This window comes from Salmonella sp. SAL04202, from assembly GCF_046550775.1.
In the GTDB taxonomy this organism is placed as follows: Bacteria; Pseudomonadota; Gammaproteobacteria; order Enterobacterales; family Enterobacteriaceae; genus Salmonella; species Salmonella enterica.
Window position 1 is genome coordinate 1 of sequence record NZ_JBGDXK010000004.1, and the last position, 57671, is coordinate 57671.

Sequence of the window (57671 nt, forward strand, 5' to 3'; positions counted from 1 at the left end):
CAGCGGGCCGGCGATGTCCGCGCCGTGGCGGAACGCCACGCGCAGCTCGAGACAGAAGACACGCCACATCACAGCCCTGCCTCCCCGCCGGTCAGCGCCAGGCGGCGGACGGTGTCCGCGGCCCCCGGCAGCGGCTGGTGGGTGGTGAGAATGACCATCCCGCCCTGCGCCGTGTGCGCCGCCATCCGCCGGGTGAGGCGCGCCACGCCGTTAACATCAATGGCGGTGAACGGTTCGTCGAGCACCCACAGCGCGGCGCGGGTCAGCCACAGGCGGGCCAGCGCCACCCGGCGCTGCTGCCCGGCCGAGAGCCGGGCGACCGGCACGTCCTCAAATCCCGCCAGCCCGGCCTGCGCCAGCGCCTCCGGGAGACGCGCGCCGTCGCCGGGGTGGAAGAAGTGCAGGTTCTCCCGCGCCGTCAGGCGGGATTTAATCCCCGGCTGGTGCCCTATCCACAGCAGGCTGCGATGGAAGCTGTCGCGCACGCGGCGCAGGGGTTCGCCCTGCCAGTACACCTCGCCGCCGTCCGGGCGCGCCAGCCCGGTCAGCAGGCGCAGCAGGGTGGTTTTTCCCGCGCCGTTGCCGCCGGTGACCTGCACCCACTCCCCGGCCTCCACGGTGAACGACAGCCCACTGAATAGCGTCCTCTCGTCCCGCTCGCAGTACAGATCTCTGGCTTCAAGCATTCCCACTCATCAACGTCCTGTCAGAAACCTGGTTTAACATCACGCATATCCGGCAGTTTATGCGCGATCCCTTTGTGGCAATCGATACAGGTCTGTCCATCTTTTACCGCCTGATCGTGCATTTTCGCCGCGACGCCTTTTTGCGCGGTCAGATCCATAAAGTCGAAATTGTGGCAGTTACGGCATTCCTGCGAGTTGTTGTCTTTCATGCGCCGCCACTCATTTTGTGCCATTGTCAGGCGATGAGCTTCAAATTTCTGCGGTGTATCTATCAGCCCAAATACCTTCGCGTACAGCTCTTTACTGGCTTTGATCTTACGGATCATCTTCGGCCCCCACTCATGCGGCACATGGCAGTCAGGACAGGTGGCACGAACGCCGCTACGGTTGTTGTAGTGGACGGTTTCCATATACTCCTCATACACCGTGTTGCGCATTTCATGGCAGCTAATACAAAACTCTTCGGTGTTAGCCTTTTCCATTCCGGTATTGAAGCCGCCCCAGAAGATGATGCCGCCGATAAAACCGATTAACAGCAGCGTCCCCAACGCCAGGCGGCTGGGGCTGCGCCACCATCGCCAGACGCGCTTTATCCAGCCGGGTTTACGGTTAGAATTTTCCATAATGACCTCTTATTTCCCGTAACCTTGCGAGGGGGTAAAGGTATTGTCGATAATCGGCGCGGTATCAGACTGCGGTACGTGGCACTGCAGGCAGAAATAACGACGCGGCGCGACGTTGCCCGACACTTTACCGTCGCTGTCCATAAAGTGCGTCGGACTGATACGCGGCGCGCCCGTCGTACGATAACTTTCCACGCCGTGGCATTGCAGACAGCGGTTGGTATTGGTCGTCACCTGGTAGCCCTCGACGCTGTGCGGGATCATCGGCGGCTGGTTGACGTAATTTAGCGGCATACGTTCCTGCTCTTTCGGCATACGAATCGCCCCTTCCTGCGTCCCGGATACTTCCGGCGACTGGCTCAGATCCACTCCGTTTGCCGCCCAAACCGCACCACTTACCACCAGGGCAAGCGTGGCCATCCATTGACACAGCGCTTTCATCAGGTCATGGCTTTTCATTGTTTCGCTCCCGAACTCCATCGCATTTACACTTCATCCTTCGAGCTGCCTCTTTGTTGGCTGCGCTCGAAAATCCCAGTCACATCGTTATCTATGCTCCTGGGGATTTCCTCGCTTACCGCCGCGATGCATCCCGAATGATGTTGTGTATCGTTATTGTAAAAACATCCTCAGAACAGACATCCACGCAGCGACCGCAGGTCGTGCAGTCGCGGTGAGTGACCTGCGCCGGGCTTTGCTCATCCAGCACCGGCGCACGTAGCACATGCGGTTCCGGGCAAACATGAAAACAATCCATACAGCGATTACATTTCTCACGTTTTTTGGCCGTCACGGTCACTACGCCTTTACTGCCCAGCACGCCATACAGCGCGCCCATCGGGCAAATATGACCGCACCAACCGTGCTCAACGACTAATAAATCAAATAAAAACAAAGCAATAATCAGCAACGCGCCGCTACTAAATCCCATAATCAGACTACGGCCTAACAGCGACACGGGATTAATCCATTCCCACAGCAGCGTGCCGGTCAAGGCCGAACCGATTAACACCACCACCAGAAGGACGTACCGTATATGGCGTGGAATCGTCGCAGACTGGTTCAGGTCAAATTTCCTGCGCATCCAGTTAGCCAAATCGGTAACGGGGTTTAGCGGGCAAACCCAACTGCAAAATAATCGCTTTCCCGCCAGCGCATACAGCACAGTGATAATCACTGCTCCCGTCAGCGCCACGGTAGCGGGAAGATGTCCACTGGCGAGACTTTCCAGGGTAATCAGCGGATCGGTCAACGGGAGGGTATCGAACAGCAAACTACTGCTGTAGTTGCCATGCAAAACCCAAAAGCCCAGCCACGGGCCGCTGAGAAACATCCCCAGCACCATAAACTGGCTGATACGGCGTAACACCAGCCAACGGTGGCTACGCCACCAGCCTTTTTTCGCCCGCGCTTCTCGCCCGGCGTCGCGTTTACGATTTGCCATTTTTCCCCTCCAGCCAGCCGAAGCGGTAATGGTGTCCTAACTCCCCTTTCGCCAATGACAACGGCAACACTTTTATCGCTGGTTGCTCCAGTACGCAGACTTTTTCGCATTTGCCGCAGCCGGTACAGGCGTCGCTGTGTACGGTGGGCAGAAAGCGCGCATGTTTGCCGGTGCGCATGTTGCGATCCAGCTCCAGCGTGATGGCCTCATCGATTTTCGGGCATTCGCGGTAGCAAACGTCGCAGCGCAGCCCCTGAAAGTTGAGGCAGTTTTCCTGATCCAGCAGCACCGCCAGCCCCATGCGCGAGTCATCAATGGAGGCGATATCTTTATTCAGCGCCCCGCTGGGGCAGACTTTGGCGCACGGAATGTCTTCACACATTTCGCAGGGGATGTCGCGAGCGACGAAATAGGGCGTGCCTGCCGATAGCCCGGAGGCCAGCGTCGCCAGTTTTAGCGTGTCGTATGGACACGCCTGAACGCACTGCCCGCAGCGCACACAGGCGCTGGCGAAGGCATTTTCATTCAGCGCGCCAGGCGGACGCAGCCGCACGCCCGATGCGCGCGCGGTTTGCTGTTGCAAGCCCAGCGCCACGCCAACCGCCGCCAGCCCGCCCGCAGTGCGCACAACATCACGCAGAAAGCGGCGGCGGCCATTTTGGGGTTTCGCTGTACGGGACATAACGCGTTACACCTTCGCCAGCTTAACGGCGCACTTCTTGAAGTCCGTCTCTTTAGAGAGCGGGTCCGTCGCATCCAGCGTCAGGTTGTTCACTAGCTGAGCGGCATCGAAGAACGGCATATACACCAGTCCCTGCGGCGGACGGTTACGTCCACGCGTTTCGACAATCGAAATCACTTCGCCGCGGCGGGATGACACTTTAACCTTATCCCCACGACGCAGATCGCGCGCTTTCGCATCCAGCGGGTGAATAAAGACCACCGCTTCCGGGAAGGCGCGATGCAATTCAGGCACGCGGCGCGTCATACTGCCGGTATGCCAGTGTTCCAGCACGCGACCGGTGGAAAGCCACAGATCGTACTCGTTGTCCGGCGACTCCGCCGCGGGTTCAAATGGCAGCGCGAAGATCACCGCTTTGCCATCCGGTTTACCGTAGAATTTGTACCCTTCCCCCGCTTTTACATACGGGTCGTTGCCTTCGCTGTAACGCCATTGCGTCTCTTTGCCTTCGACGACCGGCCAGCGCAGACCGCGCGCGTTGTGGTAATCGTCGAACGGCGCCAGATCGTGCCCGTGGCCACGTCCAAACCAGGCGTATTCTTCAAACAGTCCTTTTTGCAGATAGAAGCCCAGCTCACGAGACTCATCGTTTAACTGATCCTCTTTCAGCTCGCTCAGCGGGAATTTGCTGACCGCAGGCGTGGCGAACAGAACGTCATACAGCGTTTTACCGCGCAGCTCCGGCTTCTGGGCCAGCAACGCCTCCGGCCAGACCTCCTCGGTTTTAAAACGACGGGAGAACTGCACCAGTTGCCAGAGGTCGGATTTGGCTTCGCCCGGCGCTTTAATTTGCTGACGCCAGAACTGCGTGCGGCGTTCGGCGTTGCCGTAAGCGCCTTCTTTCTCAACCCACATGGCGGTCGGCAGGATCAGATCAGCAGACAGCGCGCTCACCGTCGGGTAAGGATCGGAGACAATGATAAAGTTACGCGGATCGCGCCAGCCCGGCATCCGATCTTCATTGATGTTCGGCCCGGCCTGCATATTGTTATTACACATTACCCAGTAGACGTTCAGCTTGCCGTCTTTCAACGCGCGATCCTGCGCCACCGCATGTAAACCCACTTTTGCCGGAATAGTGCCACCGGGGATCTGCCAGTGTTTTTCGCAGATATCACGGTGTTTTTCGTTCGTCACGACCATGTCTGCGGGCAGACGGTGTGAGAAGGTTCCCACTTCACGCGCCGTACCGCAGGCGGAAGGCTGGCCGGTCAGCGAGAAAGGACCGCAGCCAGGCTGGGAGATTTTTCCGGTCAGCAGATGGAGGTTGTAAACCAGGTTATTCGCCCACACGCCGCGGGTATGCTGGTTAAAACCCATCGTCCAGTAAGAGATCACGCGCTTATTCGGATCGGCGTAGAGCTGCGCCAACTGTTCCAGTTGATCTTTCGGCACGCCGGTCATTTCAGCGGTCTTGTCCAACGTATATTCCGCCACGAAGGCTTTATACTCGTCGAAGCTCATCGGCTCGGAAGCATCGGAGCCCGGATTCTTCGCCGCTTTTTCCAGCGGGTGCGTCGGGCGTAAGCCGTAGCCGATATCCGTCGCCCCTTTACGCAGGTTCACATGCTTTGTGAAGAAATCCTGATTTACCGCGTTGTTCTGAATAATGTAATTCGCGATATAGTTAAGGATCACCAGATCGCTTTGCGGGGTAAAGACAATACCGTTGTCCGCCAGCTCAAAGCTGCGGTGCTGGAAGGTGGAGAGGACGGCAACCTTCACGTTCGGGTCGGACAAACGGCGGTTAGTGATGCGCGACCATAAAATCGGGTGCATCTCCGCCATGTTGGAACCCCACAGCACAAACGCATCGGCCTGCTCAATATCGTCGTAGCAGCCCATCGGTTCATCCATGCCAAAGGTGCGCATAAAGCCCACCACCGCCGAGGCCATGCAGTGACGCGCGTTCGGGTCGATGTTGTTAGAGCGGAAACCAGCCTTGAACAGTTTCGCGGCGGCATAGCCTTCCCAGATGGTCCATTGACCCGATCCAAACATGCCGATCGCTTCTGGTCCTTTCTCTTTCAGGGAGGTTTTAAACTTCTCCTCCATCACATCGAAGGCCTGTTCCCAGCTCACCGACGTAAACTCGCCGTCTTTGTGATAGCTGCCGTCTTTCATGCGCAGCATCGGCTGCGTCAGACGATCTTTACCGTACATGATTTTGGGCAGGAAGTAGCCTTTAATGCAGTTCAGACCACGGTTGACCGGCGCGTCGGGGTCGCCCTGGCAGGCGACCACACGGCCCTGCTGCGTTCCCACCAACACACCGCAACCCGTTCCGCAAAAACGGCACGGCGCTTTATCCCATTTGATGGCTTCCTGCTGCCCGACAACGGCGCGGGCGACGCCCGGCACGCTCAGACCGGCAGCCGCCGCAGCGGCCGCAACGGCGTTAGCTTTCATAAAGCTACGACGACTGAGTTTCATGGTGTTTCCTCACCTTGCTCATCCTGCTGGTGATAAACCAGCGACACCGCCAGCACGCCCTCAACATTGCGTACTGACTCAATTGTTTGCATCAGCGTTTCACTCTGATCTGCTTCCGCCACCACGATCAGTTGCCCGCTTTCAACGTCGCTTAACGCGACTTCGCAACCCGGCAACGTGTTCAACTGTGTGCCAATGGCGGCGATGTTCTGACTTTTGGCCTGCACGACCAGGCTACAGACCTGCCAGTTAGTGCGCATGGTGGTTCTCCGCTTTGATGGCTGACACGGGACAGATAGCCACACACGCCCCGCATCCGTTACAGGCCTGCGAGTCAAGCTGCGGCTGGTAAATGCCGGATAGCGTGGGACGAAAGGTAATGGCCATAGGTTCACAACTGTCCTGGCAGCGATGGCATTCAACCGATTGCCTGGCGAGGCAGTTTTCCGTGAGCGTAAAAATCAGATCCCAGGCCCTGGTGTGGCGCGGAAGAAAAAGCGATTCAGTACAGGCCTGCGCACAGGCATAACAAAAGCTGCACTCGCCCCGTTTGAAATCTACGCTCGGATATCCCCCCGCCCCTCGCTGCAGGATGTCGGCCTCACACGCCTGGATGCAGGCGTCGCAACGCAGACAATGTGCGAGAAAATAGGTTGTTTCTCTGGCCCACGGCGGAAGAATCCCATTGCTGGCGTTGCGCCAACTGCCGGTCAACATGCTTCGACGGGATAAATCAACCATGATATCGCCCTTCCATAACGACACGCTTCCATAGGGAGTGAATACCAATAAAAACCGTACAATTTATGAGTAGTTGTTTTTGTAAATAAGATATTTCAGGATGTGTAAGAGATGCATACCCCGATAGAGGTAAATGCTGTTGCCGGATCAAAAGAGTGCCGGGTAAAGACCCGTAAACGTGCTTTTTCTCACATTTCAATGAGTTATATAGATGCTTATATAACGAAAATCACTAATAGTTGATAATTTCATTTACATTATCAATATCAGAATATTCCACTATATAAAAAGACGCTATTTTATTAATAATCTTGAAAATATGAGTAAATACAGATTAATAGATAATATGAATGTGTTAATCTGTTGTCAGTGAATACCGAAAACAGCAGAAAGGAAATACTGTGAACAATCAAATGAAGATGTTTGTCCCTGCCGTCGTCTTCGCCGCCCTCGCCAGCGCCTCTGCCTGGGCTAACAATGGCGATACCGCCCAGCCGCTGGAAAAAATCGCCCCCTATCCGCAGGCGGAAAAAGGAATGAAGCGGCAAGTGATAACCCTTACCCCTCAGCAGGATGAATCTACCCTCAAAGTGGAACTGTTGATTGGCCAAACGCTGAATGTGGATTGTAACCAGCATCGCCTCGGCGGCACGCTGGAAACAAAAACGCTGGAAGGCTGGGGCTATGACTATTATGTCTTTGGTAACGTCACCTCTCCGGTATCAACCATGATGGCCTGCCCTGACGGTAAGAAAGAGCAAAAATTCGTCACCGCCTGGCTGGGTGAAGACGGGATGCTGCGCTACAACAGCAAGCTGCCGATCGTGGTGTATACCCCGGCGAATGTGGACGTGAAATACCGCATCTGGAAAGCGGACGCTAACGTACAGAACGCCGTCACGCGATAATGTTACGCTGCCCGGTCACACTTACCGGGCATCTGAACATGTCGACTCACGCAGCGCTCCGGAGTTCTTTTTAAAACACGTCTGGAAACCCGCTCGCCCGCCGCAAGAAATAACCCGATGCCTGGTGGCGACGCGTGGCATCTTATCAGGCCTACCCGCGTGCGGACGTAGGGCTGCCATCAGGCGGTTCATCCGGCGCCATAGTCCATTACGCAGTACGCGCAACCGCATCACGCGAGGCGGCATCACGTTCGTCGCCGGTGAGTTCGGTTAGCTGTCCGTTACGCATTTCAAGCAGACGATCGGCGTGAATAAAATAGTGATCATCATGGCTAATGGCGAAAATGGTTTTGCCCATTTCCTGCATTAACGGCAACAGTACCTGATAAAACTCCCGGCGGAAATGCGGGTCCTGATCGGCGGCCCACTCATCCAGCAAAATAATATCGCGCTCTTCCGCCAGCGCCAGCAGCAGCGCAATGCGCTTTTTTTGCCCTTTCGACAGTTTAAGATTCAAAATGCGCCCGTCGTTTAGCTCCAGCTTGTGCGTCATTTTCAGGTGCTCAAGCCACTTTTCGACCAGAGCGGGATTGGCGGGTTTCCCCTGCGGCCCCAGCAGGCGGTCGAATAACCACACATCGGTGAACACCGCAGAAAACAGTTTGCGATAATCTTCCGGCTGTCCGGCGGCAATAGGTTGACCATCAAGTAAAATCGTTCCCGATTGCGGCTGGTATAAACCGGTCAATAACATGGCCAGCGTCGATTTCCCGCTACCGTTGCCGCCAATTAAAAACAGCAGTTCGCCGCGGTGAATCGTCAGGTTGATGGGCCCCACGGAAAACGCGTTATCCTGATAGTGGAAAACCACGTTGCGCAGCTCCAGCGTCTTCCAGTCGGGAAAGGCTTTCGGCTGTGGAAAATCAGGCTTATACGGGGCGAGCGCGAATTTATTCAGTTTATTAAACGCCACCTGGGCGGTCAGTAACGTTGGCAACGCCCCCACCGCAGACAGCAGCGGCGTGCGCAGGAACAGCAACGTCAGTGAATAGGTCGCCGCGACGTTGGTATCCGCCCAGCCGAGACTATTCGCCATCCAGAAGACCAGGCCTATCGCTCCCAGCATCATGATATTCGACCAGTTGACGGCGCTCAGGTGAAAAGTATCGGCACGGATAATGTGATGACGGTACTCTTTGGCGTCCGGGGTATAACATTGCTGAAAAATCTGCTCCGCACGCTCGCGGTTTAGCGTCAGCTCTTTGCGTCCTTCCAGCACCGTCTGATAGTCGTTGTACAGCTTATCTTCGGTCTCGCGCAGGGTCGCCATATGCTGGTAAACCCGCGCCACCAGCACAAATCCGCCCCAGATAGTGACCGCCATCCAGATAGCCGTAACCAGCAGCATTTTTGTCGATAGCATCGCCAGATACGCCGCCGAGCCGACGGTGAGGATAATGCCCTGCACCAGCTCAGGCAGACGCACAAAGGCGATAGTAATATTGCGAATATCGCTGGTCAGACCGGCCAGTAAAGAGGCGCTGCCCAGTTGCTCAATGCGTTCAACGTGTGTATCCAGAATGCGCTTGATAAATTCGCTGCGCAGGCGGTAAACGAAATGGTGTCCCAGAGTGGTGAGCGCCAGTTGGGAACCTAATGTGACGACCATTAGCAACAGGAGCAGACCGAGAAATTCCGGCAGCACCATGACGGTGGTGTCCACCGTTTCAATCAGGCGCTGATTGATAAACGCGATCAGGCCAATCCCCAGCGCCGCGCTGGCGAGACTCAGCGCCATCACACTAATAAATGGCCAGCGGTACTGCCGCCAGACAAGAATAAGAAGTTCCATGCATACAACCCGGACCGATAATAACAGCCCGCAGTTTAACTAACTCCACCTGCACAGCAATAATAATTCTTATTTTTATTCTTTTTCAGCCGCCTGACGGAAGGTGAGATTGTAACGAAATTCACCGGTCATGGGATGAAAGCCCGCTTTAAGCGGCTGGATACCATGATAAAACAGCCGGGACTCGCCGCCCCAGACCACGATATCGCCATGCTCCAGTAAGATCCGCTGGAGCGGATCGCTGCGACGCAGGCCGCCAAACTGAAAAACCGCCGGCACCCCCAACGAAACTGAGACGATAGGCGCGCGCAGATCCGGCTCGTCTTTATCCTGATGCAGCGACAGTTTTGCGCCGGGCGCGTAGCGATTGATCAGGCAGGCGTCCGGTTGGAAGCTCTCATACCCTGCCGCGATTGCCGCCTGACGACATACGCTGGCAAACGATAACGGCAGCGCAGGCCAGGGTTTATCGGTCAACGGATCGCGCACGGCATAACAATAACCGTGACGATCGGTGGTCCACCCTAACGCGCCGCAGTTGGTCATCGCCACCGACATGGTGTAGCCGCCCGGCGTCACCATCTGACGAAACGGAGACTGACTGGCGACAAACCCGATATCGTCTAATAGCGACTGCGCCGCGCGAAACGCAAAGCGGCGCAACACCACCGCGCCAGGCGCCAGGGGCTCTTGCCAGGGCGCTTCATCAGCAAATAGATCCAGCATTGCTACTCCTCTTTTTGCGCTTCTCGCTTTAATAGCTGCGCTTTTCGACGCACGCCCCAACGATAACCGGAGAGCGCGCCATCGCGACGCACGACCCGATGACACGGGATCACCATCGCCAGTTTATTCGCGCCGCACGCGCTGGCGACCGCGCGTACCGCCGTGGGTTTGCCGATAGTCGCGGCAATCTGTTGATAGCTTACGGTTTCGCCGCAGGGAATTGCGCATAACGCCTGCCAGACCTGCTGTTGAAACGCGGTTCCCTGAATATCCAGCGGCAACGAGAGCAGCACATCGCGTGTGTTGATAGCCGCGACAACCTGCCGCACCCGTTGCTGAAAAAGCGCGTCAGCAGGTTCGTGGCGGGCCGCCGGGAACAGGGTGTGTAATTCAGCCAGTAGCGCGTCGTCGCTATCACCGGGGAGAATCGCGCAAATCCCCCGCTCGCTCTCCGCCACCAGGCACCGTCCGTAAACCCAGTCCGTCAGCGCATAGCGAACGGAGACATTATCGCCGCCTTTGCGAAACTGTTTTGCCGTCATGCCCAGCGTCTGGTCGGCATGACGATAGTAGCTACTGCTATCCGGGAAGCCGGCGCGGTAAATAGCCGCCGTGATCTGCTCTCCTTTCGCCAACGCCTCACGCAGCCGCCGGGCGCGCCACGCCTGCTGCCACCCTTTCGGCGTCATACCGGTGCTCGCTTTAAACAAACGGTGCAGATGAAACGGGCTCATCGCCACCGCCTGCGCCAGAGACGCCAGCGTTACCGGCGTCTCCTGCTCAAGTAAACGGCAGGCGCAGGCAATCTTATCCAACCGCCGTTGCTGCGCGCGCGCATTATCCGGCTGACAGCGCTTGCAGGGGCGAAAACCGGCGTCCAGCGCCTGCTGCGCGTTGGCAAAAAAGCGAACATTTTTACGTAATGCCCGCTTCGAGCGACAAGAAGGGCGGCAAAAAACGCCGGTGGTTCGCACCGCAAAAACGAAACGCCCATCCGCGCTGGCATCGCGCGCCTGCACCCGCAGCCAGCATTCATCATCGGTAAGTAACGCTTTTTTCATCATAGACTCCTTCATTAAGCATAGTGCTTGCTTACATGCAGTGTGTCCGTAAATCCGCCCACAAAAACCCGTAATCTTGCGTTTTAATTCTTATCGCTCACCAGGAACGTTTTGAACTGCGGCGACATCCAGGTTTTAAAGCCTTCACCTTCTTTCATGATCATAAAGACCGCCAGCCCTTCCCGCCGCACGACCTCTTGCGCCTTTTGCGTACCAAGCACCATCAGGCCGGTGTCCCAGCCGTCCGCTTCCAGCGCCGTTGGCGCAATGACCGTAACCGATACCAGGTTGTGTTCAATGGGGCGCCCCGTTTGCGGATCGATAACGTGCGATACGCGCTTGCCATCCAGCTCATAATAGTTGCGGTAGCTGCCGGAGGTGCTGATGCCATGCCCGTTGATATCCACAATCGCCTGCACCGCGTTTTCCCGGTCGGTCGGCTTCTGAATCGCGACACGCCACGGCAGCCCTTGCGCATTCATCCCGCGACTGCTTAATGCGCCGCCCACCGAGACCAGATAACGCGCAATGCCCTCCTGCTCCATCAGACACGCCAGATGATCCGCCGCATAGCCCTCCCCGACCGTGGAGAGATCAACATAAAGATCCGGCAGATCTTTTTGCAAAAACTGATGTCCAGCCCTGTCGATAACCTGCAAATGTTGCAGGCCTGTTTTCGCTTTTGCCGCATCGATTTGTGCTGGTGTTGGGATATGCAGCGGCTGCCGATCCGGCCCAAACCCCCACAGATTGACCAGCGGGCCCACGGTGATATCCATCGCGCCATCCGTCTTCGCGCCAATACGTAGCGCCGAGGTCACGATATCCGCCATGGCTTCGCTGACCGGCCAGGGCGCAAGACTGCGTGAATGGTTAAAACGCATCAGCGCGGAGTCATTTTTATAGGTAGAAAGCAACCAATCATCAGCATCAAGCTGAGTCTGGATTTTAGTCTGTAACTCTGCGGCGCGTTTCGCATCGATACCAACCACGCTCACCCGCCAGAGGGTCCCCATCGTTTTACCTTCCAGCACCTGAGCGGCAGGTGACACTGTTGTCGTTTCGGGAGCCTCATCGCAGCCCATAAGTAAAAAAGCCGCCGCCAGACACACGGCCCGGCAAAAAGTCATTTTCATCGCTGTTTATCCTCATTCGAATGGACGCAAGCGTATATCAAAACGTCGTATTTGTACGCCGGAATAAGGCATGAAAAAAGGGCCCGCAGGCCCTTTAGCAACATCTTTTGCTGATTAGAACTGGTAAACCAGACCCAGCGCTACGATGTCGTCGGTGTTGATGCCCGCATCGCGGGTAAAGTCGTTTTTATCCAGCAGGTTGATTTTGTAATCAACATAGGTGGACATGTTTTTGTTGAAGTAGTAAGTCGCGCCGACATCAACATATTTTACGATGTCCTGGTCGCCATAGCTGGCGCCGTAACCGTTGCTGATGTCCTTACCTTTAGACTGCAGGTAAGCCACAGACGGACGCAGACCAAAGTCGAACTGGTACTGAGCAACCACTTCAAAGTTCTGCGCTTTGTTGGCAAAACCGTAAGAGGTGGACGGGTTGCTACCGTTAGAGGTACCAAAACGGGTTGCGTTATAGGTCTGAGAATACTGCGCTGCCAGATAGATGTTGTTCGCATCGTATTTCAGGCCGCCGGTGTAGACCGTGGCGCGATCGCCGTTACCATACAGGCGATCGTTAGCAGTGTTGTTCTGATCGGCAGTACGTTTAGACGTGGTGATAGCGCCACCGACAGAGAAGCCTTCGCCGATTGCATAAGTCAGCGATCCGCCGTAACCGTCGCCGTTCTGGTTCAGCAGGCTACGACCGTTGGTGTTTTCACCGCTCACGCTGCCGTTTTTGCCCTGATACTGTAACGCGAAGTCCAGACCATCCACCAGGCCGAAGAAGTCGGTGTTACGGTAAGTGGCATAGCCGTTACCACGCTGCTGCATAAAGTTGTCAGCGCCGTAGGTGTCGCCGCCAAACTCCGGCAGAACGTCGGTCCAGGAGGTCACATCATAGGTTACGCCGTAGTTACGACCATAATCGAAGGAACCTGCGCCAGCGAATTTCAGACCCGCAAACGCCACACGCGTCCAGGAGTCGTTGCTGCCTTCAGTCTGGTTGCCCTGAATCTGATATTCCCACTGGCCATAACCGGTCAGCTGATCGTTAACCTGCGTTTCGCCTTTGAAGCCGATACGCATGTAGGTCTGGTCGCCGTCGCTGCCTTTGTCGTCAGAGAAGTAGTGCAGGCCATCAACTTTACCAAACAGGTCTAATTTGTTGCCGTCTTTATTATAAATTTCAGCCGCATTCGCTGCGCCCGCCACCAGCAGAGCTGGTACCAGGAGGGACAGTACTTTAACTTTCATGTTATTAACCCTCTGTTATATGCCTTTATTGCTTTTTTATGCCACTGCTTACTGGTTAACCCTCATTAACCAGTCGGCAAGTCCATTCTCCGCAAAAATACAGAATAATCCAACACGAATATGATACTAAAACTTTTAAGATGTTACAGTTATCTACATAGATGTTTCAAAATATGAATTTTACGGAACTTTTTTAAAGCAAAAATCAAGTAAAAATAAGCACAAATAGACAAAATATATTCACGAAACTTTTAAAATCAACGGGTTAAATTGATGAAATTCATAGCACTGAATGATAAAACAGAATCTTCATTCGCAACTAAAATAGTGACCGCTATCATCATTAACTTTATTTATTACCGTCATTCACTTCTGAATGTCTGTTTACCCCTATTTCAACCGGATGCTTCGCATTCGGTTTTTTTTAGCCTTTTTCAGACACACCCGGCTGATTTATGCTACCTGCCTAAAACTATCACGGTTATTCACTACACTCCCCTGCTCGACCGTTCGTAAGACATTAGCAAATAATTTCTTGATATTTAGTGCTAAACATTTATAAGTAGTCTTTATATTTGTACCGTTTTGCGAAGGTTGTACGCTTTTCCCGTCCCGCCGACGGAGCGCGTGTTAAGTTGCCCGGCATGACGTAAGAGTCTGGAAATTCATTCATTACCCTTTATACTGCCCTTCACCTTCAGCGTTGCTTTTACAGGTCGTAAACATAAATGAGTCAGTCTGACACAACGGTCTCTACCCGATTCTCCCTTCTACCGGGAAGCATTACCCGTTTCTTCTTATTGCTGATCATTGTGCTGCTGGTAACGATGGGCGTTATGGTACAGAGCGCCGTCAACGCCTGGTTGAAAGACAAAAGCTATCAAATTGTCGATATCACCCACGCTATTCATAAACGCGTGGATACCTGGCGGTATGTTACCTGGCAAATTTATGACAACATCGCCGCGACCACTACGCCATCGACAGGTGAAGGACTTCAGGAAACGCGTCTGAAGCAGGATGTGTATTATCTTGAAAAGCCGCGACGTAAAACTGAAGCGCTGATTTTCGGTTCCCATGACAGCGCCACGCTGGAAATGACGCAGCGTATGTCAACTTATCTGGATACGCTGTGGGGCGCGGAAAACGTGCCGTGGTCCATGTATTACCTCAACGGACAGGATAACAGCCTGATTCTTATCTCTACCCTACCGTTGAAAGATCTCTCTTCCGGCTTTAAAGAGTCCACTATTGGCAATATCGTCGATTCCCGCCGGGCAGAGATGTTGCAGCAGGCGAATGCGCTGGATGAGCGCGAAAGTTTCTCCTCATTGCGAAAACTGGCCTGGCAAAACGGTCACTATTTTACGCTGCGCACGACCTTCAATCAGCCAGGACATCTGGCAACCGTGGTGGCGTTTGATCTGCCCATTAATGATTTAATCCCGCCGGGAATGCCGCTGGACAGTTTTCGGATAGAGCCTGACGCAACCCAGGCGACGGGGCGAAGCAGTGAAAAGGAAGCGCCTGATAGCGTCACGATTAGCTTTAACGGTTCAAAAATTGAGATCTCCTCAGCGCTTAACTCTACCGGAATGCGCCTGATCTGGCAGGTACCGTTCGGTACGCTTTTGCTTGATACGCTGCAAAATATTTTGCTGCCTTTACTGCTGAACATCGGGCTGCTGGCGTTGGCGTTATTTGGCTACGCCACGTTCCGTCATCAGCCGGGACGGACGACGGAATCGACATCCGGCAACGCGGCGAATAACGAGCTTCGCGTCTTACGCGCCATTAATGAAGAGATCGTTTCTCTGCTGCCGCTGGGTCTGCTGGTCTACGATCAGGAAGGAAACCGCACCGTGATCAGCAATAAAATCGCCGATCATCTGTTGCCGCATCTTAACCTGCAAAATATTACCAGCATGGCGGAACAGCATCAGGGCGTGATTCAGGCGACAATTAACAACGAACTGTATGAGATCCGTCTGTTTCGCAGCCAGATCGCTCCCCGCACGCAGATCTTTATTATTCGCGATCAGGACCGGGAAGTGCTGGTGAATAAGAAGCTTAAACAGGCGCAGCGTTTGTATGAGAAGAATCAGCAGGGCCGCGCCGCCTTTATGCAAAATATCAGCAACACGCTTAAAGAGCCCGTACGCCAACTGGCGGTTAACGCCGCAGCAGTCACCACGCCGGAAAGCCTGAAACTGGCGGATCAGGCGGATGTATTAGTACGTATGATCGATGAAATCCAACTGGCGAATATGCTGGAAAGTGACGCATGGAAAAGCGAAGCAACGCTGTTCTCCCTGCAGGATCTTATTGACGAAGTCGTGCCGGAAGTGCTGCCCGCCATTAAGCGTAAAGGGCTGCAACTGCTGATTAATAACCATCTTAGCGGCAACGATGAACGCTGGGGCGATCGCGACGCCCTGCGCCGAATTTTGCTGCTGTTGATTCAGTATGCCGTCACAACGACCGCTATGGGTAAAATTACGCTTGAAGTCGAGCAGGATGAATCTATCGCGGAGCGTCTGACTTTCCGTATTCTGGATACGGGCGAAGGTGTAACGTTAAACGAGATTGATAATCTGCATTTCCCGTATATGAATGAAACGCAGGGCGATCGTTACGGCAAAGCGAATCCGCTCACCTTCTGGCTGTGCAATCAACTGGCGCGCAAACTGGGCGGTCATCTCAACATTAAAGCGCGAGAAACGCTGGGCACGCGCTATACCGTTCATGTCAAAATGCTTCCTCACGATCAGCATACTCAGGTCGAAGAGCGCCTGCTGGACGACGTGAGCGTGATGGTCGATGTGACGTCCAACGAGGTTCGCGCGATTGTACTGCGTCAGTTAGAAAACTGGGGCGCCACCTGCATCACGCCGGATGAAAGGCAGATAAGTCAAGAATATGATCTCTTTTTAACGGATAATCCGTCTAATCTTACTGCCTCGGGCTTGCTTTTAAGCGATGATGAGTCAGGCGTGCGGAAAATTGGCCCGGGTCAGTTGCGCGTCAACTTTAATATGAGCAATGCTATGCAGGAAGCTGTACTACAACTTATCGAAGAGCAGCTGGCGCAGGAAGAGATTCCCGCCTCCCCGCTCGGCGGAGATGAAAATGCCGAGCTTCATGCCAGCGGCTATTATGCGCTATTTGTAGACACAGTACCGGATGATGTTAAGAGGTTGTATACTGAGGCGGCAACCAGCGATTTCGCTGCGCTGGCCCAAACGGCCCACCGCCTGAAAGGGGTGTTTGCCATGCTTAATCTGGTACCCGGCAAGCAGTTATGTGAAACGCTGGAACATCTGATTCGTGAGAAAGATGCTCCAGGTATAGAAAAATATATCAGCGACATTGACGCCTACGTCAAAAGCTTGCTGTAGCAAGGTAGCCCAATACATGAACAATATGAACGTAATTATTGCCGATGACCACCCGATTGTACTGTTCGGTATTCGCAAATCACTTGAACAAATCGAGTGGGTGAATGTTGTCGGCGAATTTGAAGATTCCACAGCATTGATCAACAACCTGCCGAAATTAGATGCGCATGTGTTGATCACTGACCTCTCCATGCCGGGAGATAAATACGGCGATGGGATCACCTTGATCAAGTACATCAAGCGTCATTTTCCGAGCCTGTCTATTATCGTTCTGACCATGAACAACAATCCGGCGATCCTGAGCGCCGTGTTGGATCTTGATATTGAAGGGATCGTACTCAAACAGGGTGCGCCAACCGATCTGCCTAAGGCGCTGGCCGCGCTGCAAAAAGGCAAAAAATTCACCCCAGAAAGCGTTTCTCGCCTGCTGGAGAAAATCAGCGCAGGCGGTTACGGCGATAAGCGCCTGTCGCCAAAAGAGAGCGAAGTATTACGCCTGTTCGCCGAGGGCTTCCTGGTCACCGAAATCGCCAAGAAGCTCAACCGCAGCATTAAGACCATCAGCAGCCAGAAGAAATCGGCGATGATGAAACTGGGCGTAGAGAATGATATCGCGCTGCTCAACTATCTCTCTTCCGTCACCCTGAGTCCGACAGACAAAGAATAAATCGCTTTTATGTTACCCAGCCTGATGGCGCTACGCTTATCAGGCCTACCAGTCGACTCATCTTTTACAGGCCGGACAGGCGACGCCGCCATCCGGCATTTTTTATGCCCGCGTTTTACGTACCCGCTCGGCATACACCGCCAGCGTCTGTTTCAACACATCCAGCGTCACAGGTTTCGACAAACAGCTGTCCATACCGGACTCCAGGCAACGTTGTTTCTCTTCCGCCAGCGCGTTCGCCGTCACGCCGACGACCGGCAGCGTCAGCCCAAGCTGACGGATACGCTGCGTCAGGCGATAGCCGTCCATGTTCGGCATGTTCACATCGCTCAGAACAATATCGATAGCATTTTTACTCAGCACATTCAGAGCGTCCACGCCATCATTGGCTGTCTTACACTGATACCCCAGCGATCCCAATTGATCGGCCAGCAGACGGCGATTGATAGGATGATCGTCAACGACCAGAATCATCATGTCGTCATTTGAATCTGCGGTTTTATCCGTCGTCGGCAATGCGCTGGAAAGCGCTTCACTATCCAGCTCAATACTATAAATACGCGCCAACAGTGCGGGCAACTCATGCACCGACGCCACACTATGCACCCACTCGCCAGGCGCTCTTTCCAACGGAATCCCGATATGACGGCGGCAAAAGACGACCGCCGCCCTCCCCTGCCAGGTATGCTCCAGCGCGTCATCGACAATCAAAATATCGTCTGCGGCGGGTTCTTGCCCTTCATAACGCTGCGTATGAACGCCGCTACGCGCCAGACTGGTCTCAATAAACTGGCACAAAGAAGTATTGCGCACCGCCAGCCAACAGCAGGTTCCGGCGAGTCCTTCCACGCTCTTTTTCACAGGGTATTGCGCGCCATAAAGCGGGATGCGCAGCGTAAACTGGCTTCCCATGCCCGGCTCCGAATCGACGGAAATATCGCCGTCCATCATGCTGATCAATTTTTCGCAAATCGCCAGCCCCAGACCGGTCCCCTGAAAGTTACGCTGTACGCCGGTTCCCACCTGGAAGAAGGGATCGAACAGGCGAACCACCTCTTTTGCCGGAATACCAACGCCGGTATCCCGCACGCGAATGCTGAGATAATCCCCATCACAGCGCACATGCAGCACGATGCAGCCAATATCGGTAAACTTAATGGCGTTGCTCAACAGGTTTGAAATGACCTGCTGTAAACGCATCGGGTCGCCGTTCAGCGATACCGGCACGTCAGGCTCAATAAAACAATACAGGCCGAGCTGCTTACGCACCACCAGCGGCAGATAATTGGCGGTGATATGGTTCATCACCTCTCGCGGTGAAAATTCGCGCGGCTCAATCTTTAGCTGTTCCGACTCAATTTTCGAGAAGTCGAGAATGTCGCTGATAATTTTCAGCAACAGACTGGAGGAATTATTCATCGCCGTGACCAGACGATCCACGCCTTTTGGCAGCTCTTTGGTTTGCAGCAGATCGAGATTGCCGATGATACCGTACAGCGGTGTACGCAATTCATGGCTGACCGTTGCAAGGAACATGGATTTAGACTGGCTTGCCTGCTCCGCCGCCTGCGCCATCTCTTGCAGCGACTCTTCCATTTTGACGCGCGTACTCACATCTACCAACACGCAAATCGCGACGTTTTCATTACGATAGCGGGAATGGACGAAGCTAATTTGCAAATTGGTATTATTGCTGGTCAATACATCAACAAAGTTGACCTGCTGGCCGCAAATAATTTGCGTCAGGCGCTGTCTGTCTTCATGCGTGAGCATGTTCAGGTAGGTGTGCGCCAGTTCGTTACTCAGAATATTGACACCATCAATAGTGCGCAGAATACAGATCCCCACCGGCGCGGAGGCAACGATTTTACGGTTGAACTGTTCATGTTCTTCCAGACGCTGGGCATCGCTCTCCGCCGGAATGAAAATTCGCCGCTCATACATCCGCGCAAGCGTAAACAGCCCTGCGCCCACCAGCACGTTTAGCAGGATAGCATTCAGGATAAGAATACGAATACGCTCCAGGACTAAATCTACAGGCACAGAATAGACAATACTGAGCGAGGATGGCGGCAGGCTTTTTTTGAGTACCAGTTCGCGAAAACCTGGCGTATAACCAAACCAGGAGCGCTCCTGCATCCAGCGCGGCTCCGCTTTAATATTGCCGTCAGGACCGGTCAACGAAATCAGCGAATGGCCGTTCTCATCAATAATAGTGACGCCCATCGGCAAACTGCCGGGCGTGAAAAAATTTTCCATACGGATGGACTGCTCGACGCCCAGCAGCGCCTGCAGACGGTTGGCCAGATACACCGGCGTCAGCGCATAAAAGTAGCCCACGCCCTGACGCGCGCCCTGGCTTATCCAGAAAAGGTTATTCCCACTTTCTTCCTGCGGCGCGTTGCGGTATTTCATAATCCGCTCATGTAACGCTTTTAACGCATCATCGCGCTCCACGGGCATTTCACGCAGGCCGAAATTCGCCATACAGAGGTTATCGCTGCCAATCAGGAAAACGCGGTTAAGATCATACGCCGCTGAAAAGTTGTCGCGCCAGTAACGCATAAACCAGGCCAGCGACTCCAGCGATCCGCGCCAGGCGGAGCCCATCGCCGCACAGTCTGAGTCGGCGAATAGCGGTTCAAAGTCCGGCACCACCATTTTGTCATCACGCGCACGCGACGACATGACGCCGTTTTCCGCCGTTAAACGGTTCTCGGCGATATATTTGAGCTCTTTCATCACATCCGACGTGCGCTGGATAAAACGCTGCGCCTGATCGGAGCTAAGGTTGAACTCCTGACGAATTTCAGACTCCCGCTGGTGCAGGGCATTGACGATGTAAAACACCGAAACAAAGGCGATTAAGAGCCAAATGAGTAACGCTAACGCTCTGAATAAGTAGCGCGAGACTTTCAGCGTAGTTCGAAAGGAAGCAAGGTATTTCAAAGGGGCGAAGCTCCGCCTCAGGATGTAAATAGAGTGTGACTAAGGTAGCGGTAAATGACGTAGCCCGCAACGGCAAAGAAAAAGGGCCGGATATCCGGCCCTCGCACAGCAATAACATTACTCGTCAGCGTCATCCGCAACGTCGTCATCGCTTTCCGCTTCCGGGGCGATATCCTCATCCCCTTCCGCCACGCTGCCGTCGATAGCGTCGAGTTCTTCGTCATCTACCGGTTCAGCAACGCGTTGCAGACCCACCACGTTTTCATCTTCCGCCGTGCGGATAAGGATAACGCCCTGGGTATTACGTCCCACTACGCTGATCTCAGACACTCGGGTACGCACCAGAGTACCGGCATCCGTGATCATCATGATCTGGTCGCAATCGTCTACCTGTACCGCACCGACAACGGAACCGTTGCGCTCGGTCACTTTGATAGAGATAACGCCCTGCGTCGCACGAGACTTGGTCGGGTACTCGTCCGCTGCGGTACGCTTCCCGTAGCCGTTTTGCGTTACGGTCAGAATAGCGCCTTCGCCGCGTGGGATGATCAGAGAGACTACTTTATCGTCTCCCGCCAGCTTAATACCGCGCACACCGGTCGCGGTACGCCCCATCGCACGGACGGCGTCTTCTTTGAAGCGCACCACTTTACCCGCGGCCGAGAACAGCATGACTTCGTCAGAACCAGAAGTCAGGTCAACGCCAATCAGCTCGTCGCCGTCGTTGAGGTTCACCGCGATAATACCGGCGGAACGCGGACGGCTGAATTCGGTCAGCGCCGTTTTCTTCACGGTACCGCTGGCGGTCGCCATAAAGACGTTGACGCCTTCTTCGTACTCACGAACCGGCAGAATCGCGGTGATACGTTCGTTGGCTTCCAGCGGCAGCAGGTTGACGATCGGACGACCGCGCGCGCCGCGGCTGGCTTCCGGCAGCTGATAGACCTTCATCCAGTACAGACGGCCCCGGCTGGAGAAGCAGAGGATGGTGTCATGGGTGTTAGCCACCAGCAGGCGGTCGATAAAGTCTTCTTCTTTAATACGCGCGGCAGATTTACCTTTCCCACCACGACGTTGCGCTTCGTAATCCGTCAGCGGTTGATACTTGACGTAACCCTGGTGAGACAGCGTCACGACAACATCTTCCTGGCTAATCAGATCTTCGATATTAATATCGGCGCTGTTGGCGGTGATTTCGGTACGACGCTCATCGCCGAACTGATCGCGAATTAACTCCATCTCTTCGCGGATCACTTCCATCAGGCGATCGGCGCTGCCCAGAATGTGCAGCAATTCAGCAATCTGCTCCAGCAACTCTTTGTATTCGTCGAGCAGTTTTTCATGCTCCAGGCCGGTCAGTTTCTGCAAACGCAGATCCAGAATCGCCTGCGCCTGCTGCTCAGTCAGGTAATACTGACCGTCACGCACGCCAAATTCTGGCTCCAGCCATTCCGGACGCGCAGCGTCATCACCAGCGCGCTCCAGCATCGCAGCAACGTTGCCCAGATCCCACGGACGCGAAATCAGCGCCGCTTTTGCTTCTGCCGGCGTTGGCGCGCGGCGAATCAGTTCGATAATCGGGTCGATGTTGGCCAGCGCAATCGCCAGAGCTTCAAGGATATGCGCGCGGTCACGGGCTTTACGCAGTTCAAAAATAGTACGACGCGTCACCACTTCACGGCGGTGGCGCACGAACGCTGAAATGATGTCTTTCAGGTTCATGATCTTCGGCTGGCCGTGATGCAGCGCCACCATGTTAATACCGAAGGAAACCTGTAGCTGGGTCTGGGAGTAGAGATTATTAAGCACCACCTCGCCCACCGCATCGCGTTTCACTTCAATCACGATGCGCATCCCGTCTTTGTCGGATTCGTCACGCAGCGCGCTGATGCCTTCCACGCGTTTATCTTTCACCAGCTCGGCGATTTTCTCGATCAGGCGCGCTTTGTTCACCTGATAGGGAATTTCATGGACGATGATGGTTTCACGGCCCGTTTTCGCGTCAGCTTCAACTTCCGCGCGGGCGCGGATGTACACTTTGCCACGACCGGTACGGTAGGCTTCTTCGATACCACGACGACCGTTGATGATCGCGGCGGTCGGGAAGTCCGGACCCGGAATATGTTCCATCAGCCCTTCAATGCTGATGTCTTCGTTGTCGATATACGCCAGGCAGCCGTTAATCACTTCCGTCAGGTTGTGCGGCGGGATATTCGTCGCCATACCTACTGCGATACCGGAAGAACCGTTCACCAGCAGATTCGGAATTTTGGTCGGCATGACGTCCGGAATTTTTTCCGTACCGTCATAGTTATCCACGAAATCCACCGTCTCTTTTTCGAGATCGGCCATCAGTTCGTGGGCGATTTTCGCCAGACGGATCTCCGTATAACGCATTGCCGCCGCGGAGTCGCCGTCAATAGAACCGAAGTTACCCTGACCATCCACCAGCATGTAACGCAGCGAGAATGGCTGCGCCATACGAACGATGGTGTCATACACTGCGGAATCGCCGTGGGGATGGTATTTACCGATTACGTCACCAACGACACGGGCAGATTTTTTATAGGCTTTGTTCCAGTCATTGCCCAATACGTTCATGGCGTAAAGTACGCGACGGTGTACCGGCTTCAGGCCATCTCGGACATCCGGCAGCGCACGGCCAACAATGACCGACATCGCATAATCCAGATAGGAGCTCTTCAGCTCTTCCTCAATGTTGACCGGTGTAATTTCTCTCGCAAGGTCGCTCATCTAACCGCTATCCCTCTACTGTATCCCGGATTCAAAGGTCGCAAATTATAACACATTCGCCCACGTACTGGTAAACGGAATGCAGCCAGACAATGCTTTATTCGGGTGCCGCATGCTCTCTTCATTTATAAGCGTGGTCTCGGCGTTTATCGGCGATCGGTTTCAGAGGCGACACAGGGGAGATCGGGGTCTGGCCAGGAAGAGGTTAGAAAATCAATACCTCCCGCGTATACCCGTCATACTTCAAGTTTCATGTGCGTTGGCGGCAAGTTACTCGGCCCATCCCTGGGCCTCGCCCCGTCGGGGTTAGCGCAAGCGCTGTTCAAGACGGTTAACCATTTTATCCTGCAACTCGAATTATTTAGGGGATATGCCGGGAGGCATAAACCATAATCAGTATCACCAGATGCTATTTAATCACATAGGCCAGGTATTCTTTCACTACCTCATCGTTTAATTCCTGACCCAATCCGGGCTGTTCCGGCGCGACATAATAGCCATTTTCCGGTTGATAATCGTGGGTACAAAGTTCCCGAATAGATGCTTTCATCGCATTGGTATGATGCTCATGAATAATAAAGTTGGGAATTGCTGTTTCCATATGCAGCGCGGCTACCGTGGAAACAGGACCGCCGCAAACATGCACCTGTACAGTGGTGTCATAAATATTAGCATAGTCACAGATTTTCTTTCCTTCGGTAATTCCGCCGCAGAGACACAAATCAGGTTGCGCTACGGCAATAGACTGCTTCTCCAGTAATTCCCTGTATCCCCATCTTGTGTAGGAACGCTCGCCAGTGGCGATTGGAATCGTTGTTGAACGGGAAACTTTCTGCATATTATCAGAATTTAATGGATGAATCGGTTCTTCATAAAGAAAGATACGATACTTTTCTATCGCCTTCGCAAATTGAATAGCTGAGTTTGTACCGAGAAGAGAATGGATTTCCACGATAATATCAGCATCATCCCCCATTGCTTCACGCATAGCGGCAATTCGCGCTTCCCCCATTTTTAATTGATCGGCCAGTAACAATCCTGAATAGTTACGATTTTTATTCTGAAAAACACAGTCATCACCATTACGATCGATTTCGAGTGGATCCACTTTAATCGCATCATATCCATCGTCAAGAGCCGCACGCGCCGCCTCAGCATATTCATCAGGTGTCACTAATATCTGGCGTTTATCCCCCCAACCAAATTGTAACTGACTAGCATAGGTTCTTAATTTTTCATTAGTTTTCCCGCCAAGGAGCTGATAAACAGGTACACCTAAATATTTACCTTTGATATCCCAAAGAGCAATATCAATAGCGCTCATTCCGGCATAAAAAACGTTCCCGCCTCCCATTCCCCAAAAAGTCTTTCTGAAAAAGAACTCCCAAATTTTTTCGATATTTAATGGATCTTCACCCACAATCAATGGCGCCAGATCTCTGATGATCCCTACGCCAGCTTTAGCGCCTGCGCCATAGGCCAGTCCTACTTCGCCAATACCACTTAATCCTGAGTCGGTATTCACCCGAATAAGTACTGGATTATAGGATGACATCGTTTGATCTCTTTTTTTTAATTCACAGTCAAAAACTTCAATAGACGTAATTTTCATAATTTCTCCATTTATCAGGTTCGTGATACAACATTTGTTTGTTGGCTTTTTTCTTTTTTCACATCAATTTTCATTAACGCCAGAACGGCTACCGCAGCGAAGCAAAGTATTGCCTCTACAATAAATATTCCTGTCGCACCATAATGAGTAGAAACGAATCCCAGTGATTTATTAATCAGGAATCCGCCAAGACTTGAACATGAGTTAATAAACGCAATGCTGATAGCCAACCCTGACGGCGACAATAATGCAGAAGGCAGCGCCCAGTAAGGTCCGTAATAGCTGAGGATCCCAACACCATAGAACGTTAGCCCCAGCATTCTCAACGACATTGAGGGGACAAGAGCAATCATCAGAAAACCACAGCCTGCCAGAAACATGGGTAATGCAGCATGCCATTTTCGTTCATTCTTTTTATCGGAATGCCAGCCCCACCAGGGCATGCTGAACATAGCGAAAATAAACGGAATACTCATGATTAAGCCAACGTCAGTATCCGTAAAATCAGCTGAAAATCCCTTCACCAACCCCGGTAACCAGTAGTTTGCCGCCAGAGCAGCCGCCTGAATCAACATGTAGGCGAAAGAAAGCTGAAGCAAAACTGGATTTTTGATTACGGAAAGAAAGGATGAGTTGGTATTTTTATTTAATGCCGCTGCGGTTTCATTGTCAGTGCGTAATTTATTAACTAAGGCCGATATCTGCTGTGGCGTAAGCCATTTAGCCTTTTCTGGACTGTCAGGCAGTAAATAAAATGTCAGGATGCCAAGGAATACGGTAGGGATACCTTCAATAGCAAAAAGCCAGCGCCAGCCTTCATAATCCGGGGTATTCAAATGCTCGATGATCCAACCAGACATCGGTGCAGCCAATACCGATGCAACAGCAATAGATAACATGAAGAAACTATTGACTTTTCCGCGTTCACGAGCCGGGAACCAGCATGCAAGATAATAAACCATGCCCGGGAAAAAGCCAGCTTCAAATACCCCCAAAAAAATGCGAGCCAGCAAAATATGTTGAGTATCTTTAGCAAAAAAAATCAGCCCTGTTACCGCTCCCCAGCCGATAATAATGGAACTAATCCATTTTCTTGCGCCAAGCTTTTGCAAGCCAATGCTACTCGGAATTTGAAAGATTAAATATGATATGAAGAATATAGAAGAAATATTAGCGAAATCCTCAGGCGTAATACCGAGAGATTCATTCATGCGTAATGCAGCAAACCCAATATTGACACGATCCATATAGTTAAAAAAGTAAAGAATAAAGGCCAAAGGAATGATTTTCCTTTTTACAATACGAATTGCATCGTATAAATTTTCTTGTGGACTACTCATTTTGCATCACCTTTTATGATTCAATGAATAAGGGTATTGACCGGAATCGATGTTACGTAAAAAACAATACAATTCAAAAGCTAATGTGTCATATCTGATATATCAGCAAGCAAACTTAATGAAATATACAATAACAACAATAAAGTATGTAAATTTTCTTATATCTGATATATTAGATCCGTTAATTTTGAATAAATTAATTACAATGGAGCCGGGTTTAACCATGGAGGAGAAGAAAATGAAAAATAGATTAAAGCGTGACTTTAGTCACATATCAATTGAAATACCCAAATCCATCACCCAGGTGATTAAAGAGAAAATAAGGGAGATGATTATCCATGGCGATTTCGATCTTGGGCAAGCGATCAGTGAAAATGAACTATCAAATATTCTGATGGTAAGTAAAACACCAATTCGTGAAGCTTTTATTTGGCTGAGCTATAATGAAAACCTGGTCAACATCATTCCCCGCAGTGGGACATTTGTTTTTTCTGTCACCGACGAGGATATCAATGATCTCATCAAAATGAGGGTTATCCTTGAACAGGGCGCAATTCGTGAAGCGATGGAGAAAAATGCTAACAATGTCATAGTCGAATTAAGCAATATTTTATCGAAGTCAGCAAAAATTAATGCAGAGCGAGATACGCAAGCTTACCTCAAACTGGATCATGATTTTCATTATGTTTTTGTGAAATATGCCGATAATAAATACATTTCACAAGCACACCTGTTGATCTCTGCACGTTTATTGGCAATTCGCTACAGACTGGATTTTACCGCTGAATATATCACCAGCTCTAACCGTGGACATGCCACTATTTTGGATATGTTAAAAAACAACAACGTCGAGGGCGTCTGTAATTTTATCACGCACCACATCGGTAGCGGTTTTACAGAACGCGCAAGAAAACTTCTTGCGCTGAAAGCGTAATAAAGACGGCAGTAGATATAACGCAGCGACTTTGCACCTGCTATACTGCCCCGATAGATCAATAGCGGAATCTCATGTACTCATGAACACTGAAAAACCGTCGGTAGCTCACAACGTTGACCATAATGAAATCGCCAAATTCGAAGCCGTCGCGTCGCGCTGGTGGGATCTGGAGGGCGAATTCAAGCCATTGCATCGCATCAACCCTCTACGTCTTGGCTACATTACTGAGCGCTCAGGCGGCCTGTTTGGTAAAAAGGTACTCGACGTCGGCTGCGGCGGCGGCATTCTGGCGGAGAGCATGGCGCGCGAAGGCGCTACCGTTACCGGGCTGGATATGGGCTTTGAGCCTTTGCAGGTCGCCAAACTGCATGCGCTGGAAAGCGGCATTGAGGTAGAGTACGTGCAGGAGACGGTTGAGGAACATGCGGCAAAACACGCCCAGCAATACGACGTCGTCACCTGTATGGAAATGCTGGAGCACGTTCCCGATCCGCAATCGGTCGTCCACGCCTGCGCCCAACTGGTTAAACCCGGCGGCGAGGTGTTCTTCTCAACGTTGAACCGCAATGGGAAATCCTGGCTGATGGCGGTCGTCGGCGCTGAGTATATTCTGCGCATGGTGCCAAAAGGCACGCACGACGTGAAGAAATTCATTAAGCCGGCTGAACTGTTAAGCTGGGTAGATGAAACCGTCCTGAAAGAGCAACATATCACCGGGCTGCACTACAACCCGATAACCAATACTTTCAAACTCGGTCCCGGAGTAGACGTTAACTACATGTTGCATACCCGCGCTAAAAAAGCCTGACATCAAAGAATTTTCCTATAAGGGTTGCGTTAGATCATCGGGCGCAACCTTTCTCTTCGATGAAGAAATCAGCATTCGATCAAATTTTGATTTTTTTTTATGAATTGTTGACATCCTCTCCAGGCCTTATCAGACGCGCATTTAGCGATTCTTACGCTTTTGCAACCGCAATTTAACGCCAAAATCAACTCTTGTACTCAAAAGAATCCCTACTAGAATACTCACCATATAGCGTTTCACTTATCGATTACCCCCTATATATAGTATTTATCCACAGAGTTAGTCACAACGTGGCGTTGTGGATAAGCGGGGGGATATTTTTCTTTCACGGACAGGTAAACAGGTAGAAAACCACATGAATCAGAGTCTGCTGGTGACAAAGCGTGACGGCCGTACTGAGCGCATCAATCTCGACAAAATTCATCGCGTGCTTGATTGGGCGGCAGAAGGACTGAATAACGTATCGGTTTCTCAGGTCGAGCTACGCTCGCATATTCAGTTTTATGATGGGATTAAGACCTCCGATATCCATGAAACTATCATTAAGGCCGCCGCAGACCTGATCTCTCGCGATGCGCCGGATTATCAATACCTGGCTGCGCGTCTGGCGATTTTCCACCTGCGTAAGAAAGCCTTCGGCCAGTTTGAGCCGCCCGCACTTTACCACCATGTGGTAAAAATGGTTGAGCTTGGCAAATACGACAATCATCTGCTGGAAGACTACACGGAAGAAGAGTTCAAGCAGATGGATTCGTTTATCGTTCACGATCGCGATATGACCTTCTCCTACGCTGCCGTTAAGCAGCTGGAAGGGAAATATCTGGTGCAAAACCGCGTGACCGGCGAAATCTATGAAAGCGCACAGTTCCTCTACATTCTGGTAGCGGCCTGCCTGTTCTCGAACTACCCGCGTGAAACGCGTCTTGACTATGTAAAACGTTTTTACGATGCGGTCTCTACATTCAAAATCTCGCTGCCGACGCCCATCATGTCCGGTGTGCGTACCCCAACCCGTCAGTTCAGCTCCTGCGTACTGATCGAGTGTGGCGACAGTCTGGATTCCATCAACGCCACCTCCAGCGCTATCGTGAAATACGTTTCTCAGCGCGCCGGTATCGGCATCAACGCTGGCCGCATTCGTGCGCTGGGCAGCCCGATTCGCGGCGGCGAGGCCTTCCACACCGGCTGTATTCCGTTCTACAAGCACTTCCAGACGGCGGTGAAATCCTGTTCGCAGGGCGGCGTGCGCGGCGGCGCGGCGACACTGTTCTATCCGATGTGGCACCTGGAAGTGGAAAGCCTGCTGGTACTGAAAAACAACCGCGGCGTGGAAGGCAACCGCGTACGTCACATGGACTACGGCGTACAGATCAACAAACTGATGTATACCCGCCTGCTGAAGGGCGGCGACATTACGCTGTTCAGTCCGTCCGATGTACCCGGGCTATACGATGCGTTCTTCGCCGACCAGGACGAATTCGAACGCCTGTACGTGAAATATGAAAACGACGACAGCATCCGCAAACAGCGTGTGAAAGCGGTCGAACTGTTCTCGCTGATGATGCAGGAACGCGCCTCTACCGGTCGTATCTATATCCAGAACGTTGACCACTGCAATACTCACAGTCCGTTCGATCCGGTTGTCGCCCCGGTACGCCAGTCTAACCTGTGTCTGGAGATTGCCCTGCCAACCAAACCGCTGAACGATGTCAACGATGAAAACGGCGAAATTGCGTTGTGTACGCTGTCTGCATTCAACCTGGGCGCCATTAAAACTCTGGACGAGCTGGAAGAACTGGCTATTCTGGCAGTACGCGCTTTGGATGCTCTGCTCGATTATCAGGATTACCCGATTCCGGCTGCCAAACGCGGCGCAATGGGTCGTCGTACGCTGGGCATTGGCGTGATTAACTTCGCCTACTGGCTGGCGAAAAACGGTAAACGTTATTCCGACGGCAGCGCCAATAATCTGACGCATAAAACCTTCGAAGCCATTCAGTACTATCTGCTTAAAGCGTCCAACGAACTGGCGAAAGAGCAAGGCGCCTGCCCATGGTTCAACGAAACCACCTATGCAAAAGGCATTTTGCCGATCGACACCTACAAAAAAGATCTGGATGCGATCGTCAACGAACCGCTGCACTACGACTGGCAACAGCTGCGTGAGTCGATCAAAACCCACGGTCTGCGTAACTCCACGCTATCGGCGCTAATGCCGTCGGAAACGTCGTCCCAGATCTCCAACGCCACCAACGGCATTGAGCCGCCGCGCGGCTACGTCAGCATCAAGGCCTCGAAAGACGGTATTTTGCGTCAGGTCGTGCCGGATTATGAGCATCTGAAAGACGCTTACGAACTGTTGTGGGAGATGCCGAACAACGACGGTTATCTGCAACTGGTGGGTATCATGCAGAAGTTTATCGATCAGTCGATTTCCGCCAATACCAACTACGATCCGTCACGTTTCCCGTCAGGAAAAGTGCCGATGCAGCAACTGCTGAAAGATTTGCTCACCGCGTATAAGTTTGGCGTGAAAACTCTGTACTATCAAAATACCCGCGACGGCGCGGAAGATGCGCAGGACGATTTGGCGCCTTCTATTCAGGACGATGGCTGCGAAAGCGGCGCTTGTAAGATCTGATGAATAGTGCCGGGTAGCGCTATGCTTACCCGGCCTACGATTGTACGGTTTGTAGGCCGGATAAGGCGCTTGCGCCGCCATCCGGCGCTCATCCCATAAAGGATTCACTTCAATGGCATACACCACTTTTTCACAGACGAAAAACGATCAGCTCAAGGAACCCATGTTCTTTGGCCAGCCGGTCAACGTTGCACGCTATGACCAGCAGAAATATGACATCTTCGAAAAACTGATCGAAAAACAGCTCTCTTTCTTCTGGCGTCCGGAAGAGGTCGACGTCTCCCGCGATCGTATCGATTATCAGGCGTTGCCGGAGCACGAAAAACATATCTTCATCAGCAACCTCAAATACCAGACGCTGCTGGATTCCATTCAGGGACGTAGCCCGAACGTCGCCCTGCTGCCGCTCATTTCCATCCCGGAGCTGGAGACGTGGGTAGAGACCTGGGCGTTTTCTGAGACGATTCACTCACGATCCTACACCCACATTATTCGTAACATCGTCAACGATCCGGCGGTCGTGTTTGACGATATCGTGACCAATGAGCAAATTCAGAAGCGCGCCGAAGGTATCTCCGCCTACTACGACGAACTTATTGAGATGACCAGCTACTGGCACCTGCTCGGTGAAGGCACCCATACCGTTAATAGCAAAACGGTTGTCGTGAATCTGCGTGAGCTGAAGAAAAAACTGTATCTGTGCCTGATGAGCGTGAACGCGCTGGAAGCCATCCGCTTCTACGTCAGCTTCGCCTGCTCTTTCGCATTTGCCGAGCGTGAACTGATGGAAGGCAATGCCAAAATTATCCGTCTGATCGCCCGTGACGAAGCTCTGCATCTGACCGGCACGCAACATATGCTGAACCTGTTGCGTAGCGGCGTGGACGACCCGGAGATGGCGGAAATCGCCGAAGAGTGTAAACAGGAATGTTATGACCTGTTCGTGCAGGCGGCGCAGCAGGAAAAAGAGTGGGCGGACTATCTGTTCCGCGACGGTTCGATGATCGGCCTGAATAAAGATATCCTGTGCCAATACGTTGAATATATTACTAATATTCGTATGCAGGCGGTAGGGCTGGATCTGCCGTTCCAGACCCGCTCCAACCCAATCCCGTGGATCAATACCTGGCTGGTGTCCGATAACGTTCAGGTTGCGCCACAGGAAGTGGAAGTTAGTTCTTATCTGGTCGGACAAATCGATTCGGAAGTCGATACCGACGATCTGAGTAATTTCCAGCTCTGATGGGACGCGTCACGCTGCGTATCACTGGCACACAGCTGCTGTGCCAGGATGAACACCCTTCTCTGCTGGCCGCGCTGGAATCGCATAACGTTGAGGTGGAGTATCAGTGCCGCGAAGGTTATTGCGGCTCCTGTCGTACCCGGCTGGTTGCCGGTCAGGTTGACTGGATTACGGAACCTTTAGCGTTTATCCAGCCGGGAGAGATTTTGCCCTGCTGCTGCAGGGCAAAAGGCGATATCGAAATCGAGATGTAACTCAGTGCAACTCGCTGGTGGAAACCAAAGGCATCACGCCACGTTTTTTCATCTGCACGGCATACAGTGCGCCAGCGAGTACCACCAGCACCGCGCCAGCGACATAAATCATACGATAGCCAACCGACTCAACCATCATTCCCATGATAAAGGCGCCAATCGCCATTCCGGCGTCCATCGCGTTAAAGAACAGTGAATTCGCCACGCCGATTTTATGCGGTTCAACCGAGCTGATAATTTGCGTCTGGAAAACCGGCGTGACCGAACCGTAGCCGATACCGATGAGACCGCCGGAAATAATCATCATGATGCTGCCATTGGTGTAGCCCAGCGCCACCAGACCGATGGTAAAAGCCAACAGGCATGGGAAAACAACATATTTCGGCCCTTTTTTATCACAAATATTCCCGGTGAAGGTACGGCATATCATCAGGAAAATCGCGTAGCACAGCAGGAAATTACTGGCCGCCGCCATTAAATCCAGCTCACGCGCATACAGCGCCAGGAAAGCCGACACGCCGGCATAGGAGAAAGTCATAAAAAAGGTGACCAGCGCAAAAGGCAAGGCGGCGCGGTCAAACATCGCGGCAAAACCCAGATTCGGTTTCGAACCATCGGCATGACGAATTACCGGAGGGACCGTCACAATCAGGGAAAGTACAATCCCTAACGCCGCTACAGCGGAACAAAGCCAGAATGCGGCAGTGAACGCGTTCCAGCGGGCCATATTCAAACCGATCCACGGTCCTACGACCATCGCAAGGCCCATCGCTAAAGAGAAAAAGCTGATGCCCTCTCCACGTCGGGAAGCCGGAATTAACCGCGCTGAAATAGTTCCTTTTACCGTGGTAATAACACCAAACGTAATCCCATGAAGTACGCGGATAAAGAGCAGCGACTCGATAGAATGGCAAACCGGATACAGCGCGGTAATCACCAAAAAAGCCAGAGAAGAGAGCACCAGAATCTTTTTATTCGAATATTTTCCCACCCACTGCCCGGCAAACGGCCGAATAACAATTGCCGCGGCCAGGAAACATGTCACTAACAGCCCGGCCTTATCTGCAGAAGCATGCAGGCGGTCAGCGATATAAATGGGTAATAAAGTTAGCAGTACATAAAAAACAAAAAAGATAATAAAACTGACTATGGTGATTGCCCAAAAATCCTTCGTCCATAATTTTTCTTTCATTCTTAACGACCCGCTCAGATGGCGCACGCAGGCAACGCTCAGCTCAACTGAACACCTATCAGGTGCGTCAAAATGTGATGTATTCGATAGAATCGCAGTATAAACAAGTGCACCCTATTAGAAAAATTAATCGTTTTAATTATATTGATTAGGTTTTACTAATGACGCTAACCCAAATCCATGCCCTGCTTGCCGTACTGGAGTACGGCGGATTTACCGAAGCCAGCAAACGGCTATACATGACGCAATCCGCCGTCAGCCAGGCCATCTCCGCGCTTGAGGAGGAGCTCGGCGTTGATATATTAATTCGTGAGCGTCGTAAAGAGATTGAGCTTACCGCCGCCGGTAGCCGCATCGTCAGGCACTTACGCGCGATCCAGCGCGACGTCAACGCGGTAAAAGAGATTGCCGAACAAGAAAAAAAGAACCCGGCCCGTACGCTACGGATTGGCTGTTTTCCCAGCGCCTGCGCCTGCATTTTACCCGGCGTCATTCGCTATTTTGAAAGCCATCATCCAAATGTAAAAATTATCCCCTATGAAGAGAACAGTACGGCTATTATTGATTCGCTGCAGGACGGAAGTATTGATGCCGGTTTCGTTCCTTTTCCGGTCAACGGTATGTATTGCGTCCCCATTTACCGGGATAAATTCACCGTAGTGGTGCCTGAAAATCATCCCCTGGCGGCCAATAGTACAGTAACGGTCGAAGAACTGATGGACGAACCACTTATTGTCAGTAAAGGTCGTTATGAATTAAGCATTATGGCGTTGTTTAAAGAAAAGGGTATTGAGCCGATATTTAAATATGAATTTAACCATCCCGATACTGCGCTGAATTTTATTCGCCAGGGATTAGGTATCGCCTTATTGCCAGAATTAACCTTAAAAGCCACGACAGGAAAATTATGCTCCGTGGCGCTGGAACCCACCTTTTATCGACAAATTTCCCTGTTAGCAAAAGAACCGCCGGTAGAAGGAAGTCCGCTATTTTTATTACAAAAATGTATGGAAACACTGACCGATGAGGGGTTGCTATAAAACAATCCCGCCTGATGGCATTGCGTTTACCAGACTTACGCTGGCAAACGTTGCGCCAGGCCGGATGAGGCGTTTATGCCCTCATCCGGCGCGTCACTTCGACTATGGCAAACCTTTAGTCATTTTTTTGCAGGAACATGACCGCCTTATCCGGGAAGTCAGTGAACAGCCCGTCGACGCCCGCCTTGTTATACAGGATGTCGTACAACTGATTGACGTCTGTGGCATAGTCCGGCAATTGATCGGCACGCACAGTGTAAGGATGCACTACCATCTTATTCTGATGCGCGTCTTGCACCATTCCAGTCAGCTTGATATTCCCTTTCGTTGAGCCTTCCGCAACCAGCATATGGTAATCCGGACCAATACCGTCCGCATATTCCGCCACCTGCTTCATAGCGCCCGGCTTAAACATCCAGTCGTAGTTGTAATTTACCCAACGACCGTCCGGCTGTTTCTGCTGTGTTTCATTCCAGTCGGTATACGCAATAAGTTGAACCAGATTGAGATCCATCCCCATTTTGGGTTCCAGTTCATTCTTAATACGTTTCAGCTCAGCGACATCAAAACACTGCAAATAGACATTGTCCTGCTTGCCGGTGTAACCATACTTCTTCAGCACTTCCAGCGTTTTCGCGGCAATATCTTTCCCTTCCTGATGATGGAACCACGGCGCTTTAATTTCCGGATAAATACCGATATTTTTACCGGTAGAGTGATTTAATCCCTGAACGAATTCAATTTCCTCTTCAAAGGTATGAATGCGGAAATCAGATTTTCCCATCGGGAAACGGCCCGGATAAGTTTGTACTTTTTTGCCGTTTTCAATATCAAACCCTTCGGTAAACTTCAGGGATTTAATTTCATCCAGCGTAAAATCGATAGCGTAATAGCGCCCATCTTTACGCGCCCGGTCCGGAAAACGGTCAGCGACGTCAGTCACCCGGTCAAGGTAGTGGTCATGGAGGACGACCAGATGGTCGTCCTTTGTCATCACTAAATCCTGTTCCAGATAATCTGCCCCTTGCGCATACGCCATCGCTTTCGCCGGTAGCGTATGCTCCGGCAGATAACCGCTGGCGCCACGGTGGGCGATAACGACTTTTTCAGCCGCCACGGCGCCGCTTCCGATGGTCATTCCTGCCAACATTAACGCCACGCTAAGGTTTTTCAGTGTGGTTTTCATGTTATTAGCCTCCGTTGCGTTTTAACTGCAGCTCATCATGATGGCGTTTTTCGCCAATCATCACGACCACCAGCAGGATTACCGCCAGAATGCTGCCGCCAATCATCACCATAAAGCCGCCATCCCAACCGAAGAAGTCAACGGTATAACCCACAATGGCGCTTGCAGCGACAGAACCGCCCAGGTAACCAAACAGACCGGTAAAGCCCGCCGCCGTACCCGCCGCTTTTTTCGGCGCCAGTTCCAGCGCGTGCAGACCGATCAACATTACCGGGCCGTAGATCAGGAAGCCGATGATAATCATACAAGCCATATCAACGTTCGGGTTTCCTGCCGGGTTCATCCAGTAAACGATGGTCGCGATAGTCACCAGGGTCATAAAGAACACGCCGGTCGCACCGCGGTTGCCACGGAAGACTTTATCCGACATCCAGCCACACAGCAGCGTGCCCGGAATACCCGCGTATTCATACAGGAAGTAGGCCCAGGAGGATTTATCCAGTGCGAAATGCTTCACTTCTTTCAGGTAGGTCGGCGACCAGTCGAGGATGCCGTAGCGCAGCAGATAAACAAACACGTTGGCGATAGCGATGTACCACAACAGTTTGTTTGGCAGTACGTACTGCATGAAGATCTGCTTCGCAGTCAGCTCTTCTTCCGCTTTTTCGTTGTAGTCGTCCGGATAGTCGTTTTTATACTCTTCGATAGGCGGCAGACCGCAGGATTGCGGCGTATCGCGCATCATTGCGAAAGCGAACAGCGCCACCACAATCGCGCCAAAGGCTGGCATATAGAGCGCCGCTTTCCAGTCGTTAAACCACGCCATCCCCAGCAGGAACAGCAGTGGCGGGATCCCGCCGCCGACGTTATGCGCACAGTTCCAGACCGACACAATGCCGCCGCGCTCTTTCTGCGACCACCAGTGAACCATCGTACGTCCGCACGGCGGCCACCCCATCCCCTGGAACCAGCCGCAAAGGAACAACAGCACAAACATCACGGCGATGCTGGATGTCGCCCACGGTACAAAGCCCATAAACAACATGACTGCTGCGGCCAGAATCAACCCTGCCGGCAGGAAAACGCGCGGATTCGAGCGATCGGACACCGAACCCATTATAAATTTCGAAAAACCATAAGCGATGGAAATCCCGGACAGCGCAAAGCCCAGATCGCCGCGTGAAAAACCCTGTTCTACCAGGTAGGGCATCGCGAGGGCAAAGTTCTTGCGCACCAGATAATACGCGGCATAGCCAAAGAATATCCCCAGGAAAATCTGCCAGCGTAATCGGCGATAGGTCGGATCAATCTCCGCCGCTGGCAAGCGCGCTTTATGCGGCGCTGGTTTAAAAATACTCAACATATTGTAGCCTCCGTGGCCCGTATTTTATTTAGAGGTAAACACCGCAGTTCGTTCAAACAACCCCGCTGCTCCCAGTGTGGCCGCGATGTTAAGTAAAGATACGTCACGTTAATGTGAATTACAGCACATATTGTTACAGATTTATGACTAATGTTCAGAAAGGCGCACGAAATCACGTTTCATTTTCGAATAGTGAGCGATTATGCGCGAAATCAAACATTCCATATGATTTGTATGGCTAAATGATAAAAAACGAACTGTGAGGAAAAACAATGAAAACTCGCGACTCGCAAGCAAGTGACGTGATTATCATTGGCGGTGGAGCAACAGGCGCAGGGATCGCCCGCGACTGCGCGCTGCGCGGTTTACGTGTCATTCTGGTGGAGCGGCATGATATAGCGACCGGCGCGACCGGGCGTAACCACGGGCTGCTGCACAGCGGCGCTCGTTATGCGGTTACCGACGCGGAATCCGCGCGCGAGTGCATTAGTGAAAACCAGATTTTAAAACGGATCGCCCGCCATTGCGTCGAACCGACGGATGGTCTGTTTATTACGTTGCCGGAAGATGATCTTGCGTTTCAGGCCACCTTTATTCGCGCCTGTGAAGCGGCAGGCATTCGCGCTGAAGCCATCGATCCGCAGCAGGCTCGCATCATCGAACCTTCCGTTAACCCTGCGCTCATCGGTGCGGTAAAAGTGCCGGATGGCACCGTGGACCCTTTCCGCCTTACCGCCGCCAATATGCTGGATGCCAGAGAACATGGCGCAATCGTGTTAACGGCGCATGAAGTGACCGGGCTCATTCGTGAAGGCGCAACGGTCTGCGGCGTCCATGTGCGCAACCATCTCACTGGCGAAACTCAGACGCTTCACGCGCCGGTGGTGGTCAATGCGGCAGGTATCTGGGGGCAACGGATCGCCGAATATGCCGACCTGAGTATTCGCATGTTCCCGGCGAAAGGCTCGCTGTTGATCATGGACCATCGGATCAACCAGCATGTCATTAACCGCTGCCGGAAACCATCGGATGCCGACATTCTGGTACCTGGCGATACGATTTCACTGATCGGCACCACCTCTACCCATATTGATTACAATGAGATAGACAGCAACCGCGTCACCGCAGATGAAGTCGACATCCTGCTGCGTGAAGGGGAAAAACTGGCCCCTGTCATGGCGAAGACGCGTATTCTGCGCGCGTATTCCGGCGTCCGCCCGCTGGTGGCCAGCGATGACGATCCCAGCGGGCGTAACGTCAGCCGCGGTATTGTGTTGTTCGACCACGCCGAACGCGACGGGCTTGATGGCTTCATTACCATTACCGGCGGGAAGCTAATGACGTACCGCCTGATGGCGGAATGGGCGACCGACGCCGTGTGCCGCAAGTTGGGCAATACTCGCCCCTGCATCACGGCGGATACGCCGTTGCCTGGCTCAAAAGAGTCTACGGAACATACGCTGAAACGCATTATCTCGCTTCCCGCGCCGCTACGCGGATCGGCGGTTTATCGGCATGGCGATCGCACGCCGGGGTGGCTGAGCGAAGGCCGCCAACACCGTAGCCTGGTCTGTGAATGCGAGGCCGTCACGGCGGGGGAAGTGCAGTATGCCGTCGAAAACTTAACCGTGAACAGCCTGCTGGATCTGCGCCGTCGTACCCGCGTAGGGATGGGCACTTGCCAGGGCGAGCTATGCGCCTGCCGCGCGGCCGGGCTATTGCAGCGTTTTAATGTGACGACCGCGGCGCAATCTATTACGCAACTCTCTGAATTTCTGAATGAGCGCTGGAAAGGCGTACAACCTGTCGCCTGGGGAGACGCGCTGCGCGAAAGCGAATTCACGCGCTGGGTTTATCAGGGATTATGCGGTCTGGAGAAGGAGCACCAGGATGAAATTTGATACGGTTATTATGGGCGGCGGTCTCGCCGGTTTGCTATGCGGACTGCAACTCCAGCAGCATGGATTACGCTGCGCCATCGTCACCCGCGGACAAAGCGCGCTGCATTTTTCCTCCGGCTCGCTGGATCTGCTCAGCACCCTGCCCGACGGCCAACCGGTGACCAACATTACCGCCGGGCTTGATGCGCTGTGCCGCCAGGCGCCTGAACATCCTTATTCGCGTTTAGGCGCGCAAAAAGTCCTTACGCTGGCGCAACAGGCGCAAACGCTACTTAACGCCAGCGGCGCGCAGTTATACGGCGACGTACAGCAGGCGCACCAGCGTGTCACGCCGCTTGGCACATTGCGTTCAACCTGGCTTAGCTCGCCGGAAGTACCGGTCTGGCCGTTATCCGCACAGCGAATTTGCGTCGTCGGCGTTAGCGGATTACTGGATTTCCAGGCGCACCTTGCGGCAGCGTCGCTGCGCCAACGCGACCTCAACGTGGAAACCGCAGAAATCGACCTTCCGGAACTGGACGTACTGCGTGATAACCCGACGGAATTTCGCGCGGTCAATATTGCGCGTCTACTTGATAACGAAGAAAAATGGCCACTGCTGTACGACGCGCTGTCGCCAATAGCGACAAACTGCGACATGATCATCATGCCCGCCTGTTTCGGGCTGGCGAACGATACGCTGTGGCGCTGGCTTAACGAACGTCTGCCCTGCGCGCTTACGCTGCTGCCGACGCTGCCGCCATCGGTGCTCGGTATTCGTCTGCACAATCAGCTCCAGCGCCAGTTTGTCCGTCAGGGCGGCATCTGGATGCCGGGCGATGAAGTGAAGAAAGTCACCTGCCGTCGCGGTACCGTGAGCGAAATATGGACCCGCAACCATGCCGATATCCCACTGCGCCCGCGTTTTGCCGTACTTGCCAGCGGTAGCTTCTTTAGTAGCGGTCTGGTTGCCGAGCGCGAAGGGATCCGCGAACCTATTTTAGGGCTCGACGTACAGCAAACGGCCACCCGCGCCGAATGGTATCAACAACATTTCTTCGACCCACAGCCCTGGCAGCAGTTTGGCGTCGTGACGGATGACGCTTTCCGCCCCTCCCTTGCGGGCAACACGGTAGAAAATCTGTATGCAATAGGTTCTGTGCTGGCGGGATTCGATCCTATAGCTGAGGGATGCGGCGGCGGCGTCTGCGCAGTCAGCGCCCTCCAGGCCGCGCACCATATCGCTGAGCGTGCAGGAGAACAGCAATGAGCGACACACGTTTTGAAAGTTGTATTAAATGTACGGTGTGCACCACCGCGTGCCCGGTCAGCCGCGTTAATCCTGGCTACCCTGGCCCTAAACAGGCCGGACCGGATGGCGAACGCCTGCGTCTGAAAGACGGCGCGCTGTATGATGAGGCGCTGAAATATTGCATTAACTGCAAACGGTGTGAGGTCGCCTGTCCGTCGGACGTGAAGATTGGCGATATCATCCAGCGCGCCCGCGCGAAATACGATACGACGCGCCCGTCATTGCGTAACTTTATTCTCAGCCATACCGATCTGATGGGCAGCGTTTCAACGCCGTTCGCGCCGGTGGTCAATACCGCCACCGCATTAAAGCCAGTGCGCCAGTTGCTTGATTACGCGCTTAAAATCGATCATCGCCGCACCTTACCAAAATACTCTTTCGGCACCTTCCGCCGCTGGTATCGTAGCGTGGCGGCGCAGCAGGCTAAATACAAAGATCAGGTCGCCTTTTTCCATGGCTGTTTTGTGAATTACAACCATCCGCAGCTCGGAAAAGATCTGATTAAGGTGCTGAACGCAATGGGTACCGGCGTACAGTTACTGAGTAAAGAGAAGTGTTGCGGCGTACCGCTGATCGCTAACGGTTTTACGGATAAAGCTCGCAAACAGGCTATCAGCAATGTGGAGTCGCTACGCGAGGCGATTGCCGTCAAAGGTATTCCGGTCATCGCCACGTCATCCACCTGTACGTTTGCGTTGCGCGATGAATATCCTGAAGTGCTGGATGTGGACAACGCCGGGCTGCGCGAACATATCGAGCTGGCCACCCGCTGGCTATGGCGCAAACTGGATGCCGGGAAAACGCTGCCGCTTAATCCTTTGCCGCTGAAAGTGGTCTACCATACGCCGTGTCATATGGAAAAAATGGGCTGGACGCTTTACACGCTTGAATTATTGCGGCAAATTCCGGGGCTTGAATTGACGGTACTTGATTCACAGTGCTGCGGCATTGCCGGCACGTATGGATTTAAAAAGGAAAACTATCCGACATCACAGTCCATCGGCGCGCCGCTGTTCCGCCAGATTGAAGAGAGCGGCGCCGACATTGTCGTCACCGATTGTGAAACCTGTAAGTGGCAAATTGAGATGTCTACAAGCAAACGCTGCGAACACCCCATTACGCTACTGGCGAAAGCGCTCGGCTAAGTAAAAAGCGCCGGAGCCCCTCCGGCGCCATTACCCTACTCACCAGGGCCGATTTTCCATCAGACATATACCCTTCATACTTCAAGTTGCTTATGTGTTGGCTACGGATTATTTTGGGTATAAACGCGGATGTCTCTTTGCAATAACCTGCCCTATTTGGTCAACCATGACCGCTAACCCACGGGGTCATGACAGATAACGACGTTGCTGTTTATAGAGCAATATCCCCAATAATAATTGAGTGTTATGTGAATAATAATAAAATCAGGTCTATGCCTGATTTAATATATCCCCCACTAACAATAATATTTTTACAAATAATTATACATTACATCATATTCGCTACTTTCACCTACCAGGAAACAAAGCAAAATGAATATATGTGTAAATTCACTTTACCGATTGAGCATACCGCAATTTTACAGCTTATATGCAGAAGAGGTGAGCGATGAGACGCTTGCGTTGTTGTTTAGCGCAGTAGAGAACGGTGATCAGAATTGTATTGATCTGTTATGCAATCTTGCGTTACGCAACGATGAGCTGGGACATAGAGTTGAGAAATTTCTTTTTGATCTCTTTAGCGGAAAAAGATCGGGATCACCAGACATAGACAAAAAAATCAATCAGGCTTGCCTTGTATTACATCAAATCGCCAATAACGATATAACAAAAGATAATACTGAGTGGAAAAAGCTACATGCCCCTTCCAGATTACTTTATATGGCCGGTTCCGCGACAACCGACCTTTCTAAAAAAATAGGAATAGCACATAAAATTATGGGCGACCAGTTCGCTCAGACAGATCAAGAACAGGTAGGAGTTGAAAATCTTTGGTGTAGTGCGCGAATGTTGTCGTCAGATGAGCTGGCAACCGCAACGCTAGGTCTGGTTCAAGAATCACCTCTTCTCTCGGTAAACTATCCCATTGGGCTTATTCATCCTACCACCAAAGAAAATATATTAAGCACTCAGCTACTTGAAAAGATTGCTCAATCAGGATTATGTAAAAATGAAATCTTTCTGATAAATACAGGAGATCACTGGCTTCTCTGTTTATTTTATAAACTTGCAGAAAAAATAAAATGTCTCATATTTAACAGTTATCATGATTTAAATGAAAATACTAAGCAAGAGATTATAGAAGCAGCAAAAATTGCAGGCATATCAGAAAACGAAAATATTGATTTTATTGAAACTAATTTACAAAATGATGTACCCAACGGCTGTGGTCTATTTTGTTACCATGCAATTCAACTCTTATCGAATGCCGGACAAAACGATCCTGTTACCACACTACGAGAATTTGCGGAAAATTTCTTAACGCTTCCAGTAGAGGAACAAACACTATTTAACACCCAAACCCGGCGACAAATATATGAATACAGTCTCCAGTAATGGTGAGTACTTAGAGCCTATCCCATTAGGCTATTTTATTCACCATTTTGGGACCGGGCAGTGCTCAAAATCCTCACGTACTACGTGTACGCTCCGGTTTCTGCGCGCTGGCCGGCCCCAAACTGGCTTCAACAATTACGCCTGGTGGGATAGGCTCTTATCCTGAAATGATGCTCTGCGAAGAATTTATAAGTATATAAGGGTGGGAAGGCCAGGCCTTCCCACTAAAAGTTCTATGCCGTCAATGATTCAACCACGTCTATCCAGCCATGCTCGCTGGTAATGTCCTCGCCATTAAGCCAGCGGCGCAGCATATTTAGCGCCATCATCGCGCAGACCTCCTGACGTATTGCCAGACTATACCGATTGGCGCTAAAACGCACGCGTAAGGCATACGTGCCATCCGGCATTTTTCTCAATAACTACGTTTTGTCGTGCTTACTGACTGAACAGATTTAAACATCGCCAACCTGCTGTCCAGCGCCTCGGTGTAGAGCATCGTATCTACCCCGACCGCGACAAAATTCGCGCCCCACGCCAGACATTTCTGCGCCATTGCCGGATCGACCGCCAGAAAACCCGCCGCTTTTCCGGCGGCGCGAATACGATAAATACACGCTTCAATGATCCGCTGCACTTCCGGGTGTCCGGCATTATCGGGGTAACCCAATGAAGCAGAGAGATCTGCCGGACCGATAAAGACGCCATCAATGCCTTCAACCTCCAGAATCGCGTCAAGGTTTTCCAGCGCCACTTTGCTTTCAACCTGCACCAACAGGCAGAGCGACTCATTGGCCTGTGCCATATAGTTGTCGATTCTCCCCCAGCGCGCCGCACGCGCCACGCTCGCGCCAACGCCTCGTTGCCCCAACGGCGGGTATCGGGTAGCGGAAACGACCTGGCGCGCCTGTTCTGCGGTGTCAACCATCGGGATCAGTAGCGTTTGCGCCCCGATGTCCAGTACCTGTTTAATGAGCGCTTTACTTCCCTCGATCGGGCGAATCACCGGCTGGCTGGCGTATGGGGCGATGGCCTGTAACTGATGATACAAGTCCTGCACCGTATTAGGCGCGTGCTCGCCATCTATTAACAACCAGTCATAACCCGACGTCGCCGCAATCTCCGCCATATAAGAGGTGGTTGAACTGAGCCACAAACCAATTTGCGTATCCCCTTTACGTAATCCTTCTTTAAAAGGATTTGATAACAATGCGTTCATAGCGATCCTTACAACGTAGATAAGATTAATGATGCGCAGCGCCGGATTGCGCCACCGGACGATTAACGCTCAGCGTGAAGATAATTAATGAGCCAATGATGGCGACTCCGGCCAGCGTCAGCAGGCCCGCCGCATCGCTGGCAAACAACGTTTCCGCTTTTACGCGCAGAATTGGGGCAATAAAACCGCCCACAGCGCCAAACAGATTAACGAAACCAATTCCTGCCGCCAGAGCCGTACCGGAAAGTAGCTGCGTCGGCATGGTCCAGAATACGGGCTGAACGGCAATAAATCCTACTGCTGCAACACAGAGCGCCAGAATAGCGAGCACCGGAGAAACCAGACCTGACAGGCCAATGCCAATGCCCGCAGCCAGTAGCGTCACTGCCGCAACGTTACGGCGATCGCCGGTACGGTCGGAGTAGCGAGGAATAAGCCATGTGCCAAGCAAAGCCGCCACCCAGGGAACCGCTGTTACCACCGAAGCGGTAAAGCCCACTTTAGTGCCCAATAGCGCGGCAACCTGGGTCGGCAGGAAAAAGATGAGTCCGTATACCGCCACCTGAATCGTCAGATAAATAATAGCCAGTTGCCAGACGCGTCCATTACGCAGCGCATCCGCAAGCCTTGACGTGACCTTTTTCTCTTCTTCGCTCGCCAGTTGCCTGATAAGCGCGTTCTTTTCTTCCAGGCTAAGAAAACGCGCCTGCTGCGGAGTGTCATCAAGCCAGAAAAAGGTGAATATCCCTGCGCCAATCGCCAGTAGGCCTTCGATAACGAACATCCAGAACCATCCCGGGTGCCCCATAAAACCATGCATCTCCAGCAGAGCGCCGGAGAGCGGCGAACCCAACGTTAACGCCAGCGGCGCCCCCATATAAAATAGCCCCATAATGCTGGCACGGTTACGCTGCGGGAACCATTGTGAAGTTAGATAGATCATGCCGGGGAAAAATCCAGCCTCCGCCGCGCCCAATAGCGTGCGGATTATCAGAAATTTTGCTTCACTATCCGCCCAGGCCATCGCAGCAGAGAGAAAGCCCCACAGCAGGGTAGTCGTGCCGATCCAGGTTCTTGCGCCAAATTTGCGCATCAGCAGGTTAGCCGGTACGCCAAGGAAAGCGTAAACCACAAAGAAAATACCGGCCCCTAGCGCGTAGGCTTCATTACTTAGCCCGGTATCTATCTGATAGGTCTCTTTGGCAAAACCAATATTTGAACGATCCAGAAACGCCAGTACATACAGTGCCAACATAAAAGGAATTAAACGTGCGCGGTTTTTCTTCACTACGCCGTCAAGTAAAGTGATGCTCATAGCAATATCCTCAACAGGATGAGGGCGTTGCCGTACAAAGGCAACGCACGAGTTATTAGTGGCTATAAGGGCGTTTCAAGTGACAGTCACGGTTAAGCTCGACGCCGAAGCCCGGCTTATCCAGCACTGATTTATGGATGCGTCCATTCACCGGCACCGGCTCATCCAGGAGAATCGGGTCAAATTGCGGACGCAGGGTGGAGCAGTCCGGGCTGGTCATCAGGAACTCGCTGAAAGGGGTATTAGTGAAAGTAATAACTGCATGGTGCGAATAGACAGACGAACCGTGCGGCACCACCAGTTGCCCGCGCGATTTGGCAAGCGCGGCGATCTCAACCAGCGTGGTTAATCCGCCGCACCAGCCAACATCCGGCTGCATAATATCAATGCCGGTTTCTGCCAGAGTGCGGAAGGATTGCAGCGTACCATGGTGTTCGCCGCTGGTAACCATCATCCCTGCAGGCGCGTTGCGTTTTAATTCGCGATAGCCTTCATACTGCTGCGGCGGCAGACACTCTTCAATCCATTTGAGATTAAATGGCGCACAGGCGTGAGCCAGTTTAGTCGCATAGTTCACATCCTGACTCATCCAGCAGTCGAGCATCAGCCAGAAATCCGGCCCGCACTTTTCACGCATATCCGCCACCATCGCGGCATCTTTACGGATCCCCGCATCACCATCGTGCGGCCCCCAGTGAGTCGGCATTTTACCGCCGATAAAGCCCATTTCTTTAGCCAGATCCGGGCGTGCGCCGGTGGCGTAAAACTGAATTTCATCGCGCACCGCTCCGCCCAGCAATTTATAAACCGGCAGCCCAACCACCTTGCCAAACAGATCCCACAGAGCCAGATCCACACAGGAAATCGTGTTCATCACCAGACCGCCGGAACCGGAGTAGTACATGGTCGCGCCGAGCATCTGATCGTGAATAAGTTTGATATCGCTTACGCATTTGCCTTCAATAAACCGGTTAAGATGTTTTTCTACGATAAAACAGCCCATCTCCCCTGCTGTCGAAACGGCGAACCCCGTCTGCCCATTTTCCGCCTCTACTTCGACGATCAGCGTCCCTAACACGTTGATCCCAAAAGACTGACGAGACTGCTCATAGTCGCGATATTTGCTCATGGGAGTGGCGATATGGTCATCAATCCAGTGATTTCCTCCCTGGTCGTGATAATCCCCGCCGCCAGCCCCTTTCTCTGCGGTAGCGCCCCCAATAAACCAGGCTCGAACGTGTTTAATTTTAGGAAGAGTCATAATATTCTCCATTTTAAGATGCGAGTGAGTCGAAGGGACTTTTCCATCCCAACAGGCGTGAAATATCTTTGGCACAGGCAATAGCTTTACCGGCCAAATAATCAAGATTCTCTTCGTTGATTTGCAGGCGTGTGCCGACCACTGAAATTGCCGCGGTCAGTTCGTTTCTGGCATTAAATACCGGTGCGGCAACGCAGCGGACATCCGAATAATCCTCCCCGTTATCAAAGCTCCATCCACGCTGGCGAATGCGTTCCAGCTCATCATTCAATTGTTGCGGCTCGGTGATGGTGGTCAGCGTGGCTCGCTCCCATACCATTTTTTCAATAATGGCTTTGCGTACGGCGGCCGGCTGCCATGCCAGCAGGCATTTGCCGATGCCGGAACGATAAAGAGAGAGGCTTTTCCCCTCATGCGAGCGCACGCTGATAGTGGATGAGGATTCCACTTTCAGTATGTAATACGCATTTTCGTGGTCGATGATCCCCAAGTGACACAGCAGCCCGGTTTCATCCATCAGTTGTGTTAGACGAGGACGCGCCAGCTCCCGCAGATCCATCTTGCTGAGCGCATGACCCGACAATTCAACGAGCTTAGTCCACAGGCAGTAGTTCTCCTGATGATCGAGGCTAATAAATCGCTGACGTTTTAATTCATTCAACAGCAGGTACGCGGTGCTTTTTGGAATACGCAACGTTTCAATAATGATTGCCGCGCTGCATGGGCCAATACGCGCGATCAAATTGAGGATGTCGATTGCGCGAGTAAGAGCCGGAACTTTACTTGATTCCAACATATTGGACTCCAGTCTGAGACACTGGAATCAGTGTGAAAGGTCAGCAGGGAAAAAATTGTGAAGCGCGTCAAAGCTTATCCGCCTTCCAACGGAGTGGAAGGGTTAACCATATAAATGTGAATTAACGCACGTATTACTTTGTATTCAGTACAATTGGCTGGACAAAAAAGCAGATAATATTGCCGGATAATGGCATAGCGGCCTTATCCGGCTCACGATGTCGTTCCCATCGCAGATAAGAGAAAGGGATTATGATGTCAATGATTCAACCACGTCTATCCAGCCATGCTCGCTGATAATGTCCTCGCCATTAAGCCAGCGGCGCAGCATATTTAGCGCCATCATCGCGCAGACCTCCTGACGTATTGCCAGACTATACCGATTGGCGCTAAAACGCACGCGTAAGGCATACGTGCCATCCGGCGTCGCCAGCGCGAAATTAAGATGTTCGTTTTCCAGCCCCGACACGGCCAGCGCCAGACCGGCATAATGATTGCTGCGCCGTTCTGTCGTCCAGTGCGCCGTTTGCGCCAGCGTCTCTTCCTGAGAAGGAACGACTTCGCTGGCAAGAACAGGCGCCCCGGCGCGGGAAAGCTGTAGCGCCAGTAAACCGCTGGTGTATTGCTCGCTCAACGTCAGACTCAACTGCCTTTCCTGCAGGCGGCGGGCTATTTGCGCCGGCAGATTCTCCGTACCTTCGAAAATCAGACTCTGCCCGGCAACCCGTTTGACCTCTGGCCATAACGCCAGCATCGCCTCCCGTTGCGTCGCCGGGCCGGTCAACTTCAGTTCAATGATCGGCATTGATGAGCGATACCCCATCGTCACGCCGGGCGGCAACGGCAGTGAATCGAGACGCTGCGCGAGGTCGCTTTCTGAACGTCCAAAAGTCGTTAACCGCAGGCAAAGCGGCGGCTCCGGCAGCGAAAAACGCGCGCGTAACCGCGGTAAGATTTCCTTCTCCACCATAACTTTAAATTCCGACGGTACGCCGGGGGTGAAAAACATCAGGCAGCGGTTGAGCTGTAGCGCAAATCCACAGGCAGTGCCGACCGGATTATTAATAAACTCCGCGCTGGCAGGCAGTTCCGCCTGTTTACGGTTGCTCGGCGCCATCACGCGACCGCGCTGCTGAAAGTAACGTTCCATTTCGGTCAGCCACGCCTGGTGCAGTACTAATCCTTCGCCTTTTGCCGTTGCCGCGGCGAGCGCGCTTAAATCATCGCTGGTCGGCCCTAACCCGCCATTAACAATCAAAACATCAGCATGTTGACTGCGTTCACGCAAGATAGCGACCAGACTGTCCAGGTTATCGCCTACCGTATTTCGCCGTGATAACGGAACGCCCTGATGAAAGAAAAAATCAGCCAGCCAGGCGGCATTGGTGTCAACGATTTGTCCGTGCAACACCTCATCCCCGGTGGATAGCATTTCCACATTTAGCATTGTGTTCTCCTGCTCTTATGATGAAAACACTATAACGCAAAGACGAATATGACGTGGAAAGAAGAATGACGGGAAAAGGAGGAATATGGCGCGACGATTGCCGCGCCGTTAGCATCAAAAGCTGGCGTTTACGCCAACATAAGGGCCGTCAGCAATCGCATTATCGCGGTTGCCGTCTTTACCCGCCAGGTTCAGGTAACGATAACCGGCTTCAATGCTCAGCGGGCGCATAATGGTGAAACGCGCGCCTGCATTCGCTTCTTCATAGCTGTCGATACCGCTGGACAGCGAATCTGGTGAATAATAATACTCGCCGAACAGACGGAAGCTGTTGCCGATTTTCCATTGTAGCCCACCGCCGACAGCCGCCGCATAGCCTTCATCGCTGTCTTTCGGATTGGTATAAATACCTTTACCGCCGACCGTCGCCAGCAGCGGTCCCACCGGAATGTTCAGCCCCAGACCCACGCCCGCAGCGTCGCCATCATCATCGTTGTGCATCCAGTTGCCACTTAGCGCCAGCCCCGTCGATTCCGTACCAAAACCCACGCCAATGTTGGTGTAATCTTCGCCCGCCTGGCCGCTAATACTGATGGCCTGCGCCGATGCAGAAACGAACAGCATTCCGGCAAAACCTAATAATATGCTTTTTTTCATTTTTACCCTTTCCAGCAAGCACATAAAGAAAAACTCCCCAAAACGGCAGAATTGTACTGCCAGACGTTGAGGAATCAATGCACTAAAAAACCATTCCAAAAACATATTGTAACGAAATACTACTTTCGCCATGCCGCATCATTGCGCCATCACATGGCGACGCCTGCATCAACAGGATTAACAAAAAACGCAGTCTGCGTTATCGCTTCCATTTTTCACAAAGAATTTCGCAGAATGATTTGTTAAGCTGACGACCTGGTGGTTTAAGGAAGCGACTTATGCGTCAACGAACTATAGTTTGCCCATTAATTCAAAATGATGGCTGTTATCTGCTGTGCAAAATGGCCGACAACCGCGGCGTCTTTCCCGGTCAGTGGGCGCTGTCGGGCGGCGGGGTCGAGCCAGGCGAACGCATTGAAGAGGCGCTGCGTCGGGAGATTCGGGAGGAACTCGGCGAACAACTGATTCTGAGCGATATTACGCCGTGGACCTTCCGCGACGATATCCGCGTTAAAACCTACGCTGATGGCAGACAAGAAGAGATTTATATGATTTATCTCATCTTCGACTGTGTTTCCGCTAACCGCGATATATGTATTAACGACGAATTTCAGGACTACGCCTGGGTCAAGCCAGAAGAACTGGCGCTGTATGATTTGAATGTAGCGACACGCCACACATTAGCATTGAAAGGGTTATTATAATGACGACAGCCGCTTCAGGCTGTCTTTACGCTTTTAACATGCGGCTAGCCGGGAACAAATTCACCATCTAAAAAGAGTTTTCCGTTTTCCGCATGCATAACGAGCGCATTAAGATAGTCCGGATCAAACTTTACGCCGCGCTTATTTTTTGCAATATACGTCAAACAATGATTATGGGTAAAAATGACTATATTTTTATTCTGCGACTTTTTCAGTAACGTATTGATTGAAGCATAAATACCGCTGCCGCAATCCATCATTTTTTTATCCACCGTAAGCGACCTGCCCGCAGAAAACCAGGTTGCCGACTGGATGGTGCGCACCGTATTACTGGAATAGAGATTGTAATTTTGTATATCGGCACTGAAGGCTTTACCCAGCGCTCTGGCATCTTGCGCACCCTTGACCGTAATCCCCGTGCTGTCTGACAGGCAGGTATTATCGGAACGATCGCACCGCTCGGCATGGCGGAATAACACGACTACCGGATGCTGCTTCGCCAGCGCCGCCAGCGCTTTACCGTTAATCTGCGGTAGACCGTTACCACTCCAGGCATGTTGTGAGGTCAACCCGGCGATAATAACCAACGCCCCCGCCAGAATCGCGAAATAGCGTTTGTTTTTAATAAAGCGTAGGGTAAATGCCAGCACATTAACCTCTCAGGCAGACAGTGCAGCTAACTTAATAGCAATACAATTAAAATGAAATTCCGCGACGGAAGACCAGTCCAGAAACATAAAAACAGCTTTTGGGCATGCATAAAATGCCTTAAACTTTCGGCGAAAGCAAAGCATAATTCCGTTAAAAATTATCTTTTTACTTCACCTTAATTTCTTAATGTTAATTTAATCTTCATCCAGTAGGGTTCAGCTAAATGCGTTAAAAAATAAGCCCTTTTCTATTGCCGAAATATTTGAAAAGCGGCTTTCAATGGCTGAAGGAAAAATGATGTCGGACTTTTTGCCTTTCTCCCGTCCGGCGATGGGCGCGGAAGAGCTCGCTGCCGTTAAGACCGTACTGGACTCAGGTTGGATAACAACCGGCCCGAAAAATCAGGAACTGGAAGCGGCATTTTGTCGGCTAACAGGCAATCAATATGCCGTTGCCGTCAGTTCAGCCACTGCCGGTATGCACATCGCGTTGATGGCGCTGGGCATTGGTGAAGGCGACGAGGTCATTACACCGTCAATGACGTGGGTTTCTACGCTAAATATGATCGTTTTACTCGGCGCGAACCCCGTCATGGTCGATGTCGATCGCGATACGCTGATGGTCACGCCTGAACATATCGAAGCCGCGATTACGCCACAAACCAAAGCAATTATTCCCGTCCACTACGCTGGCGCGCCCGCCGATCTGGACGCTATTTACGCTCTTGGCGAGCGTTATGGCATTCCAGTGATTGAAGACGCGGCGCACGCGACAGGAACCAGCTACAAAGGTCGCCACATTGGCGCCCGGGGCACCGCGATTTTCTCCTTCCACGCCATTAAGAACATTACCTGCGCTGAAGGCGGTATCGTCGTCACGGATAACCCGCAATTCGCCGATAAACTGCGCAGTCTCAAGTTTCACGGGCTTGGCGTTGATGCCTGGGATCGACAGAGCGGGGGACGCGCGCCACAAGCGGAAGTCCTGGCGCCGGGCTACAAATATAATTTGCCCGACCTCAACGCCGCTATCGCGCTTGCTCAGTTACAGAAACTGGATGCGCTTAACGCTCGCCGCGCCGCCATCGCAGCGCAGTACCACCAGGCAATGGCAGACCTGCCTTTTCAGCCTCTGAGCCTTCCGTCGTGGGAACATATTCACGCCTGGCATTTATTCATTATCCGGGTCGATGAAGCCCGCTGCGGTCTTACCCGGGATGCTCTGATGGCATCGCTGAAAACGAAAGGCATCGGCACAGGGCTGCATTTCCGCGCCGCGCATACGCAAAAATATTATCGCGAACGTTTCCCAACGCTCACGCTGCCTGACACCGAGTGGAACAGCGAGCGGATCTGCTCACTGCCGCTCTTCCCGGACATGACCGAGAGTGACTTTGATCGAGTCATTACCGCCCTTCATCAGATAGCAGGACAATAAGCATGTTTGACGCCGCCCCCATAAAAAAAGTCTCGGTGGTTATTCCTGTCTATAACGAACAGGAAAGCCTGCCGGAATTGATAAGACGCACCACCACCGCCTGCGAGAGTCTGGGCAAAGCGTGGGAGATTTTATTGATAGATGATGGTAGCAGCGATAGCTCGGCGGAGCTGATGGTTAAGGCGTCCCAGGAGGCCGATAGCCATATCATCTCTATTTTACTCAACCGTAACTACGGTCAACATGCAGCGATCATGGCGGGGTTTAGCCATGTAAGCGGCGATCTTATCATTACGCTGGATGCCGATCTGCAAAACCCGCCGGAAGAGATCCCGCGCCTGGTGGCGAAAGCCGATGAAGGGTTCGATGTGGTAGGCACCGTGCGCCAGAACCGACAGGACAGCCTGTTTCGCAAATCGGCGTCAAAAATCATTAATCTGCTGATCCAGCGCACAACGGGCAAAGCGATGGGCGATTACGGCTGCATGTTACGCGCCTATCGCCGCCCTATTATCGATACTATGTTGCGCTGCCATGAACGCAGCACCTTTATCCCTATTCTGGCCAACATTTTCGCTCGTCGGGCTACCGAGATCCCGGTGCATCACGCTGAACGTGAATTTGGCGACTCTAAATACAGTTTTATGCGTCTCATTAACCTGATGTATGACCTGGTGACCTGCCTGACGACGACGCCGCTGCGCCTGTTGAGTCTGCTGGGCAGCGTTATCGCCATCGGCGGGTTTAGCCTGTCGGTATTGCTTATTGTACTTCGCCTGGCGCTGGGGCCGCAGTGGGCGGCGGAAGGCGTATTTATGCTCTTTGCCGTCCTGTTTACCTTCATCGGCGCGCAATTCATCGGTATGGGACTGCTGGGCGAATACATCGGTCGCATTTATAACGATGTCCGCGCCCGCCCCCGCTATTTTGTTCAACAAGTTATCTACCCGGAAAGCACGCCGTTTACTGAGGAAAGTCACCAATGAAAGCCGTTATTTTTGCCTATCACGATATGGGATGTCAGGGCGTGCAGGCCGTACTGGATGCCGGGTATGAGATTGCCGCGATTTTCACTCATGCCGATAATCCTGCGGAAAACACCTTTTTTGGCTCCGTCTCCCGGCTGGCGGCAGAATTAGGGATTCCGGTTTATGCGCCGGATAACGTAAATCATCCTATCTGGGTCGACCGCATCGCTGAACTTGCGCCGGATATTATTTTTTCGTTCTATTACCGCAACCTGTTAAGCGAAGAAATTCTGCACCTCGCCCCGGCTGGCGCGTTCAATCTGCACGGTTCTCTATTGCCTGCCTATCGTGGCCGTGCGCCGCTAAACTGGGTTCTGGTTAACGGCGAAAGCGAAACGGGCGTAACGCTGCATCGTATGGTCAAACGTGCCGACGCCGGAGAGATTGTCGCCAGTCAACGCGTCGCTATTGCGCAGGACGATGTTGCGCTTACCCTGCATCATAAGCTATGCCAGACCGCGCGCCAGTTGCTTAATAGCATCCTGCCCACCATGAAATGCGGCGATATACCTTCTGTTCCCCAGCGTGAGTCTGACGCTACATATTATGGTCGCCGCAGGCCGGAAGATGGCCTTATCGACTGGCACAAACCGGTTTCCACGGTGCATAACCTGGTGCGGGCGGTAGCCGCCCCCTGGCCCGGCGCGTTCAGCTATAACGGCTCGCAAAAATTCACTATCTGGTCTTCCCGAATTTGTCCGGATGCGCAAGGCGCGCTTCCCGGCTCGGTAATTTCGGTGTCTCCGCTGCGGGTCGCCTGCGCCGATGGCGCGCTGGAGATTATTACCGGCCAGGCCGGAGACGGTATTACTGTACAAGGCTCGCAGCTTGCACAGGCGCTTGGTCTGGTGGCGGGCGCGCGTTTGAACCGTCCACCAGCGACCAGCGGTAAACGTCGCATTCGCGTTCTCATCCTCGGCGTCAACGGTTTTATCGGCAATCATTTGACCGAACGGTTACTGAATGAAGAGAATTACGAGGTCTACGGTATGGATATCGGCAGCAACGCCATTAGCCGGTTCCTGCTCCACCCTCGCTTTCATTTCGTGGAGGGAGATATCAGCATCCACTCAGAATGGATCGAATATCATGTCAAAAAATGCGATGTCGTACTGCCGCTGGTAGCGATTGCTACCCCGATTGAATACACCCGCAACCCGCTGCGCGTCTTTGAACTTGATTTTGAAGAAAACCTGCGGATTATCCGTTATTGCGTGAAATACCGTAAACGCGTGGTTTTCCCGTCTACCTCTGAAGTGTACGGCATGTGTACGGACGCCTCTTTTGACGAGGACAAATCGAATCTGATCGTCGGGCCGGTGAATAAGCCACGCTGGATTTACTCCGTTTCCAAACAGCTTCTCGACCGGGTGATTTGGGCTTATGGCGAAAAAGAGGGATTGCGCTTCACGCTTTTCCGTCCCTTTAACTGGATGGGGCCGCGGCTGGATAGCCTGAACGCGGCGCGTATCGGCAGTTCACGCGCGATAACGCAGTTGATTCTGAACCTGGTAGAAGGGACGCCGATCAAGCTTATCGACGGTGGTCAGCAGAAGCGCTGTTTCACCGATATTCGCGATGGTATCGAAGCATTATTCCGCATTATTGTGAATGATGGCGATCGGTGCGATGGCAAAATCATTAATATCGGCAATCCTGACAACGAAGCCAGTATTCAGGAACTGGCGACGCTGTTGCTCGACAGTTTTGATAAGCATCCGCTGCGCTGCCATTTCCCACCGTTTGCCGGTTTCCAGGTCGTCGAAAGCCGTAGTTATTACGGCAAGGGTTATCAGGATGTCGCACACCGGAAACCCAGTATCGACAATGCCAGGCGCTGTCTGGGCTGGGAACCGTCTATTGCGATGCGTGATACGGTTGAAGAAACGCTGGACTTCTTCCTGCGCAGCGTAGATGTCGCGGAACGCGCATCATGACGAAAGTCGGTTTACGCATTGATGTTGATACCTTGCGAGGTACGCGTGAAGGTGTTCCCCGGCTGCTGGCGACATTGCATCGCCACGGCGTTCAGGCCAGCTTTTTCTTCAGCGTCGGGCCGGACAATATGGGACGCCATCTTTGGCGTCTGATAAAACCGCGATTTTTATGGAAAATGCTACGTTCAAACGCCGCCTCGCTCTACGGTTGGGATATCCTGCTGGCCGGCACCGCCTGGCCGGGAAAAAATATCGGCAACGCCAATGCCGGGATTATTCGTGAAACGGCAACATACCATGAGACGGGACTACATGCCTGGGATCACCATGCGTGGCAGACTCACAGCGGCCACTGGAGTATCCGCCAGCTTGAAGAAGATATTGCGCGCGGCATAACGGCGCTTGAGGCCATTATCGGAAAACCCGTCACCTGCTCAGCCGCGGCTGGCTGGCGAGCGGATGGGCGCGTTGTTCGTGCGAAAGAGCCGTTCAACCTGCGGTATAACAGCGATTGCCGTGGAACCACCTTATTCCGTCCGCTACTGATGCCGGGCCAGACAGGGACGCCGCAAATCCCGGTCACCTTACCCACGTGGGATGAGGTTATCGGCCCCGCCGTTCAGGCGCAGTCGTTCAATACCTGGATTATCTCCCGTATGTTGCAGGACAAAGGCACGCCGGTATATACCATCCATGCGGAAGTCGAAGGTATTGTCCATCAGCCGCTGTTTGAAGATTTGCTCGTTCGTGCACGTGACGCGGGGATCACCTTTTGTCCTCTGGGCGAACTGCTGCCGACATCGCCTGAGTCTCTGCCGTTGGGGCAAATTGTACGTGGACACATCCCTGGCCGTGAAGGTTGGCTGGGGTGCCAACAGGCAGCGAGCGCCTCATGATGAAATCGATACGCTATTATCTGGCTTTCGCCGCGTTTATCGCGCTCTACTATGTTATTCCTGTCAATAGCCGCCTGCTCTGGCAGCCGGATGAAACGCGCTATGCCGAAATAAGTCGGGAGATGCTGGCGTCTGGCGACTGGATCGTGCCGCATTTTCTGGGATTACGTTATTTTGAAAAACCGATAGCCGGTTACTGGATAAACAGTCTGGGTCAGTGGCTTTTTGGCGCTACCAATTTTGGCGTGCGGGCTGGCGCTATTTTGACGACATTACTGGCCGCAGCGCTGGTGGCGTGGCTGACGTTCCGCTTATGGCGGGATAAACGTACCGCGTTGCTCGCCTCCGTGATCTTTCTCTCCCTCTTTGCCGTTTACAGTATCGGGACGTATGCGGTACTCGACCCGATGATCGCGCTTTGGCTTACGGCCGGGATGTGTTGTTTCTGGCAGGGGATGCAGGCCACGACCCGAACGGGCAAGATTGGGATGTTTTTGCTACTGGGTGCAACCTGCGGTCTGGGTGTATTAACTAAAGGCTTCCTCGCCCTGGCCGTACCGGTAGTGAGCGTGCTGCCGTGGGTCATTGTTCAGAAACGCTGGAAGGACTTTTTGCTTTACGGCTGGCTGGCGGTCTTGAGCTGCTTTGTGGTTGTCCTTCCCTGGGCGATCGCCATTGCGCGACGCGAAGCCGATTTCTGGCATTACTTTTTCTGGGTGGAGCATATCCAGCGATTCGCCATGAGCGATGCCCAGCATAAAGCCCCTTTCTGGTACTATCTGCCGGTACTGCTCGCGGGAAGTTTACCGTGGCTGGGGTTACTGCCTGGCGCGCTTAAACTGGGCTGGCGCGAGCGAAACGGCGCATTCTATTTGCTCGGATGGACGATCATGCCGCTTCTCTTTTTCAGCATTGCGAAAGGGAAACTGCCCACCTATGTTCTTTCCTGTTTCGCACCGATAGCGATACTCATGGCGCGCTTCGTCCTGCATAACGTAAAAGAAGGCGTCGCCGCGCTACGTGTCAACGGCGGGATCAACCTGGTGTTCGGGTTAGTCGGGATCGTCGCAGCGTTTGTCGTCTCCTCATGGGGCCCGCTGAAATCGCCGGTGTGGACGCATATCGAAACCTATAAAGTTTTTTGCGTCTGGGGCGTCTTTACTGTTTGGGCGTTTGTGGGCTGGTATAGCCTCTGTCATAGCCAAAAATACCTATTACCCGCGTTTTGTCCGCTGGGACTGGCGCTGCTGTTCGGCTTTTCCATCCCCGACAGGGTGATGGAGTCCAAACAGCCACAGTTTTTTGTCGAAATGACCCAGGCGCCTTTGGCATCAAGCCGCTATATTCTTGCCGACAACGTCGGCGTCGCCGCCGGGCTGGCCTGGAGTCTGAAACGAGACGATATTATGCTCTACGGACACGCGGGCGAACTCAGGTATGGTCTTAGCTATCCTGATGTGCAGGATAAATTCGTTAAAGCCGACGATTTTAACGCCTGGCTCAACCAGCATCGTCAGGAGGGCATTATTACGCTAGTACTTTCAATAGCCAAAGATGAAGACATCAGCGCTCTTTCCCTTCCCCCTGCGGACAATATTGATTATC

At 52.5% G+C, this 57671-nt stretch carries 47 protein-coding genes and 1 pseudogene (1 of these 48 running past the window's edge); 19 read left to right on the top strand and 29 right to left on the bottom strand.

The features are described from left to right. The 9 genes and pseudogenes from ACLJQJ_RS16280 to napF form a co-directional block, all read right to left on the bottom strand. A pseudogene (locus tag ACLJQJ_RS16280) lies at window positions 1-72 on the bottom strand (hypothetical protein); the annotation flags it as partial. Continuing rightward, window positions 69-686, bottom strand: a complete 618-nt coding sequence (gene ccmA / locus ACLJQJ_RS16285; RefSeq protein WP_023194943.1) for a cytochrome c biogenesis heme-transporting ATPase CcmA — start codon at window positions 684-686, stop codon at window positions 69-71. The gene ccmA and the pseudogene ACLJQJ_RS16280, both read right to left, overlap by 4 nt. 20 nt (window positions 687-706) lie before the next feature. Next, entirely contained in the window at window positions 707-1309 is a 603-nt protein-coding gene (gene napC, locus ACLJQJ_RS16290) for a cytochrome c-type protein NapC (RefSeq protein ID WP_000431778.1), read from the bottom strand. Between the two features lie 9 nt (window positions 1310-1318). Next, on the bottom strand, window positions 1319-1768 hold the full coding sequence (gene napB / locus ACLJQJ_RS16295) for a nitrate reductase cytochrome c-type subunit (protein ID WP_000835182.1): 450 nt from the start codon (window positions 1766-1768) through the stop codon (window positions 1319-1321). A 115-nt stretch (window positions 1769-1883) separates the two neighbouring features. Beyond that, window positions 1884-2753 (bottom strand): quinol dehydrogenase ferredoxin subunit NapH, encoded by an 870-nt coding sequence (gene napH / locus ACLJQJ_RS16300; protein WP_063808720.1) that lies wholly within the window; start codon window positions 2751-2753, stop codon window positions 1884-1886. After that, window positions 2740-3435: a ferredoxin-type protein NapG gene (gene napG, locus ACLJQJ_RS16305; RefSeq protein ID WP_063808721.1), complete on the bottom strand. Its 696-nt coding sequence runs from the start codon at window positions 3433-3435 to the stop codon at window positions 2740-2742. The genes napH and napG overlap by 14 nt, the downstream gene beginning before the upstream one ends. A gap of 6 nt (window positions 3436-3441) precedes the next feature. Continuing rightward, the gene (gene napA / locus ACLJQJ_RS16310; RefSeq protein ID WP_063808722.1) at window positions 3442-5928 is read right to left on the bottom strand and encodes a nitrate reductase catalytic subunit NapA; all 2487 of its coding nucleotides are present in this window, start codon (window positions 5926-5928) and stop codon (window positions 3442-3444) included. Then, window positions 5925-6188 (bottom strand): chaperone NapD, encoded by a 264-nt coding sequence (napD, locus tag ACLJQJ_RS16315; protein WP_001260058.1) that lies wholly within the window; start codon window positions 6186-6188, stop codon window positions 5925-5927. The genes napA and napD overlap by 4 nt, the downstream gene beginning before the upstream one ends. Then, window positions 6178-6669 (bottom strand): ferredoxin-type protein NapF, encoded by a 492-nt coding sequence (gene napF / locus ACLJQJ_RS16320; RefSeq protein ID WP_000228069.1) that lies wholly within the window; start codon window positions 6667-6669, stop codon window positions 6178-6180. Before napF ends, napD begins: the two co-directional genes overlap by 11 nt. Window positions 6670-7082: 413 nt before the next feature. Here napF and eco point away from each other — a divergent pair, with 413 nt between their 5' ends. Then, the gene (eco, locus tag ACLJQJ_RS16325; protein ID WP_063808737.1) at window positions 7083-7577 is read left to right on the top strand and encodes a serine protease inhibitor ecotin; all 495 of its coding nucleotides are present in this window, start codon (window positions 7083-7085) and stop codon (window positions 7575-7577) included. A 208-nt stretch (window positions 7578-7785) separates the two neighbouring features. Here the strand turns inward: eco and ACLJQJ_RS16330 are convergent, their stop codons facing one another. From ACLJQJ_RS16330 to ACLJQJ_RS16350, 5 genes are all read right to left on the bottom strand, one after another. After that, complete coding sequence (locus ACLJQJ_RS16330) at window positions 7786-9429, bottom strand: multidrug ABC transporter permease/ATP-binding protein (RefSeq protein WP_000421589.1); 1644 nt, start codon at window positions 9427-9429, stop codon at window positions 7786-7788. Between the two features lie 75 nt (window positions 9430-9504). Next, window positions 9505-10155: a DNA oxidative demethylase AlkB gene (gene alkB / locus ACLJQJ_RS16335; protein WP_023225807.1), complete on the bottom strand. Its 651-nt coding sequence runs from the start codon at window positions 10153-10155 to the stop codon at window positions 9505-9507. 2 nt (window positions 10156-10157) lie between these two features. Beyond that, entirely contained in the window at window positions 10158-11219 is a 1062-nt protein-coding gene (gene ada, locus ACLJQJ_RS16340) for a bifunctional DNA-binding transcriptional regulator/O6-methylguanine-DNA methyltransferase Ada (protein WP_063808723.1), read from the bottom strand. 80 nt (window positions 11220-11299) lie between these two features. Then, on the bottom strand, window positions 11300-12352 hold the full coding sequence (apbE, locus tag ACLJQJ_RS16345) for an FAD:protein FMN transferase ApbE (RefSeq protein ID WP_063808724.1): 1053 nt from the start codon (window positions 12350-12352) through the stop codon (window positions 11300-11302). Between the two features lie 114 nt (window positions 12353-12466). After that, entirely contained in the window at window positions 12467-13603 is a 1137-nt protein-coding gene (locus ACLJQJ_RS16350; protein ID WP_063808725.1) for a porin OmpC, read from the bottom strand. Window positions 13604-14331: 728 nt separating this feature from the next. Here ACLJQJ_RS16350 and rcsD point away from each other — a divergent pair. Both rcsD and rcsB read left to right on the top strand, forming a co-directional pair. Continuing rightward, on the top strand, window positions 14332-17001 hold the full coding sequence (gene rcsD / locus ACLJQJ_RS16355; protein WP_063808726.1) for a phosphotransferase RcsD: 2670 nt from the start codon (window positions 14332-14334) through the stop codon (window positions 16999-17001). A gap of 16 nt (window positions 17002-17017) precedes the next feature. Further along, window positions 17018-17668 carry a response regulator transcription factor RcsB gene (rcsB, locus tag ACLJQJ_RS16360; RefSeq protein WP_001061919.1) on the top strand — a complete coding sequence of 217 codons (651 nt, stop codon included), beginning with the start codon at window positions 17018-17020 and terminating at the stop codon, window positions 17666-17668. Between the two features lie 102 nt (window positions 17669-17770). Here the strand turns inward: rcsB and rcsC are convergent, their stop codons facing one another. The 4 genes from rcsC to ACLJQJ_RS16380 form a co-directional block, all read right to left on the bottom strand. After that, entirely contained in the window at window positions 17771-20617 is a 2847-nt protein-coding gene (gene rcsC, locus ACLJQJ_RS16365; RefSeq protein ID WP_000876084.1) for a two-component system sensor histidine kinase RcsC, read from the bottom strand. Window positions 20618-20734: 117 nt separating this feature from the next. Continuing rightward, window positions 20735-23371, bottom strand: coding sequence for a DNA topoisomerase (ATP-hydrolyzing) subunit A (gyrA, locus tag ACLJQJ_RS16370; protein ID WP_001281271.1), 2637 nt, complete (start codon window positions 23369-23371; stop codon window positions 20735-20737). A gap of 409 nt (window positions 23372-23780) precedes the next feature. Further along, the gene (locus ACLJQJ_RS16375; RefSeq protein ID WP_000705581.1) at window positions 23781-24983 is read right to left on the bottom strand and encodes a mandelate racemase/muconate lactonizing enzyme family protein; all 1203 of its coding nucleotides are present in this window, start codon (window positions 24981-24983) and stop codon (window positions 23781-23783) included. A gap of 14 nt (window positions 24984-24997) precedes the next feature. Next, a complete protein-coding gene (locus tag ACLJQJ_RS16380; protein WP_000098078.1) occupies window positions 24998-26323 on the bottom strand; it encodes an MFS transporter in 1326 nt (441 codons plus the stop codon). 49 nt (window positions 26324-26372) lie between these two features. On the opposite strand from ACLJQJ_RS16380, the gene ACLJQJ_RS16385 reads away from it, so the two are divergent. From ACLJQJ_RS16385 to yfaE, 5 genes are all read left to right on the top strand, one after another. Continuing rightward, on the top strand, window positions 26373-27257 hold the full coding sequence (locus tag ACLJQJ_RS16385; RefSeq protein WP_000944714.1) for a GntR family transcriptional regulator: 885 nt from the start codon (window positions 26373-26375) through the stop codon (window positions 27255-27257). 82 nt (window positions 27258-27339) lie between these two features. Next, window positions 27340-28068, top strand: a complete 729-nt coding sequence (ubiG, locus tag ACLJQJ_RS16390) for a bifunctional 2-polyprenyl-6-hydroxyphenol methylase/3-demethylubiquinol 3-O-methyltransferase UbiG (protein ID WP_001091009.1) — start codon at window positions 27340-27342, stop codon at window positions 28066-28068. Between the two features lie 355 nt (window positions 28069-28423). Then, complete coding sequence (nrdA, locus tag ACLJQJ_RS16395; protein ID WP_001076495.1) at window positions 28424-30709, top strand: class 1a ribonucleoside-diphosphate reductase subunit alpha; 2286 nt, start codon at window positions 28424-28426, stop codon at window positions 30707-30709. Window positions 30710-30821: 112 nt separating this feature from the next. Further along, the gene (nrdB, locus tag ACLJQJ_RS16400) at window positions 30822-31952 is read left to right on the top strand and encodes a class Ia ribonucleoside-diphosphate reductase subunit beta (RefSeq protein WP_000332030.1); all 1131 of its coding nucleotides are present in this window, start codon (window positions 30822-30824) and stop codon (window positions 31950-31952) included. Then, a complete protein-coding gene (gene yfaE, locus ACLJQJ_RS16405; protein WP_000533921.1) occupies window positions 31952-32206 on the top strand; it encodes a ferredoxin-like diferric-tyrosyl radical cofactor maintenance protein YfaE in 255 nt (84 codons plus the stop codon). Before nrdB ends, yfaE begins: the two co-directional genes overlap by 1 nt. Before the next feature lies 1 nt (window position 32207). Here the strand turns inward: yfaE and ACLJQJ_RS16410 are convergent, their stop codons facing one another. Then, window positions 32208-33398 carry an MFS transporter gene (locus tag ACLJQJ_RS16410; protein ID WP_000660247.1) on the bottom strand — a complete coding sequence of 397 codons (1191 nt, stop codon included), beginning with the start codon at window positions 33396-33398 and terminating at the stop codon, window positions 32208-32210. Between the two features lie 161 nt (window positions 33399-33559). Here ACLJQJ_RS16410 and ACLJQJ_RS16415 point away from each other — a divergent pair, with 161 nt between their 5' ends. Then, entirely contained in the window at window positions 33560-34438 is an 879-nt protein-coding gene (locus ACLJQJ_RS16415; RefSeq protein WP_000176719.1) for a LysR family transcriptional regulator, read from the top strand. Window positions 34439-34553: 115 nt separating this feature from the next. On the opposite strand, the gene glpQ is transcribed toward ACLJQJ_RS16415, so the two are convergent. Together glpQ and glpT are read right to left on the bottom strand one after the other, a co-directional pair. Next, window positions 34554-35624: a glycerophosphodiester phosphodiesterase gene (glpQ, locus tag ACLJQJ_RS16420; RefSeq protein ID WP_000858952.1), complete on the bottom strand. Its 1071-nt coding sequence runs from the start codon at window positions 35622-35624 to the stop codon at window positions 34554-34556. A 4-nt stretch (window positions 35625-35628) separates the two neighbouring features. Further along, entirely contained in the window at window positions 35629-36987 is a 1359-nt protein-coding gene (gene glpT, locus ACLJQJ_RS16425; RefSeq protein WP_000948739.1) for a glycerol-3-phosphate transporter, read from the bottom strand. Between the two features lie 272 nt (window positions 36988-37259). Here glpT and glpA point away from each other — a divergent pair, with 272 nt between their 5' ends. The 4 genes from glpA to sseL all read left to right on the top strand — a co-directional run bounded on the left by glpA (window position 37260) and on the right by sseL (window position 42719). After that, window positions 37260-38888, top strand: a complete 1629-nt coding sequence (glpA, locus tag ACLJQJ_RS16430; RefSeq protein ID WP_000857205.1) for an anaerobic glycerol-3-phosphate dehydrogenase subunit A — start codon at window positions 37260-37262, stop codon at window positions 38886-38888. Continuing rightward, a complete protein-coding gene (gene glpB, locus ACLJQJ_RS16435; protein WP_063808727.1) occupies window positions 38878-40137 on the top strand; it encodes a glycerol-3-phosphate dehydrogenase subunit GlpB in 1260 nt (419 codons plus the stop codon). The genes glpA and glpB overlap by 11 nt, the downstream gene beginning before the upstream one ends. Continuing rightward, window positions 40134-41324 carry an anaerobic glycerol-3-phosphate dehydrogenase subunit GlpC gene (glpC, locus tag ACLJQJ_RS16440; protein WP_001285724.1) on the top strand — a complete coding sequence of 397 codons (1191 nt, stop codon included), beginning with the start codon at window positions 40134-40136 and terminating at the stop codon, window positions 41322-41324. Before glpB ends, glpC begins: the two co-directional genes overlap by 4 nt. 372 nt (window positions 41325-41696) lie before the next feature. Then, window positions 41697-42719, top strand: a complete 1023-nt coding sequence (gene sseL, locus ACLJQJ_RS16445; protein ID WP_063808728.1) for an SPI-2 type III secretion system effector deubiquitinase SseL — start codon at window positions 41697-41699, stop codon at window positions 42717-42719. Between the two features lie 233 nt (window positions 42720-42952). On the opposite strand, the gene ACLJQJ_RS16450 is transcribed toward sseL, so the two are convergent. The 7 genes from ACLJQJ_RS16450 to ACLJQJ_RS16480 all read right to left on the bottom strand — a co-directional run bounded on the left by ACLJQJ_RS16450 (window position 42953) and on the right by ACLJQJ_RS16480 (window position 49413). Then, window positions 42953-43129, bottom strand: a complete 177-nt coding sequence (locus ACLJQJ_RS16450) for a hypothetical protein (RefSeq protein WP_001112766.1) — start codon at window positions 43127-43129, stop codon at window positions 42953-42955. A gap of 5 nt (window positions 43130-43134) precedes the next feature. Continuing rightward, complete coding sequence (gene yfaU, locus ACLJQJ_RS16455) at window positions 43135-43938, bottom strand: 2-keto-3-deoxy-L-rhamnonate aldolase (RefSeq protein WP_063808729.1); 804 nt, start codon at window positions 43936-43938, stop codon at window positions 43135-43137. A 25-nt stretch (window positions 43939-43963) separates the two neighbouring features. Beyond that, on the bottom strand, window positions 43964-45253 hold the full coding sequence (locus ACLJQJ_RS16460) for an MFS transporter (RefSeq protein WP_000028931.1): 1290 nt from the start codon (window positions 45251-45253) through the stop codon (window positions 43964-43966). A 55-nt stretch (window positions 45254-45308) separates the two neighbouring features. Then, a complete protein-coding gene (gene rhmD / locus ACLJQJ_RS16465) occupies window positions 45309-46514 on the bottom strand; it encodes an L-rhamnonate dehydratase (protein WP_001530644.1) in 1206 nt (401 codons plus the stop codon). 13 nt (window positions 46515-46527) lie between these two features. Then, complete coding sequence (locus tag ACLJQJ_RS16470) at window positions 46528-47310, bottom strand: IclR family transcriptional regulator (protein WP_063808730.1); 783 nt, start codon at window positions 47308-47310, stop codon at window positions 46528-46530. Between the two features lie 249 nt (window positions 47311-47559). Beyond that, on the bottom strand, window positions 47560-48756 hold the full coding sequence (locus ACLJQJ_RS16475) for a nicotinamide mononucleotide deamidase-related protein YfaY (protein ID WP_000935689.1): 1197 nt from the start codon (window positions 48754-48756) through the stop codon (window positions 47560-47562). 114 nt (window positions 48757-48870) lie between these two features. After that, window positions 48871-49413 carry a YfaZ family protein gene (locus tag ACLJQJ_RS16480; protein WP_001670658.1) on the bottom strand — a complete coding sequence of 181 codons (543 nt, stop codon included), beginning with the start codon at window positions 49411-49413 and terminating at the stop codon, window positions 48871-48873. 278 nt (window positions 49414-49691) lie between these two features. On the opposite strand from ACLJQJ_RS16480, the gene nudI reads away from it, so the two are divergent. Beyond that, on the top strand, window positions 49692-50117 hold the full coding sequence (nudI, locus tag ACLJQJ_RS16485) for a nucleoside triphosphatase NudI (protein ID WP_001249902.1): 426 nt from the start codon (window positions 49692-49694) through the stop codon (window positions 50115-50117). 44 nt (window positions 50118-50161) lie between these two features. Here nudI and pmrG read toward each other — a convergent pair whose 3' ends face one another. Continuing rightward, entirely contained in the window at window positions 50162-50767 is a 606-nt protein-coding gene (gene pmrG / locus ACLJQJ_RS16490) for a lipopolysaccharide core heptose(II)-phosphate phosphatase PmrG (RefSeq protein WP_000879248.1), read from the bottom strand. A gap of 298 nt (window positions 50768-51065) precedes the next feature. Here pmrG and arnB point away from each other — a divergent pair, with 298 nt between their 5' ends. The 5 genes in view from arnB to arnT are tightly spaced (at most 2 nt apart) and all read left to right on the top strand, a layout consistent with a single transcriptional unit that may run on beyond the window. Then, a complete protein-coding gene (gene arnB / locus ACLJQJ_RS16495; RefSeq protein ID WP_063808731.1) occupies window positions 51066-52205 on the top strand; it encodes a UDP-4-amino-4-deoxy-L-arabinose aminotransferase in 1140 nt (379 codons plus the stop codon). Between the two features lie 2 nt (window positions 52206-52207). After that, complete coding sequence (arnC, locus tag ACLJQJ_RS16500) at window positions 52208-53191, top strand: undecaprenyl-phosphate 4-deoxy-4-formamido-L-arabinose transferase (protein ID WP_000458893.1); 984 nt, start codon at window positions 52208-52210, stop codon at window positions 53189-53191. After that, a complete protein-coding gene (gene arnA / locus ACLJQJ_RS16505) occupies window positions 53188-55170 on the top strand; it encodes a bifunctional UDP-4-amino-4-deoxy-L-arabinose formyltransferase/UDP-glucuronic acid oxidase ArnA (RefSeq protein ID WP_063808732.1) in 1983 nt (660 codons plus the stop codon). Before arnC ends, arnA begins: the two co-directional genes overlap by 4 nt. Further along, window positions 55167-56066 carry a 4-deoxy-4-formamido-L-arabinose-phosphoundecaprenol deformylase gene (arnD, locus tag ACLJQJ_RS16510; RefSeq protein ID WP_000169760.1) on the top strand — a complete coding sequence of 300 codons (900 nt, stop codon included), beginning with the start codon at window positions 55167-55169 and terminating at the stop codon, window positions 56064-56066. Before arnA ends, arnD begins: the two co-directional genes overlap by 4 nt. After that, window positions 56063-57671: the 5' portion of a lipid IV(A) 4-amino-4-deoxy-L-arabinosyltransferase gene (arnT, locus tag ACLJQJ_RS16515; protein ID WP_023202373.1), read on the top strand. 38 nt of this gene lie beyond the right edge of the window; the window shows 1609 of its 1647 coding nt (coding positions 1-1609); it begins with the start codon at window positions 56063-56065; the stop codon falls past the right edge of the window. Before arnD ends, arnT begins: the two co-directional genes overlap by 4 nt.

Excerpts from the sequence above, each read along its gene's own strand:
- ACLJQJ_RS16475 (WP_000935689.1), bottom strand. The coding sequence starts at position 48,756 with ATGCTAAATGTGGAAATGCTATCCACCGGGGATGAGGTGTTGCACGGA.
- ACLJQJ_RS16385 (WP_000944714.1), top strand. The coding sequence starts at position 26,373 with ATGTTACGTAAAAAACAATACAATTCAAAAGCTAATGTGTCATATCTG.
- ACLJQJ_RS16350 (WP_063808725.1), bottom strand. The coding sequence starts at position 13,603 with ATGAAAGTTAAAGTACTGTCCCTCCTGGTACCAGCTCTGCTGGTGGCG.
- glpB (WP_063808727.1), top strand. The coding sequence starts at position 38,878 with ATGAAATTTGATACGGTTATTATGGGCGGCGGTCTCGCCGGTTTGCTA.
- rcsB (WP_001061919.1), top strand. The coding sequence starts at position 17,018 with ATGAACAATATGAACGTAATTATTGCCGATGACCACCCGATTGTACTG.
- ubiG (WP_001091009.1), top strand. The coding sequence starts at position 27,340 with ATGAACACTGAAAAACCGTCGGTAGCTCACAACGTTGACCATAATGAA.
- nrdB (WP_000332030.1), top strand. The coding sequence starts at position 30,822 with ATGGCATACACCACTTTTTCACAGACGAAAAACGATCAGCTCAAGGAA.
- napD (WP_001260058.1), bottom strand. The coding sequence starts at position 6,188 with ATGCGCACTAACTGGCAGGTCTGTAGCCTGGTCGTGCAGGCCAAAAGT.
- napC (WP_000431778.1), bottom strand. The coding sequence starts at position 1,309 with ATGGAAAATTCTAACCGTAAACCCGGCTGGATAAAGCGCGTCTGGCGA.
- ccmA (WP_023194943.1), bottom strand. The coding sequence starts at position 686 with ATGCTTGAAGCCAGAGATCTGTACTGCGAGCGGGACGAGAGGACGCTA.
- napF (WP_000228069.1), bottom strand. The coding sequence starts at position 6,669 with ATGGTTGATTTATCCCGTCGAAGCATGTTGACCGGCAGTTGGCGCAAC.
- napA (WP_063808722.1), bottom strand. The coding sequence starts at position 5,928 with ATGAAACTCAGTCGTCGTAGCTTTATGAAAGCTAACGCCGTTGCGGCC.
- nrdA (WP_001076495.1), top strand. The coding sequence starts at position 28,424 with ATGAATCAGAGTCTGCTGGTGACAAAGCGTGACGGCCGTACTGAGCGC.
- sseL (WP_063808728.1), top strand. The coding sequence starts at position 41,697 with ATGAATATATGTGTAAATTCACTTTACCGATTGAGCATACCGCAATTT.
- yfaU (WP_063808729.1), bottom strand. The coding sequence starts at position 43,938 with ATGAACGCATTGTTATCAAATCCTTTTAAAGAAGGATTACGTAAAGGG.
- napH (WP_063808720.1), bottom strand. The coding sequence starts at position 2,753 with ATGGCAAATCGTAAACGCGACGCCGGGCGAGAAGCGCGGGCGAAAAAA.
- ACLJQJ_RS16380 (WP_000098078.1), bottom strand. The coding sequence starts at position 26,323 with ATGAGTAGTCCACAAGAAAATTTATACGATGCAATTCGTATTGTAAAA.
- ACLJQJ_RS16415 (WP_000176719.1), top strand. The coding sequence starts at position 33,560 with ATGACGCTAACCCAAATCCATGCCCTGCTTGCCGTACTGGAGTACGGC.
- ACLJQJ_RS16480 (WP_001670658.1), bottom strand. The coding sequence starts at position 49,413 with ATGAAAAAAAGCATATTATTAGGTTTTGCCGGAATGCTGTTCGTTTCT.
- glpT (WP_000948739.1), bottom strand. The coding sequence starts at position 36,987 with ATGTTGAGTATTTTTAAACCAGCGCCGCATAAAGCGCGCTTGCCAGCG.
- arnD (WP_000169760.1), top strand. The coding sequence starts at position 55,167 with ATGACGAAAGTCGGTTTACGCATTGATGTTGATACCTTGCGAGGTACG.
- ACLJQJ_RS16460 (WP_000028931.1), bottom strand. The coding sequence starts at position 45,253 with ATGAGCATCACTTTACTTGACGGCGTAGTGAAGAAAAACCGCGCACGT.
- arnA (WP_063808732.1), top strand. The coding sequence starts at position 53,188 with ATGAAAGCCGTTATTTTTGCCTATCACGATATGGGATGTCAGGGCGTG.
- ACLJQJ_RS16375 (WP_000705581.1), bottom strand. The coding sequence starts at position 24,983 with ATGAAAATTACGTCTATTGAAGTTTTTGACTGTGAATTAAAAAAAAGA.
- ACLJQJ_RS16410 (WP_000660247.1), bottom strand. The coding sequence starts at position 33,398 with ATGAAAGAAAAATTATGGACGAAGGATTTTTGGGCAATCACCATAGTC.
- ACLJQJ_RS16450 (WP_001112766.1), bottom strand. The coding sequence starts at position 43,129 with ATGCCGGATGGCACGTATGCCTTACGCGTGCGTTTTAGCGCCAATCGG.
- rhmD (WP_001530644.1), bottom strand. The coding sequence starts at position 46,514 with ATGACTCTTCCTAAAATTAAACACGTTCGAGCCTGGTTTATTGGGGGC.
- eco (WP_063808737.1), top strand. The coding sequence starts at position 7,083 with ATGAAGATGTTTGTCCCTGCCGTCGTCTTCGCCGCCCTCGCCAGCGCC.
- apbE (WP_063808724.1), bottom strand. The coding sequence starts at position 12,352 with ATGAAAATGACTTTTTGCCGGGCCGTGTGTCTGGCGGCGGCTTTTTTA.
- nudI (WP_001249902.1), top strand. The coding sequence starts at position 49,692 with ATGCGTCAACGAACTATAGTTTGCCCATTAATTCAAAATGATGGCTGT.
- ada (WP_063808723.1), bottom strand. The coding sequence starts at position 11,219 with ATGATGAAAAAAGCGTTACTTACCGATGATGAATGCTGGCTGCGGGTG.
- napG (WP_063808721.1), bottom strand. The coding sequence starts at position 3,435 with ATGTCCCGTACAGCGAAACCCCAAAATGGCCGCCGCCGCTTTCTGCGT.
- ACLJQJ_RS16330 (WP_000421589.1), bottom strand. The coding sequence starts at position 9,429 with ATGGAACTTCTTATTCTTGTCTGGCGGCAGTACCGCTGGCCATTTATT.
- napB (WP_000835182.1), bottom strand. The coding sequence starts at position 1,768 with ATGAAAAGCCATGACCTGATGAAAGCGCTGTGTCAATGGATGGCCACG.
- rcsD (WP_063808726.1), top strand. The coding sequence starts at position 14,332 with ATGAGTCAGTCTGACACAACGGTCTCTACCCGATTCTCCCTTCTACCG.
- glpQ (WP_000858952.1), bottom strand. The coding sequence starts at position 35,624 with ATGAAAACCACACTGAAAAACCTTAGCGTGGCGTTAATGTTGGCAGGA.
- yfaE (WP_000533921.1), top strand. The coding sequence starts at position 31,952 with ATGGGACGCGTCACGCTGCGTATCACTGGCACACAGCTGCTGTGCCAG.
- alkB (WP_023225807.1), bottom strand. The coding sequence starts at position 10,155 with ATGCTGGATCTATTTGCTGATGAAGCGCCCTGGCAAGAGCCCCTGGCG.
- arnC (WP_000458893.1), top strand. The coding sequence starts at position 52,208 with ATGTTTGACGCCGCCCCCATAAAAAAAGTCTCGGTGGTTATTCCTGTC.
- ACLJQJ_RS16470 (WP_063808730.1), bottom strand. The coding sequence starts at position 47,310 with ATGTTGGAATCAAGTAAAGTTCCGGCTCTTACTCGCGCAATCGACATC.
- glpC (WP_001285724.1), top strand. The coding sequence starts at position 40,134 with ATGAGCGACACACGTTTTGAAAGTTGTATTAAATGTACGGTGTGCACC.
- arnB (WP_063808731.1), top strand. The coding sequence starts at position 51,066 with ATGTCGGACTTTTTGCCTTTCTCCCGTCCGGCGATGGGCGCGGAAGAG.
- glpA (WP_000857205.1), top strand. The coding sequence starts at position 37,260 with ATGAAAACTCGCGACTCGCAAGCAAGTGACGTGATTATCATTGGCGGT.
- gyrA (WP_001281271.1), bottom strand. The coding sequence starts at position 23,371 with ATGAGCGACCTTGCGAGAGAAATTACACCGGTCAACATTGAGGAAGAG.